This window comes from Ruegeria sp. HKCCD6157 (assembly GCF_013110685.1).
Taxonomy (GTDB): Bacteria; Pseudomonadota; Alphaproteobacteria; order Rhodobacterales; family Rhodobacteraceae; genus Ruegeria.
The window spans coordinates 1,701,007-1,758,677 of record NZ_WVRB01000001.1 but is presented as its reverse complement, the minus strand read 5'-3'; the positions used below and the strand labels follow the sequence as shown (position 1 = coordinate 1,758,677).

At 58.5% G+C, this 57,671-nt stretch carries 52 protein-coding genes (2 of these 52 only partly in view); 16 read left to right on the top strand and 36 right to left on the bottom strand.

The annotated features are described in order from the left end of the window. From GS612_RS08440 to acs, 4 genes are all read right to left on the bottom strand, one after another. Positions 1–1,464 carry the 5' portion of a sodium:solute symporter family protein gene (locus GS612_RS08440; RefSeq protein ID WP_171228579.1) on the bottom strand. Its footprint begins 321 nt before the window's first position, so only the first 1,464 of its 1,785 coding nucleotides appear in the window; the start codon lies at positions 1,462–1,464; the stop codon falls past the left edge of the window. A 15-nt stretch (positions 1,465–1,479) separates the two neighbouring features. Further along, positions 1,480–1,764, bottom strand: a complete 285-nt coding sequence (locus GS612_RS08435; protein ID WP_152459845.1) for a DUF4212 domain-containing protein — start codon at positions 1,762–1,764, stop codon at positions 1,480–1,482. A 181-nt stretch (positions 1,765–1,945) separates the two neighbouring features. Beyond that, positions 1,946–2,629, bottom strand: coding sequence for an adenylate kinase (locus tag GS612_RS08430; RefSeq protein ID WP_152459846.1), 684 nt, complete (start codon positions 2,627–2,629; stop codon positions 1,946–1,948). A 7-nt stretch (positions 2,630–2,636) separates the two neighbouring features. Then, positions 2,637–4,601, bottom strand: a complete 1,965-nt coding sequence (gene acs, locus GS612_RS08425) for an acetate--CoA ligase (protein ID WP_171204601.1) — start codon at positions 4,599–4,601, stop codon at positions 2,637–2,639. A 428-nt stretch (positions 4,602–5,029) separates the two neighbouring features. Here acs and GS612_RS08420 point away from each other — a divergent pair, with 428 nt between their 5' ends. Genes GS612_RS08420 through GS612_RS08410 form a run of 3 tightly spaced genes read left to right on the top strand, consistent with a single transcriptional unit; the run spans position 5,030 to position 8,140 of the window. Then, positions 5,030–6,046 carry a C4-dicarboxylate TRAP transporter substrate-binding protein gene (locus tag GS612_RS08420; protein WP_171116347.1) on the top strand — a complete coding sequence of 339 codons (1,017 nt, stop codon included), beginning with the start codon at positions 5,030–5,032 and terminating at the stop codon, positions 6,044–6,046. Between the two features lie 57 nt (positions 6,047–6,103). Continuing rightward, the gene (locus GS612_RS08415; protein ID WP_171228581.1) at positions 6,104–6,733 is read left to right on the top strand and encodes a TRAP transporter small permease; all 630 of its coding nucleotides are present in this window, start codon (positions 6,104–6,106) and stop codon (positions 6,731–6,733) included. A gap of 3 nt (positions 6,734–6,736) precedes the next feature. Next, a complete protein-coding gene (locus tag GS612_RS08410) occupies positions 6,737–8,140 on the top strand; it encodes a TRAP transporter large permease (protein WP_171168511.1) in 1,404 nt (467 codons plus the stop codon). A 137-nt stretch (positions 8,141–8,277) separates the two neighbouring features. Here the strand turns inward: GS612_RS08410 and GS612_RS08405 are convergent, their stop codons facing one another. From GS612_RS08405 to rocF, 3 genes are read right to left on the bottom strand one after another with little or no spacing between them, the layout of a single operon-like run. After that, positions 8,278–9,318, bottom strand: coding sequence for an ornithine cyclodeaminase (locus tag GS612_RS08405; RefSeq protein WP_171639652.1), 1,041 nt, complete (start codon positions 9,316–9,318; stop codon positions 8,278–8,280). A 9-nt stretch (positions 9,319–9,327) separates the two neighbouring features. Next, the gene (ctlX, locus tag GS612_RS08400) at positions 9,328–10,248 is read right to left on the bottom strand and encodes a citrulline utilization hydrolase CtlX (protein WP_171639651.1); all 921 of its coding nucleotides are present in this window, start codon (positions 10,246–10,248) and stop codon (positions 9,328–9,330) included. Beyond that, positions 10,248–11,168, bottom strand: a complete 921-nt coding sequence (gene rocF / locus GS612_RS08395; protein WP_171639650.1) for an arginase — start codon at positions 11,166–11,168, stop codon at positions 10,248–10,250. The genes ctlX and rocF overlap by 1 nt, the downstream gene beginning before the upstream one ends. An 86-nt stretch (positions 11,169–11,254) precedes the next feature. On the opposite strand from rocF, the gene GS612_RS08390 reads away from it, so the two are divergent. Together GS612_RS08390 and mprF are read left to right on the top strand one after the other, a co-directional pair. Then, complete coding sequence (locus GS612_RS08390; RefSeq protein WP_152457732.1) at positions 11,255–11,683, top strand: Lrp/AsnC family transcriptional regulator; 429 nt, start codon at positions 11,255–11,257, stop codon at positions 11,681–11,683. A 117-nt stretch (positions 11,684–11,800) separates the two neighbouring features. Next, entirely contained in the window at positions 11,801–14,410 is a 2,610-nt protein-coding gene (gene mprF / locus GS612_RS08385; RefSeq protein WP_371809322.1) for a bifunctional lysylphosphatidylglycerol flippase/synthetase MprF, read from the top strand. 3 nt (positions 14,411–14,413) lie between these two features. Here the strand turns inward: mprF and GS612_RS08380 are convergent, their stop codons facing one another. The 6 genes from GS612_RS08380 to GS612_RS08355 form a co-directional block, all read right to left on the bottom strand. Beyond that, positions 14,414–15,964 carry an efflux transporter outer membrane subunit gene (locus GS612_RS08380; protein WP_253283777.1) on the bottom strand — a complete coding sequence of 517 codons (1,551 nt, stop codon included), beginning with the start codon at positions 15,962–15,964 and terminating at the stop codon, positions 14,414–14,416. Positions 15,965–15,975: 11 nt separating this feature from the next. Then, positions 15,976–17,121: an HlyD family secretion protein gene (locus GS612_RS08375; RefSeq protein WP_152457734.1), complete on the bottom strand. Its 1,146-nt coding sequence runs from the start codon at positions 17,119–17,121 to the stop codon at positions 15,976–15,978. Between the two features lie 21 nt (positions 17,122–17,142). Continuing rightward, on the bottom strand, positions 17,143–17,505 hold the full coding sequence (locus GS612_RS08370) for a DUF3302 domain-containing protein (RefSeq protein WP_152457735.1): 363 nt from the start codon (positions 17,503–17,505) through the stop codon (positions 17,143–17,145). A 35-nt stretch (positions 17,506–17,540) separates the two neighbouring features. Further along, positions 17,541–18,110 carry a disulfide bond formation protein B gene (locus tag GS612_RS08365; protein ID WP_152457736.1) on the bottom strand — a complete coding sequence of 190 codons (570 nt, stop codon included), beginning with the start codon at positions 18,108–18,110 and terminating at the stop codon, positions 17,541–17,543. 10 nt (positions 18,111–18,120) lie between these two features. Beyond that, entirely contained in the window at positions 18,121–18,276 is a 156-nt protein-coding gene (locus GS612_RS08360; RefSeq protein ID WP_171116330.1) for a DUF5993 family protein, read from the bottom strand. A gap of 109 nt (positions 18,277–18,385) precedes the next feature. Next, a complete protein-coding gene (locus GS612_RS08355; protein ID WP_171328697.1) occupies positions 18,386–19,147 on the bottom strand; it encodes a DeoR/GlpR family DNA-binding transcription regulator in 762 nt (253 codons plus the stop codon). A gap of 180 nt (positions 19,148–19,327) precedes the next feature. On the opposite strand from GS612_RS08355, the gene glpD reads away from it, so the two are divergent. Further along, a complete protein-coding gene (glpD, locus tag GS612_RS08350; protein WP_171640004.1) occupies positions 19,328–20,911 on the top strand; it encodes a glycerol-3-phosphate dehydrogenase in 1,584 nt (527 codons plus the stop codon). Between the two features lie 71 nt (positions 20,912–20,982). Here the strand turns inward: glpD and GS612_RS08345 are convergent, their stop codons facing one another. From GS612_RS08345 to GS612_RS08295, 11 genes are all read right to left on the bottom strand, one after another. Beyond that, a complete protein-coding gene (locus tag GS612_RS08345; RefSeq protein WP_171639649.1) occupies positions 20,983–24,120 on the bottom strand; it encodes an efflux RND transporter permease subunit in 3,138 nt (1,045 codons plus the stop codon). A 3-nt stretch (positions 24,121–24,123) separates the two neighbouring features. Then, positions 24,124–25,224: an efflux RND transporter periplasmic adaptor subunit gene (locus tag GS612_RS08340; RefSeq protein ID WP_171639648.1), complete on the bottom strand. Its 1,101-nt coding sequence runs from the start codon at positions 25,222–25,224 to the stop codon at positions 24,124–24,126. 303 nt (positions 25,225–25,527) lie between these two features. Continuing rightward, positions 25,528–27,273 carry a methionine--tRNA ligase gene (metG, locus tag GS612_RS08335; RefSeq protein WP_171639647.1) on the bottom strand — a complete coding sequence of 582 codons (1,746 nt, stop codon included), beginning with the start codon at positions 27,271–27,273 and terminating at the stop codon, positions 25,528–25,530. A gap of 291 nt (positions 27,274–27,564) precedes the next feature. Then, a complete protein-coding gene (locus GS612_RS08330) occupies positions 27,565–28,785 on the bottom strand; it encodes an MFS transporter (protein ID WP_171639646.1) in 1,221 nt (406 codons plus the stop codon). 81 nt (positions 28,786–28,866) lie between these two features. Further along, a complete protein-coding gene (locus tag GS612_RS08325) occupies positions 28,867–29,463 on the bottom strand; it encodes a YceI family protein (RefSeq protein WP_171639645.1) in 597 nt (198 codons plus the stop codon). Next, positions 29,460–30,674: a CynX/NimT family MFS transporter gene (locus GS612_RS08320; protein ID WP_171231782.1), complete on the bottom strand. Its 1,215-nt coding sequence runs from the start codon at positions 30,672–30,674 to the stop codon at positions 29,460–29,462. The genes GS612_RS08325 and GS612_RS08320 overlap by 4 nt, the downstream gene beginning before the upstream one ends. A gap of 62 nt (positions 30,675–30,736) precedes the next feature. Continuing rightward, positions 30,737–31,357 carry an ImuA family protein gene (locus tag GS612_RS08315; protein WP_171228593.1) on the bottom strand — a complete coding sequence of 207 codons (621 nt, stop codon included), beginning with the start codon at positions 31,355–31,357 and terminating at the stop codon, positions 30,737–30,739. Between the two features lie 48 nt (positions 31,358–31,405). Beyond that, positions 31,406–31,987, bottom strand: a complete 582-nt coding sequence (locus GS612_RS08310; RefSeq protein WP_171640001.1) for a TIGR02281 family clan AA aspartic protease — start codon at positions 31,985–31,987, stop codon at positions 31,406–31,408. Positions 31,988–32,029: 42 nt separating this feature from the next. Beyond that, positions 32,030–32,647, bottom strand: a complete 618-nt coding sequence (locus GS612_RS08305) for a MarC family protein (protein ID WP_152457746.1) — start codon at positions 32,645–32,647, stop codon at positions 32,030–32,032. 2 nt (positions 32,648–32,649) lie between these two features. Further along, complete coding sequence (locus GS612_RS08300; RefSeq protein WP_171639644.1) at positions 32,650–33,039, bottom strand: ACT domain-containing protein; 390 nt, start codon at positions 33,037–33,039, stop codon at positions 32,650–32,652. Continuing rightward, a complete protein-coding gene (locus GS612_RS08295; protein WP_171639643.1) occupies positions 33,036–34,886 on the bottom strand; it encodes an ABC-F family ATP-binding cassette domain-containing protein in 1,851 nt (616 codons plus the stop codon). Before GS612_RS08295 ends, GS612_RS08300 begins: the two co-directional genes overlap by 4 nt. Positions 34,887–34,992: 106 nt before the next feature. Between GS612_RS08295 and GS612_RS08290 the strand changes: the two genes are divergently transcribed. Both GS612_RS08290 and ndk read left to right on the top strand, forming a co-directional pair. Continuing rightward, on the top strand, positions 34,993–36,195 hold the full coding sequence (locus GS612_RS08290; protein WP_171228882.1) for a multidrug effflux MFS transporter: 1,203 nt from the start codon (positions 34,993–34,995) through the stop codon (positions 36,193–36,195). A gap of 114 nt (positions 36,196–36,309) precedes the next feature. Next, entirely contained in the window at positions 36,310–36,732 is a 423-nt protein-coding gene (ndk, locus tag GS612_RS08285) for a nucleoside-diphosphate kinase (protein WP_068334875.1), read from the top strand. Positions 36,733–36,786: 54 nt separating this feature from the next. Here ndk and GS612_RS08280 read toward each other — a convergent pair whose 3' ends face one another. After that, complete coding sequence (locus GS612_RS08280; protein WP_171168488.1) at positions 36,787–37,134, bottom strand: TfoX/Sxy family protein; 348 nt, start codon at positions 37,132–37,134, stop codon at positions 36,787–36,789. 305 nt (positions 37,135–37,439) lie between these two features. On the opposite strand from GS612_RS08280, the gene GS612_RS08275 reads away from it, so the two are divergent. Genes GS612_RS08275 through GS612_RS08265 form a run of 3 tightly spaced genes read left to right on the top strand, consistent with a single transcriptional unit; the run spans position 37,440 to position 40,183 of the window. Continuing rightward, positions 37,440–38,960 carry a CHAD domain-containing protein gene (locus GS612_RS08275; protein ID WP_216603515.1) on the top strand — a complete coding sequence of 507 codons (1,521 nt, stop codon included), beginning with the start codon at positions 37,440–37,442 and terminating at the stop codon, positions 38,958–38,960. A 3-nt stretch (positions 38,961–38,963) separates the two neighbouring features. Next, the gene (locus tag GS612_RS08270; RefSeq protein WP_171639641.1) at positions 38,964–39,719 is read left to right on the top strand and encodes a ParA family protein; all 756 of its coding nucleotides are present in this window, start codon (positions 38,964–38,966) and stop codon (positions 39,717–39,719) included. Beyond that, complete coding sequence (locus GS612_RS08265; RefSeq protein WP_171639640.1) at positions 39,716–40,183, top strand: CYTH domain-containing protein; 468 nt, start codon at positions 39,716–39,718, stop codon at positions 40,181–40,183. Before GS612_RS08270 ends, GS612_RS08265 begins: the two co-directional genes overlap by 4 nt. Here GS612_RS08265 and GS612_RS08260 read toward each other — a convergent pair. The 9 genes from GS612_RS08260 to GS612_RS08220 all read right to left on the bottom strand — a co-directional run bounded on the left by GS612_RS08260 (position 40,180) and on the right by GS612_RS08220 (position 51,905). Next, the gene (locus GS612_RS08260; protein ID WP_171639639.1) at positions 40,180–41,550 is read right to left on the bottom strand and encodes an ATP-binding protein; all 1,371 of its coding nucleotides are present in this window, start codon (positions 41,548–41,550) and stop codon (positions 40,180–40,182) included. The two genes, GS612_RS08265 and GS612_RS08260, sit on opposite strands and share 4 nt — an antisense overlap. Beyond that, complete coding sequence (locus GS612_RS08255) at positions 41,543–42,223, bottom strand: response regulator transcription factor (protein ID WP_152457754.1); 681 nt, start codon at positions 42,221–42,223, stop codon at positions 41,543–41,545. Before GS612_RS08255 ends, GS612_RS08260 begins: the two co-directional genes overlap by 8 nt. 180 nt (positions 42,224–42,403) lie before the next feature. Continuing rightward, positions 42,404–43,840: a DegQ family serine endoprotease gene (locus GS612_RS08250; RefSeq protein WP_171639638.1), complete on the bottom strand. Its 1,437-nt coding sequence runs from the start codon at positions 43,838–43,840 to the stop codon at positions 42,404–42,406. Positions 43,841–44,590: 750 nt separating this feature from the next. Further along, positions 44,591–45,190, bottom strand: a complete 600-nt coding sequence (locus GS612_RS08245; protein WP_171639637.1) for an NTP transferase domain-containing protein — start codon at positions 45,188–45,190, stop codon at positions 44,591–44,593. Positions 45,191–45,221: 31 nt separating this feature from the next. Continuing rightward, the gene (locus GS612_RS08240) at positions 45,222–47,639 is read right to left on the bottom strand and encodes an FAD-dependent oxidoreductase (RefSeq protein ID WP_171639636.1); all 2,418 of its coding nucleotides are present in this window, start codon (positions 47,637–47,639) and stop codon (positions 45,222–45,224) included. A gap of 240 nt (positions 47,640–47,879) precedes the next feature. Further along, positions 47,880–48,035 carry a hypothetical protein gene (locus GS612_RS08235; protein ID WP_171639635.1) on the bottom strand — a complete coding sequence of 52 codons (156 nt, stop codon included), beginning with the start codon at positions 48,033–48,035 and terminating at the stop codon, positions 47,880–47,882. A gap of 19 nt (positions 48,036–48,054) precedes the next feature. Continuing rightward, positions 48,055–49,362 (bottom strand): HlyC/CorC family transporter, encoded by a 1,308-nt coding sequence (locus GS612_RS08230; protein ID WP_171639634.1) that lies wholly within the window; start codon positions 49,360–49,362, stop codon positions 48,055–48,057. Between the two features lie 63 nt (positions 49,363–49,425). Continuing rightward, complete coding sequence (locus tag GS612_RS08225) at positions 49,426–50,382, bottom strand: site-specific tyrosine recombinase XerD (protein ID WP_171168470.1); 957 nt, start codon at positions 50,380–50,382, stop codon at positions 49,426–49,428. Positions 50,383–50,384: 2 nt separating this feature from the next. Then, positions 50,385–51,905 (bottom strand): hypothetical protein, encoded by a 1,521-nt coding sequence (locus GS612_RS08220; protein WP_171639633.1) that lies wholly within the window; start codon positions 51,903–51,905, stop codon positions 50,385–50,387. A 218-nt stretch (positions 51,906–52,123) separates the two neighbouring features. Here GS612_RS08220 and GS612_RS08210 point away from each other — a divergent pair, with 218 nt between their 5' ends. Both GS612_RS08210 and aroB read left to right on the top strand, forming a co-directional pair. Next, complete coding sequence (locus tag GS612_RS08210) at positions 52,124–52,711, top strand: shikimate kinase (RefSeq protein ID WP_152457761.1); 588 nt, start codon at positions 52,124–52,126, stop codon at positions 52,709–52,711. Next, complete coding sequence (aroB, locus tag GS612_RS08205) at positions 52,712–53,824, top strand: 3-dehydroquinate synthase (RefSeq protein ID WP_171639632.1); 1,113 nt, start codon at positions 52,712–52,714, stop codon at positions 53,822–53,824. 9 nt (positions 53,825–53,833) lie between these two features. On the opposite strand, the gene GS612_RS08200 is transcribed toward aroB, so the two are convergent. Further along, positions 53,834–54,904: a site-2 protease family protein gene (locus GS612_RS08200; RefSeq protein WP_171639631.1), complete on the bottom strand. Its 1,071-nt coding sequence runs from the start codon at positions 54,902–54,904 to the stop codon at positions 53,834–53,836. Positions 54,905–54,922: 18 nt separating this feature from the next. After that, a complete protein-coding gene (gene ssb / locus GS612_RS08195) occupies positions 54,923–55,411 on the bottom strand; it encodes a single-stranded DNA-binding protein (RefSeq protein WP_152457764.1) in 489 nt (162 codons plus the stop codon). A 203-nt stretch (positions 55,412–55,614) separates the two neighbouring features. On the opposite strand from ssb, the gene GS612_RS08190 reads away from it, so the two are divergent. The 3 genes from GS612_RS08190 to GS612_RS08180 all read left to right on the top strand — a co-directional run. After that, positions 55,615–56,193, top strand: coding sequence for a lytic transglycosylase domain-containing protein (locus tag GS612_RS08190; protein ID WP_152457765.1), 579 nt, complete (start codon positions 55,615–55,617; stop codon positions 56,191–56,193). Positions 56,194–56,290: 97 nt separating this feature from the next. Continuing rightward, the gene (locus GS612_RS08185; protein ID WP_171116283.1) at positions 56,291–57,253 is read left to right on the top strand and encodes a LuxR C-terminal-related transcriptional regulator; all 963 of its coding nucleotides are present in this window, start codon (positions 56,291–56,293) and stop codon (positions 57,251–57,253) included. Positions 57,254–57,383: 130 nt separating this feature from the next. Next, on the top strand, positions 57,384–57,671 hold the 5' end (the start) of the coding sequence (locus GS612_RS08180) for an MBL fold metallo-hydrolase (protein ID WP_171639630.1). The gene runs 699 nt beyond the window's last position; 288 of the gene's 987 nt are visible here — the first part of the coding sequence; its start codon is at positions 57,384–57,386; its stop codon lies beyond the right edge, outside the window.

Below are 57,671 nucleotides of genomic sequence, written 5' to 3'. Positions count from 1 at the left end.
CGGGAAGATCGAGGCCGCCGCCAGACCGAAGGCCAGGGCCACGGTTTGCGCCGCAAATCCGGGTGGGTTCAGACCAAGGTAGGTTGCAACAACGATGGCTACCGCCATTGCGATACGCGCAGCCAGCAGTTCACCCTTTTCAGAGATTTGCGGGTTGATCGCACCTTTGACAAGGTCGTGGGACACCGCTGACGAGATCGCCAGCAACAAGCCCGCAGCGGTTGACAGAGCAGCCGCAAGACCACCGGCAGCGACCAGACCGATCACCCAACCCGGCAGGTTGGCGATTTCGGGGTTGGCCAGAACCAGGATGTCACGGTTGAACTTGGTCAGCTCGTTACCGACCCAGCCTTTTTCTTCCGCGATGGTGGCCATCGCTTCGGACTTGTCGTTGTAGTACTGGATCTTGCCGTCGCCGTTCTTGTCTTCCCAATCCAAAAGACCGGTTTTCTGCCAGGTTTTCATCCAGTCATAGCGCGGATCGGTGTCGATTTCCTCGACTGAGACAGCGCCACCTTCGATGCCGCCATTGGGCCACATCATGTCGGTGATGTTCAGACGTGCCATTGCGCCAACCGCAGGGGCGGTCAGGTACAGCAGAGCGATGAAGACCAGAGTCCAGCCAGCCGACCAACGTGCGTCAGAGACTTTCGGCACGGTGAAGAAGCGCATGATGACGTGCGGCAGACCCGCAGTACCGATCATCAGCGACAGTGTGAACAGCACCATGTTCAGCGTGTTCGAGTGGTGGGCCGTGTATTCATTGAAACCCAGCTCGGTCACGATGGCGTCCAGCTTGGTCAGAAGAGGCTCACCACCAGCGGTGTCACCAAACAGACCCAGAGCAGGGATCGGCGTGCCGGTCAGCTGCAACGAGATGAAGATCGCCGGGATGGTGTAGGCTGTGATCAGCACGCAGTACTGAGCAACCTGGGTGTATGTCACACCTTTCATCCCGCCAAACACCGCGTAGGCAAAGACCACACATGCACCGATCAGCAGACCGGACGTGTTAGACACCTCGAGGAATCGGCCAAAGGCCACACCCACACCGGTCATCTGACCGATCACGTAAGTCACCGACGCAACGATCAGGCAGATCACGGCAACGACACGCGCGGTCTGGCTGTAGAAACGGTCGCCGATGAATTCCGAGACGGTGTATTTGCCGAACTTACGCAGGTAGGGCGCAAGCAGCAGTGCCAGCAGCACATAGCCACCGGTCCACCCCATCAGGAAGGTCGAGTTGTCATAGCCGGTGAAGGCAATTAGGCCCGCCATCGAGATGAACGAGGCCGCAGACATCCAGTCTGCCGCTGTCGCCATACCGTTGGTGACCGGGTGAACGCCGCGACCGGCGGCGTAGAACTCCGATGTGGAACCCGCGCGGGCCCAGATCGCGATGCCGATGTATAGCGCGAATGATGCGCCAACAAACAGCAGGTTGATGGTAAACTGATCCATAGTCCCCGCTCTCCCTTATTCTTCGTCCACGCCGAATTCGGCGTCCAGCTTGTTCATGCGCCAGGCGTAGTTGAAGATCAGCACCAGAAACACCAGGATCGATCCCTGTTGTGCGAACCAAAAGCCCAGATCGGTTCCGCCTACGGCAATCCCCGACAGCAACGGACGCAGCAGAATGCCGAATCCAAACGACACCAGCGCCCAGATCGCGAGGCTGATGTAGATGAGGCGCAGGTTGGCCTGCCAATAGCCCTTGTCGGACTCGGCAGTCTGCGCGGAGTTTGTTGAATGATCCGCCATCGCGGGTTCCTCCTTCGCTTCCTCGTTGGACGGCCCGATGCCCACATCCTCCAGTGCGTCGGACCGCTTCTCACTTGCGCCAGACGCTATGTGACGTCAGGCAAAACTCCTCCAGTCCGCCAAAGCGGTCTTTTGAAGTATTCTGTTTGGGATCAGAGCCTTGCGGCCCTAAATCCACCCCCTATTTCATGACTTCGTCAACGATCCCTTCAAGGTCATTGGCAATGTCTTCGATCCTGCCCATGGCGTTTGTACGCTGCAGCACGCCCTGACCGTCATAGTAGGCGATCAGTGGTGCCGTCTGCGCGTGGTACGCTGCAAGGCGCGAGGCCACCGTTTCGGCATTGTCGTCGGCGCGGCGCTTGAATTCGGTATGGCCACACTTGTCGCATTTGCCTTCTTCGGCAGGCTTCTTGAACTGGTCATGGTAGCCTTCACCACAGCCGGCGCAGGTGTAGCGGCCCGAAATACGGGTCACCATCTCCGCGTCTTCCACCTCGAGGCTGATCGCGGCGTTGATCTTCTGGTTGTTCGATGCCAGCAGGCTGTCCAGCGCTTCGGCCTGAACCGTCGTGCGCGGGAAACCGTCCAGAATGACGCCTTTGGCGCAATCCGGCTGTGCCATGCGGTCGCGCAGGATGGCGATGACGATCTCGTCGCTTACCAGATCGCCGGCTTCCATAACGGCTTTTGCCGCTTTGCCGGCTTCGGTTCCGGCCGCGACCGCTTCGCGCAGCAGGTCACCGGTGCTGAGTTGTACAAGTCCGAATTTCTCTTCCAGCATCCGGGCCTGAGTGCCCTTCCCGGCACCCGGAGGGCCGAGAAGGATGAGAACGGCGGGCGTGGTGATCGTGGCAGCGTCCATCATACCCTCACTTGTTCGCACGGTTTTCGATCAGGTCTTCGACCACCGACGGATCGGCCAGTGTCGAAGTGTCGCCCAAGGATCCGAAATCGTTCTCGGCGATCTTGCGCAGGATACGGCGCATGATCTTGCCCGAGCGCGTTTTCGGCAGGCCGGGTGCCCACTGGATCACATCCGGGGATGCAATTGGACCGATCTCGGTGCGGACCCATGTGCGCAGCTCTTTCATCAACTCGTCCGAAGGCTCGCGATCATTCATCAACGTGACATAGCAATAGATGCCTTGCCCTTTGATTTCATGAGGGTATCCAACCACCGCAGCCTCGGCCACAGCAGCATGTGCAACCAGCGCGCTTTCCACCTCGGCTGTGCCCATGCGGTGACCGGACACGTTGATCACGTCATCTACACGACCGGTGATCCAATAGTCGCCATCTTCGTCGCGGCGGCAGCCGTCACCCGTGAAGTAGTAGCCTTTGTAATCCGAGAAATAGGTCTTTTCGAACCGCTCGTGGTCACCCCAAACGGTACGCATTTGACCGGGCCAGCTGTCCTTGATGCACAGAACGCCTTCGACGCCATTGCCTTCGATTTCAACACCCGACTGAGGGTCCAGAACGACGGGCTGAATGCCAAAGAACGGCTTCATCGCCGATCCGGGCTTCATCGCATGTGCACCGGGCAGCGGCGTCATCAGGTGGCCGCCGGTTTCGGTCTGCCACCAGGTGTCGACGATGGGGCATTTGCCTTTGCCGACAACCTCGTTGTACCAGGTCCAAGCTTCGGGGTTGATCGGTTCACCCACGGTGCCCAGAATGCGAAGATCGCTGAGGTCGCATTTTTCGACAAACTCATTGCCCTGACCCATCAGAGCGCGGATCGCAGTGGGGGCGGTGTAGAATTGGTTGACCTTGTGCTTTTCGCAGACCTGCCAGAAACGCGAGGCGTCGGGATAGGTGGGTACGCCTTCGAACATCAGCGTGGTCGCGCCATTGGCCAGCGGGCCATAGACGATATAGCTGTGCCCGGTGACCCAGCCCACGTCAGCGGTGCACCAGTACACGTCACCTTCGTGATAATCGAATGTGATCTCTTGCGTCATCGAGGCGTAAACAAGATACCCCCCCGTGGTGTGCACAACGCCCTTGGGCTGACCGGTCGAACCTGACGTGTAAAGGATGAACAAAGGATCTTCGGCGTTCATTTCGGCTGGGGCGCAATAGTCGTCAGCCTCGAGCGCCATTTCGTTGTAGTCAAAGTCGCGACCGTCGATCCAGGTGGTCTGACCGCCGGTGCGCTTGACCACAAGGCATTTTACCGTGTCTTTGCAGTGCAGCAGGGCGGCGTCTGCGTTGGATTTCAGCGGCGTTTTGCGGCCGCCACGCGGCGCTTCATCCGCAGTGATCACGACCTTGGCGTCGCACCCGTTGATGCGCGCGGCCAGAGCGTCGGGCGAGAAGCCCGCGAAAACGATCGAATGAATTGCGCCGATCCGCGCACAGGCCAGCATGGCATAAGCGGCTTCGGGGATCATCGGCAGATAGATGACCACGCGATCGCCCTTGCGCACGCCAAGGGATTCCAGAATGTTGGCCATCCGGCAGGTGCGGCGGTGCAATTCTGCGTAAGAGATATGCTGGGCCGGGTCATTCGGATCATCCGGCTCCCAGATGATCGCGGTCTGGTCGCCGCGGGTTTTCAGATGACGATCCAGGCAGTTGGCCGACACATTCAACGTGCCATCGGCATACCAGTTGATCTTGACCGAGCCAAACTCGTAACTGACGTCCTTGACCTGAGTGAAGGGCTTGATCCAGTCGATGCGCTTGCCTTGCTCGCCCCAGAATGCGTCGGGGTCGCTGATTGAGGCTGCGTACATGTCAGCATACTTTGCCGCATCGACATGCGCACGAGCGACGGTTTCTGCGGATGGCGGATAAGTCTTGGCATCTGCCTGGGCAGCGGTGGTCATCTTTGAGGCTCCTCCCTCTGGACTGGATTGCTTGTGGATTTTTTGCCTGTCATTCAGGCAATGTCGATCCTGTTCCTCCCCAAGTTTGAATATTACCGCGTTCTGAAAATAAATAAATAAATTGGTGTAATCCTTGGATTTCTTTGTAAAGAAATTTCAACAATACGGCCAAATCTGTAAAAAAATCGGCAAAGGAATCACTAAAATATAACAAAAATAGCCACTTAAAAGTAACGAGAATTGAGGGCGCTATGTGTCAATTGTGGTTGCAGCGACAAGTGACCGCAAGGCTTCTGTCGTCTTGGGTCATTTCTAGGGCTTATTCTGCAAAATACGCAAATACCGGTTAGGGTTGGCACAATCGAATGTTGGCGCTAGCTTGATCGGCAAGCGCCTCGGTAGGGGGCGCACCTATGGGAGACGATACTATGAAAAAGATGTTGAGCGGTGCCGCAGTCGCCGCCCTTGGCGTTGCTTTTGTGACCGAAGCCGCGGCGACAGAATGGAACGCATCCGTCTGGGGCAAGCGCCGCGCCTTTACGGAACATGTTGAAAAGCTGGCCGAACTGGTCAGCGAAAAAACCGGTGGCGAATTCACCATTAATGTCAGCTATGGCGGGTTGTCCAAACCCAGGGAAAACCTAGACGGGATCGAAATCGGCGCCTTTGAGATGGCTCAGTTCTGTGCCGGCTATCACCGCGACAAGAACCGGGCGATCACCGTTTTGGAACTGCCGTTTCTGGGTGTGAACAACCTACAGGAAGAAGTTGCGGTAAGCCATGCGGTATACGACCATCCAGCGGTCAAGGAAGAGATGGCGCAATGGAACGCCCGCATCATCATGACCTCGCCAATGCCGCAGTATAACCTTGTCGGCACGGGCGAGCCGCGGGATGAGCTGGCTGAATTTGACGGAATGCGGGTCCGGGCGACCGGTGGCCTTGGTCAGGCCTTCGAGGCGGTCGGAGGGGTGCCGACATCGGTTCCGGCGACCGAAGCCTTCAATGCGATGGAATCGGGTGTCGTGGACACCGTGGCCTTTGCCCAGCACGCGCACCTGTCATTCGGGACGATCAACGAAGCGGACTGGTGGACCGCCAACCTGAATCCAGGAACGGTGAACTGCCCGGTTGTCGTCAACATCGATGCCTACGAGGCCCTGCCAGCCGAACATCGTGAGGCTCTGGACAGCTCGATTGACGAGGCGATCGATCACTACCTGGCGAATTACGGCGGCTTGCTCGAACAATGGGACAGCGTCCTGGAAGAAAAGGGTGTCCAGAAGGTCATGATCGACGAAGCGGTAATTGAAGAGTTCCGCACAAAGGCCGCTGACCCGATCCGTGAAAAATGGATTGCGGACATGACCGCACAGGGCCTGCCGGCGCAGGACCTTTACGATCTTGTCCAGACGACGCTGAAGCAACAGCGCGGCGGCAACTGATCCACAAGGCCGGGTGCTTTCAAGGCGCCCGGCAACAAACAACAAGGAAACACCGGAATGGCAGGACAAGCCACGGTTCTGGTAGACGGCAGCCGTCTGAGCCAGTTGGATCAGCGTTTGCTCGTGCTCGAACGGTTTCTGGCACTGATCAGCGGATTGGCGGTTTTTTCACTGATGGTATTGGCCGTTGTGTCGGTCAGTGGTCGAAATGCGCTGAATGCTCCTTTGCCGGGCTATGTGGACTGGATCGAACAGGCGATGCCTCTCATCGCTTTTCTGGGCATTTCATATGTTCAGCGTGACGGGGGGCATATCCGGATGGATATCGTCATATCCCGCTTGCACGGTCGAGCTTTGTGGCTGTTCGAACTGCTCTCGGTGGTTCTGATCCTGATCCTGATGCTGGCTTTGGTTTGGGGCAGTTGGTCTCATTTCGACCGGTCCTTTGATTTTAGCGCACCAATGTGGAGCCGGGACAGTTCGATCGACATCGGTATACCCTTGTGGCCGGCCAAGCTGCTGGCACCCGTAGCATTTTCCGTTCTCTGCCTGCGCCTTGCGCTGCAAGTCTGGGGGTATGGTCGGGCGTTCTGGCTGGGGCTGGACGCTCCGGCGGCCGTTCCGTTGATACAGGATGCAGCGGCGCAGGCGGCGGCCGAGGCCGAACAGTTCGAAGGGCAGGACTGATAGATGGACACGATTGAGATTGGCCTCTGGGTCACTGGCGGCCTTCTGGTCCTTGTCGTGGCGGGCATGCGGGTTGCCTTCGCAGCCGGTTTGGCAGGGCTTGTCGGACTGGTTTGGATTTTCTGGGCCAAGTTCGGTTACGATCCGGAACGGTTTGGCAAAGCGCTGACAGTGGCGGTCAAGACCGCGGGGCAGGTGCCACATTCCAAGGTCGCGTCCCACACTCTCAGCCTGATTCCGACCTTTATCCTGATTGGATATCTGGCGTATTACGCGGGGCTTACCCGCGCCTTGTTCGAGGCTGCGAAACGCTGGGTCGCATGGGTGCCCGGAGGGTTGGCGGTTTCGACCGTTTTCGCCACGGCCGGCTTCGCTGCGGTGTCCGGAGCTTCGGTTGCGACGTCAGCCGTCTTCGCCCGTATCGCGATTCCGGAAATGCTGAAGGTGGGCTATAACAAACGCTTTGCAGCAGGTGTGGTTGCCGCGGGCGGGACGCTGGCCTCCCTGATCCCGCCTTCGGCCATCCTGGTGATCTACGCGATCATCGTCGAGCAGGATGTCGGGAAACTGCTGTTGGCGGGTTTCATTCCGGGTGCGTTTTCCGCAATCGTGTACGGCCTTCTGATCATTGGGATTGCAGTGATCTTCAAATCCGTTGGCCCGCCGGTCACGGGGTTTTCCTGGAAACAGCGCTTTGCAGCACTTCCCGGTGCCATTCCGATTGTCGCCGTCATTCTGATTATCATTTGCTTTGTCTACAATCCGTTTGGTGAAAAAGCATGGGGCACTCCGACGGAAGGCGGTGCCATTGGCGCCTTCATCGTATTCTGTTTCGCATTGTTCCACGGAATGCGCTGGGCCGAGTTCAAATCTGCGCTTTTGGAAACCGCCAAACTGACGGCGATGATCTTTTCGATCATCTGGGGCGTTCTGATCTATGTGCGCTTTCTTGGGTTCGCCGACCTACCGGGTGCCTTCTCGGATTGGATTACGGGGCTTGAGATGTCGCCCATGATGATCCTGATCTGCATTCTGCTGGCATACGCGGTTTTGGGCATGTTCATGGACGCGATCGGGATGCTACTTTTGACTTTGCCCGTCGTCTATCCGGCGGTGATGGCCCTGAATGGTGGTGAGACCGTCAGTGCCGCCGACAGCGCGTTTGGAATGTCCGGCCCGATGTGTGCGATCTGGTTTGGCATTCTGGTCGTCAAAATGGCCGAGTTTTGCCTGATTACACCGCCCATCGGGCTGAACTGCTTTGTCGTTGCCGGAGTGCGCCCGGACCTGAGCGTTCAAGATGTGTTCAAAGGCGTCACGCCCTTTTTCATCGCGGACGCCCTGACCATCGCAATGCTTGTGGCATTCCCGGGTATTGTCCTCTACCTGCCATCGCTTGCGGGATAGCTCGGAAGCGAGGCTCTGCCTCGCGCTCCGGGATATTTGTGGCCAGATGAAGTTCGGATCCCCTGCTTCATCTGGCTGAAAATATCCCGGGGGAGGCGCGCGCAGCGCGGCGGGGGCAGAGCCCCCAAGATCGCGTGCTATCCAGCTCGCATCAACATTCCGAACAGATCGCGCGGATCGTCCGGGTCGGCCAACATGTCCAGAGGTTCAAAGAAGGTTGTGCCTTCAATCGCCTGTTTCACATAGCGCAGGGCCGAGAAATCCTCGATGGCAAAGCCTACACTGTCGAACAAAGTGATCTGCCGTTCATCGGTGCGCCCCTTGGCGGCGCCGGTGATGACCTGCCACATCTCGGTCACAGGGTGATCCGCGTCCAGCGCTTGAATTTCGCCTTCGATCCGGGTTTGTTCGGGGTACTCGACGAAGATGTCCGAACGTAACAGGATGTCGCGATGCAACTCGGTCTTGCCGGGGCAATCGCCTCCGATGGCGTTGATGTGCACGCCGGGCCCGACCATGTTGTCGGTCAGGATCGTTGCGTATTTCTTGTCCGCCGTGCAGGTGGTGATGATCTGGGCACCTTCGATGGCGTCTTCCGGTGTTTTGCAAGGGATGACTGTCAGGCCCTTGCCCTGCAAGTTCGCAGCGCATTTCGACGTGGCATTCGGATCGATGTCATAAAGCCGAACGGTGTCGATCCCGCACATTGCCTTGAAGGCGAGGCACTGGAATTCGGACTGTGCGCCATTGCCGATCATGGCCATTGTCCTGGCATTTTTCGGGGCCAGATAGCGCCCGACCAATGCCGAAGTCGCAGCCGTGCGCAGCGCGGTCAGCATCGTCATTTCGGTCAACAGCGTCGGATATCCGGTGTAGACATCCGCCAGCAGGCCGAATGCGGTAACGGTTTGCAGCCCCTCGGAGGTGTTCTTGGGATGGCCGTTTACGTATTTGAACCCGTATGCCTCACCATCCGAAGTTGGCATCAACTCAATTACGCCATGAGGAGAATGCGCCGGAATGCGAGGTGTCTTGTCGAAGCTTTCCCATCGTTTGAAATCGGCCTCGATCTGAGCGGCAATCTGCGTGATCATCTGTTCGACGCCAATGTGGTGTACCAGTCGCATCATGTTGTCGACGGAAACGAATGGTACCAGGGCCTTGTCTGAAGGTTGCATGGTGCTCTCCTATCGGCGGGCAAGGTGAACGCCTGCAATCATGCAGCGCACGGACCCACCGGCGGTTTCAATTGTTGGAACGGACAGCGGCAACGGTGTTGCACTGTCCTGGATTGTTGCGATTTGGTCTGTTGTGAGGGCGGCAAGTGCCCTGCTGGACAGGGCCAGAACCAACCCATCCCGTCCGGTCAGTTCAATGGCGTTGCCTGCGAACTCGGCAATTTGGTCGTGCGTCAGGTCAATGACCGTTCGACCGGATTCTTCCAGCCGATTGCGAACGGTCATGCGGCGGGCCGGGTCTGAAATCATGTCCAGGCAAATCAGGGCGTAATGCGTGCCGATACCTATCAAAACGTTGGTGTGATAAACGTCCCGCCCCTTGGTATCGCGGGCTTCGAAGGCGATTGGTTCATAGTTGAAATGTGTGCAGAACCGTTCCAACAGGACCGGATCGGCGCGATTGGACGTCACCGTGTAGGCGATACGGGCCACATGATCCAACACCATCGCGCCGGTCCCTTCCAGGGCCAGGTTGTCTTGTTCCAGCCCGGAATAGTCGATGACATCCTGCACACGGTATTCCTGTTTGAGCAGTTCGATTACATCGGTCCGGCGTTCGCGTCTGCGCGATGGCACGAACATCGGGTAGATCGCCACATGGCCGCCGGGATGCGTCGAGAACCAGTTGTTCGGAAAAACGCTGTCAGGTGTATTGAGGTCGCCAAAATCGTCAAACACATGAACAGTGACACCGGCGTCGCGCAATTGCTGCACCGCCCGATCATGTTCATCCCTGGCCGCTTCCGACGTGGCCTGGGCGGATGCGGTGCTCAGCGTTTGAAAGGCATTGTCATCGCGTGTTTCCGGGTTCGACGCAAAAGCGTGCGGCCGGATCATGACGGCGGCAGATGGCGCTTGAAGAGACAGCATCAGAAACTCCGGGTGGGGCGGTCGAAGATACGGCGACCCATCAACGAGGCGGCCAGATCGACCATCAGTTTTGCGGTTCGGCCCCGCTCATCCAGAAACGGGTTCAATTCGACCAGGTCCAGCGAGCAGACAAGTCCGCTTTCATGCAGCAGTTCCATTACCAGGTGGGCTTCGCGCTCGGTTGCACCGCCGGGCACAGTCGTGCCGACTGCGGGCGCCACTGCCGGGTCGAGGAAATCGACATCCAAAGATACATGTAGCAGTGCGTTTTCCGCCTTCACGCGATCAAGAAAGGCCAAAAGGGGGGCTTTGATACCGTTTTCATCGATGCTGCGCATATCCGCCAGCATGGCGCGGTCTTGCTCCAGCGCTGCCCGTTCCGCCGGGTCGACAGAACGCAATCCGATCATGCCGACGCGATCCGTCGGTATGACGGCGGGCAAAGGAGGGAAATCCTCGAATCCGGGTCTGCCGGTGAAATATGCCACCGGCGTTCCATGCAGGTTGCCGCTGCCGGTACTGTCCGGAGTGTGAAAGTCGCTGTGGGCGTCAAGCCACAGTACAAAAAGAGGGCGGTCGATCCGAGCGGCATGGGCGGCCATCCCGGCCACCGTACCCATGGACAGGGCGTGATCACCCCCCATGAAAATCGGAATGCCCTGACCCGCCGCGTCTTGGGCAGCTTTGCTGAGAGCGCGCGTCCACCCCACGCATTCGGGCAGGGCGAACAGGTGCGGGTGTTGGGGAATGTCGACGTTTTCGGCCTGCACGTCGCCCCAATCGTGAACGGTGTGACCAAGATCAGACAGCGCCTGATCCAACCCTGCCACGCGATACGCATCAGGTCCCATCCGGCATCCCTGACTACGTTTCCCGGCGTCCATTGGGGCGCCGACCAGTATGATATCCTTGATTTCCATGTGTTCATTTAGGCCGTCGGACTGTCTTGCGTGAAGTCGGCAAAATGCTCAAAATGGTCTCGGAAAATCCTTTATGAGAAGATGCCATGGACGAATTGGACAATCGGCTGCTCAATGCGTTGCAACGGGATGCACGGGCAAGCCTGTCAGAGCTGTCGGAAACACTGGGTGTGACACGCACCACGGTCCGCAGCAGGTTGCAGCGGCTGAAACAGTCCGGTGAAATCGTCGGCTTTACCGTCCTGACGCGTCGCGATCTGGCGCAAAGCCCGGTGCGCGGGTTGATGATGCTCGAGATTGAGGGCCGCGGGACGGAACGCGTCATGGCCCGGATCGGAGCCATGCGTCAGGTGACGGCAGTTCATTCGACAAATGGCAGTTGGGATCTGATCGCCGAGATCAGTACGGAAACCCTGGCTGAACTGGATGAGGTTCTGTTTCAGATCCGAAGGATCGATGGCGTGACGCGTTCGGAAACGAACCTTTTGCTGTCAACACGCAAGGGGCGGCTCTAGCGCTTTGAGATAAAAACAAAATGTGCCAGAGTCCGTTGGCAGATGATGTCTGAATCGTCGACGGGCGGGTGAGCCGCGCGTGGTATCTGCGATCAGAAACTGGCGGGGACGTGCAGCATGACCAATGCGGAAAGTGACGGTGAACCTCTGGCCGTGCACTGGGCCGAAAAGCTTACGGCCATGTTGGAAAAACCCTGGCTGCGGATTGCGATACCGGTTCTCGTGACCGGGATCGCGCTGACGGTTCTGCATGATTTGTCGGCGCATGTGAAATGGTCAGATGTCCAGACCGATATCGCAACGACGTCGTGGAAACTGATGTTTTTCGCCTTGTGCTGGACCGCGTTCAGTTTCCTGTCGCTGTCGCTCTATGATGTGTTTGCCGTGCAAAGCGTGGCGGGCGGCAAAGTGCCATTGCCTGTTGCCGGAATGGCAGGAGCCAGCGGCTATGCCGTGTCGAACTGTCTGGGTTTTTCCTACATTACCGGAACGGCGATCCGGTATCGGATATATGCGTCGCTGGGATTGGATCTGGGGCGGGTGGCCGGGGTTATCGCAACCTCCTGGGTTGCGTTCTGGATGGGGCTTGTTCTGGTTCTGGGTGTGCTGCTGACCGTGCATCCGGATGGGATCTCGAAAGTGATGCCTGTCAGCGAAACGGTGGAAACCGCCATCGGGCTGTGCCTTTTGGGGGCATTGGTTGCGATGTTCATATGGCTGTCCAGCGGGGGCAGACGGTTGGCCGTCGCAGGTATCGGGTTTGACTTGCCGGGTGGCAAACTGGCCAGCCTTCTGACACTGGCCGCCATCGGAGATCTGGTTGGCGCGTCCATGGCGCTCTATGTCCTGATGCCGGACGATCTGGGCGTTGGCTATCCCTATTTCTTCACGATCTACATCGCCGCCATCGCCGTTGGAATCCTCAGCCACGCGCCGGGCGGGCTTGGGGTATTCGAAGCCACGTTGATCGCGGGGCTTGGGGCGTCGGGACGTTCGGATGTGATCGCAGCCTTGTTGCTGTATCGCGTCGTTTACACTTTCTTGCCGTTCGGTATCGCCAGCGTGTCCATTGCGGTCGCGTCGGCACTGACGCAAAGGCACAGGATCGGCGGCGCCGCGACATGGGTCTATCGGGTCATCCGTCCCATTGTTCCCATGGTGGCAGCCGGGGTTGCGGCCGTGGCGGGGGTGGTCCTGCTGGTGTCCGGCGCATTGCCAGCGGGCACGCAGAACCTTGGCGTTCTGAGAGAGGTCTTGCCGCTGTCGTTTGTCGAGGCATCGCACCTTGCCGGCAGTGCTGTCGGCGTGCTGCTTTTGCTGGTGTCCCGCGGTTTGTTTCGAAAGCTCTACCGCGCATGGGTGGTGGCCATGTTGTTGATGGTGGCCGGGTTCTTTGCCTCGCTGGCAAAAGGGCTGGACACTCACGAAGCGCTGTCGATGCTGGGCACGATTGGCCTTCTGGCGATGTTCCGCGGGGCGTTTTACCGGGTCAGTGGCGCGTCGATCTTCAGGCTGAATATTCCTTGGTTGGTCAGTGTCGTGGCGCTGCTGGCGGTGATATTCTGGATCGGGCTGTTCGCCTATTCCCATGTCGAGTACCAGAACGCCCTGTGGTGGGAATTTGCCTGGAACGGAGACGCTTCGCGCTTTTTGCGCTCCAGCCTCATCGTGGCGGTGATCGTGGGCGTCGTGGCCGTGAACTCTCTGTTCGGACGAGAGATTCCGACGCCTGTGCGCACGGAAATCCCCGAGGTCGTTGAACGGCTTGTGATGGAGTGCGAGGACACCGAATCCCAAATCTCGCTTACCGGTGACAAACAGTTCCTCATCTCACCGGATCAGACCGCATTCATTGCGTATGCAGACACGGGCAACGCTTTGATCTCGAAGGGAGAGCCGGTCGGCGATGAAACGGCGGGGCGGCAGTTGATCTGGCAACTCAGGGAAATGGCGGACCGAGAAGGAAAACTGTGTGCCTTCTACAGTGTTTCAACCAAATACCTGCCGACATTTCTGGATCTGGGCCTGTCGATCCTGAAGATCGGCGAGGTCGCGCGGGTTCCGCTCAGGGATTTCTCGCTGGACGGAAAGTCGCGCAAGCGGTTCAGACAAGCCAGGAATCGGGCCGAGCGGGAGGGCTATGTATTCGAGATCATCCCGAAAGAAGACCTGGCCCCGGTATTGCCGGAACTGCGCGCGATTTCAGACCATTGGCTGGCCCAAAAGGCGGGTGCCGAAAAGGGCTTTGCGCTGGGGGGCTTTGACGATCAGTACCTGTCATATTTCGATCATGCGGTTCTGCGTGACGGTAAGTCAGGCAAGATCATGGCCTTCGCCAACCTGTTTCAGGGCGGCAACAAATCCGAGCTGTCACTGGATCTGATGCGCTATGAGCCTGACAGCCCGAGCTTTGTCATGGATGCTCTTTTTGCCGAGATGATGAACTGGGGATCGCAGCAGGGGTTCCACTGGTTCTCATTGGGTGCGGCGCCGTTCTCAGGCATCGAAAACCGTCAGCTTGCATCGCTTTGGAACCGCATCGGCGGCTTTGTCTATGAGCATGGCGAGCAGTTCTATCATTTTGAAGGTTTGCGCGCCTTCAAACAGAAATTCGATCCGGAATGGAGCCCCAACTATCTGGCCAGCCCCGGCGGGCTGGCCGCGCCCCGCATCCTTTACGAGGTCAATATTTTGATCTCGGGCGGGCTGCGCGGGTTGACCAAGTAGCGCCTAGTTCAGGCTGGCCCGGGTCGGGGTTTTTTCAAGCAGATCGCCCCAATCGGTGCGATAGGCCATTTCCGCCAGCACGGTTTCAGGCAGGAATTCCTGGTTTTGGCGGATCTGCCATCCGCCGCCCAGACCCTTGTAAACGGCAACAAGATTGCTGGACACCTGCTGCCGCGCTTCGATCAGGTTTGCCTGCGACCGCAAAAGCGCGGTCTGCGTGTTCAAAATGCGAGAATAGCTGGCGATTCCGTCCCTGTACTGGCTGACGGCGATATCTGCGGCCTTGCGCGAAGCTTCGACGCTTTTCTGATAGAACCCAACCTGTTTTCGCGCTTGCGCATAGGCGACCATCGCGCTTTCCACCTCGGAATACGCGGTCAGAACGGTATTCTGATAATTGGCAATCAGCGCTTGGTATGCCGCATCTTGCGCGCGGACATTGTTTTTGATGCGGCCATAGTTGAGCACGTTCCAGACCACGCCGGCACTGGCCAGACCGGTGGTGCTGTTGCCGCTGAACAGATCGCGCCCGCCCGATGCCTGCAAACCGATTGCGCCCGACAGCACGAACTGAGGATACAGGTCAGCCATCGCGATACCCACCTGCGCCGATTGAGTCGCAGCGGCCAATTCCGCCGCGCGGACATCCGGGCGGCGGCGCAGCAATTCTGCCGGCACCCCAACGGCCACATTTGTTCGCGCTGACGGGATACGGCCGGAATTCCCCAGCAGGTTGGTCATCCGGGACGGTGTGGCCCCCAGCAGCACGGCCAGCGCATTCTTGGTCTGTTGCAGGTCGCTTTCCAACTCGGGCACCAAGGCCTTGGTATTGTTGAGCAGCGCAGTGGACTCCTGAACGTCCAGTTCGGTCGTGACCCCGTTGTTGAACCGCAGCTGGGTCAGGTCCGCCGATTCCTGCTGCAATTTGATGTTTTCCCGGGCGACCGCCAACGATTCCTGCAACGCGCGGATATTGACGTAGAGCGCGGCCACGTCGCCGGTCAGTGTCACCAATGCGTCATCATAGTTTGCGACCTGCAAAGCCAGATTCGACCGCGCCGCCTGCACGCCGCGCCGTTGTGCGCCCCAGACATCCAGCTCCCATTGGGCGTCGAACCCAACCTGAGACGTCGAGAATTCGGTATCCAGGGGGATGATCCGGTTGATATCGGCAACTGGCCCAAGATTGTCGCTGATTTGCCGCCGCTGCAAAGACGCGCCTATGGCCTGGGATTGCGGGTACAATTCGCCGAAAGCGATCCCCAACTGTGCCCGCGCTTGAAGCACCCGCGCTCCCGCGACCTGAAGCGTCAGGTTCTGGGCATAAGCTTCGGCAATCAGACGGTTGAGGGTTGGGTCATTGAATGTTTCCCACCATTTGACCACGGGTGCGCTGCGCGATGTCAGGCCGCTTTGGCCGACGCTGGGGCTGTTTACCTCGATCCATTGCTTGACGACCGGAGAGTTCGGGCGCACGAAATCGGGCCCCACGGGCGTGCAGGCCGCGAAGGTGGCGGCGCAAAGTGCAGTTCCCATCAACCGGCGGAGTGTCATGGCGCGCATCCTCAGATATCCAGCGGTCGAATGAAGTTGGCGAAGGAATAGAGACGGATGTTGATGCGTCTCAGGAACTCAAAGCTTTTGCCCATGCCGGTGTAGATCGCCACGGCGGCGTGGCCGCCAGCCGGGAAAGTGTGCCCTTCCGGGATATCGACGGTGATCTGCACGGCAATTCGACCGGGCAGTTTCGGCAGTTCAAAGCCGGGCAGGCGGCCTGAAGGGATCAGTTGCCCTTGGCGCGTGGCCCACCAGATCGCCTCGACCTTGCCCGTCAGGATTTCGCCCGGGTAAAGATCCAGCGCCACTTCGACCTCTTGCCCCGGTTCCACGAATTTAAGGTTCTGCTGGCGAAAGGTCGCAAGGATATAGGGGCTGTCTTCGGTCACGAAACTGGCTATCGCGCCCAGTCGAACATCGCCGACGACCAGCCCGGGGCGGGCTTGTTGCGATACGATCATGCCGTTTTCAGGCGCGTAGATTGTTGTGTTTTCAAGAAAATACTCAGCTTCGGCCAACTGCGCCCTTGCCTGGAGAATACCCGTGTTAACCCCGTCTATCTGGGACTCCACGGCCAGTTGCGCCTTTTCCAGATTTGCTTCGGCCTGTTTGACGGCAGCAAGGTCTTCGGTCACCTGCTCGTTCCAGCGGTCCAGTTCGTCTTGCCGCGCTCCACCGGCGGGCACAAGAGTTTCATACCGGGCTTGCTGAGTCTGCGCATAAGCCAACTGCGCGTTTGCGCGTTCAACAGCTTCGGTCGACGCGATCACATCCTGTTCCAGAATCTTGGAATTCTGTTCAGCGGCGACCAATTGCGCTTGCGCATTGTCTACCGCCAGTGAAAATACGGTGTCATCAAAGCGGTAGAGCGGATCACCCTTGGTGACCGGTGTGTTCGGTTCCACAAGAACTTCGGTCAGGATCGTCGGCTGTGTCAGTTTGGGAATGATCTGTATGGTCGAACGCACCACGTGACTGTCGGCCGAGAAGGGCTGAAAGAACCGCAACGCGACCAGGAAAATCAGCAACAGGTGCGCGCCAACCCAAAAGGATACGATGCCCCAGGCGATGTTGAATTTCAGCAGTTCCAGCTTGAAGAAAATAAGCCAGACGAAAATGATGTAAAATAACGTGATGCCAAGGGCGACGAACATGTTTTGTGACTTCCTTTGGCCTTAGCTTTGCTGCGGATCGTCTGTGTCCAGACGACCTTGATATTCAGGCCGGACATCACCACCCAGACGTTTGATTTCATCACGAATGGCGTCTTTTTCCTCGTCAGGGCCACGGCGAATGTCGACCGTAACGCCATCATGGAACGCCCACATGAAGGCATGGACCCAGGGCACCACGGCCAGAAATCCCATCCAGCCCATTATCTTTACGGCCTCGGCATGGGGATGGTTGCGCTTGATGGCAATCCGACCCGGAAGACCCATGAGAAAGAGAAACAGTGCCATCACCGCCGCCAGAAGCAGGATCAATGCCACGAAAGTCAGATAGTCATAATAGCCAAGCGGTTGTCCCAGTAATCCCATGCTCGCGCCTCCTTTTGGGGAAGGTTACGGTATCTTCAGTTGCCGGCGTCCAATTCGTCAATCAACTTGTAGCTTGTCGGCGGGTCGGCGCAGATACCCGGCCCGCATTCCAGCAAGGTTGAACCCGCGTTCAGCACCGCCAAAGCCAGCATGACGAAAAACGCGATCTTGGCCAGAGCATTTCCGCCGAACCTTGGTTCCTGACCAGAAGGGTCCGCGTATTGGCGATCAAACAACAGCATGATCGACGTGCCCAGCAACACAAGGAAAAAGGCGATCCCGGCCCAGGTATAGTAGTGCAGGCCCAAAACAGGAGAGCCGTAGTGCCCGGTGCCGGGTACGATATGCAGAAGTATTTGGCGGATCGATACAGTGCCGCCATACAAGGCCGCAATCAGCACGATGGCATAGTGTTGCGGCCGTGGACCGTAGAGCAGGTTCAAACCAAGCCCTACGCCGACGGCAACGAACCCAACACGTTGCAGCAGGCAAAGCGGGCAGGGCAGCTCATAGAGGACAAGCTGATAGAAAAACGCCAGGGCCAGTACAAGGCAGACGGCAAGCATACCGATCGCGTTGAGGGTGCGGGACAGTTCAGGTGTCATGGCAAGCCCCTCAGAGTTGAATTGTCAGCGGCGTCGTGGCGTGGAATTTCAGCCAGTAGATACACATGGCCAGTGTGACGAAAAACAAGGCGTTGCCAGCTTTGGTCAACTTGAAATAGTTCAGCCCCATCGTGGCGATAAACAACGAAAACAAAAGCGCAATCATGGCCCGGTCCTCCCCTCCCGTGCACAAATTCTTGTACGTGGGATAGTGTCAGGCCAAGTTCGATCTGGCAAGCCGCGCAACTCGCCCGGACGTTGTTATTTGCCCGCCTCTAGTCGCAGATGATGACATCTGTCTGCCACTCGCGACAGTGCTCTGGCAGCTTGCCGGGCAGGGGCAGGTCGCTATAGACCGTGTCAAGCTCGGCAATTGATCCTATCCGCGCCGGGGCCGAGCGTTGAAACTTCGAATGATCGGCAACCAGAAAAGTTCGGCGCGCCTTCTCGATGATGGCCTGGCTGACCTGAACCTCCTGAAAGTCGAAGTCCAAAAGATCGCCATCCGTGTCCAGCGCCGAACATCCTATGACGGCGATGTCGAATTTGAACTGCCGGATGGCCGATACGGTCAGATTGCCGATCAGCCCCCCGTCTGTCCGACGCAAAACGCCGCCGGCCATGATGATTTCGCAGTCCGGGTTTTCGACAAGAATGTTTGCAACGTTCATGTTGTTGGTCACCACCAGCAGGTTCTTGTGGTTCAGCAACTGCCTTGCCACGGCCTCGGTCGAGGTTCCGATGTTCATGAAAATTGATGCGCCATCCGGGATATCAGCCGCGCAGGTCTGAGCGATGCGGGTCTTGGCGTCCGCGTTCAGCGCGCGGCGGTCCTCGTATCCGATATTCGAAACACCCGAGCGTAGAACCGCGCCCCCGTGAACCCGATCCAGCTTGCCCGCGTCTGCAAGCTCGGTCAGGTCGCGCCGGATCGTCTGAACGGTGACGCCAAAGCGTTCAGCCAGCCCCTCGACGGTAACGCGCCCTTCGGTGCTTGCGATTTCCAGAATGTCGGATTGGCGAAAAGACAAGGACATGGGCAGTTCCGGTGTAAAGGATTGATTTTCGTTTTTGTTCTTTTTGTCGATTTTGGCAAGCCAACTTGCTTGAAAATCATACCAGTGTTGCAAAAGGAAAATAAACGAACATAAACATTGACGAAGCGAAAGTCATTCTGGCTAATGCCCGCAACCGTGTCAGGCAGGGAATCAATGGATATGCAGTCAACGGACAACCAGATCACAGACCTTTTCATCATCGGCGGCGGGATCAATGGCTGTGGAATAGCGCGGGACGCCGCCGGGCGGGGTCTTTCGGTGACCCTGGCCGAGATGAACGATCTCGCTTCTGCGACGTCCTCTGCCTCGACCAAGTTGTTTCACGGCGGATTGCGGTATCTTGAGTATTTTGAAATTCGCCTGGTGCGTGAGGCCCTGATCGAGCGTGAAACCCTGCTGCGCGCGATGCCACATATCAGTTGGCCCATGCGTTTTGTGCTGCCCTACCACAAGGATATGCGGTTTGATTCCGAAACGCCGACCTCGCGGTTGCTCAGCACGGTCATGCCGTGGATGCGCGGGCGGCGCCCGGCCTGGCTGATCCGGTTGGGCCTGTTCATGTATGACAATCTGGGCGGGCGCAAAATCCTGCCGGGCACGACGTCATTGAACCTGCGGTCAGCGCCCGAGGGGGCCCCGTTGCAGGACAAGTTCGAAACCGCTTATGAGTATTCCGACTGCTGGATCGAAGACTCGCGATTGGTGGTTTTGAATGCGCGTGACGCCGAGTCGCGCGGCGCGCAGATCATGGTCCGAACCGAGGTGACCTCGGCCGAGCGGGTCGGCGATCTTTGGGAAGTGTCCGTTCGGGATCGGAACAGCGGTGAGACCCGTTTGGTCCGGGCCAAAATGCTGATCAATGCGGGTGGGCCCTGGGTGGGCGACATCATTCAATCCAAGATCCGCGTGAACTCTCGCGAGGGCGTGCGGCTTGTGCGAGGCAGTCATATCGTGACGCCCAGGCTTTACGATCACGATAAATGCTACTTTTTCCAGGGCGAAGATGGCCGCATCATTTTCGCCATACCATACGAGCAGGATTTTACCTTGATTGGGACAACGGATCAGGATCATCCGGACCCGTCGACCAAACCGGTCTGCACCGAGGCCGAGCAGGATTACCTGTGCGCCTTCGCATCAAAGTACTTCAAAAAAAGCATTACGCGTGACGATGTCGTATGGACCTATTCCGGCGTGCGGCCTCTTTATGATGACGGCGCAAGCAGTGCCACTGCTGCAACGCGGGATTACACGTTGAAAGTCGATGCGCAGGGCGGGGCGCCTGTTTTGAATGTGTTCGGCGGCAAGATCACGACCTATCGCAGGCTTGCAGAAAGCGCGCTTGAGAAGGTCGGTGAGTTTTTTCCGAACCTGCCCGGCCCCTGGACCGCTGGTGTCGCACTGCCGGGGGGGGATTTTCCGGTGGATGCCGTCGAATCCCTGAAAGGCGATCTTTTGGCGGCCTATCCCTTTTTGACCCAAAGCTGGGCTGCCCGCCTGATCAGAGCTTACGGGACCGAAGCAAGGGATGTTTTGGGTGATGCAAAACAGGTATCCGATCTGGGAGAGGACTTTGGTACAACCCTGACAGCGCAAGAGGTCGCGTGGCTGATGGACAAGGAATATGCCCGTTCAGCCGAAGATGTGGTTTGGCGCCGCAACAAGCTGGGCTTGCGGCTGAGTGCCGAGCAGATTGCGCGGATCGATCAATGGATGTCCGAACGGTCCGCGGATAAGGGGTAGCCTGAAAACGCCTCGAGGCTGTCAGCGTATCTGCAAAAAAGCCCCATCAGTTCAGATGGGGCTTTCGGTGTTCAGGCGGCTTTTTCCGTTGGGTCGGGGTCGCTCTTGCTGCGCTTCAACCATTCCCGCATGCCTTGCATCAGGGCATAGAGCACGGGCACCACGATCACACCAACCAGCGTTGCAGCCAGCATCCCGCCGAATACAGCGACACCAATCGCCTTCTGGCTGGCGGCACCGGCTCCGTTCGCGGCCAGCAGGGGGACAACGCCAAGCAGGAAGGACAGCGCAGTCATCATCACAGCGCGAAAACGCTGATACGCAGCCTCTGCGGCGGCCTCTTTGATGGAAAGCCCCTTGGCGCGTTGCTCCATGGCGAACTCGACGATCAGAATACCGTTCTTCGAGGCCAGCCCGACAAGCATGATCATACCGATCTGCGTATAGAGGTTGATGTCACTGCCCACGATGGCCACCGCCGCCACGGCCCCAAACAAGGCTACGACAACGGAAAGCAGGATTGAAACAGGTAAGGTCCAACTTTCGTACTGGCCCACCAGGAACAAGTAACCGAACAGTATGGCAAGCCCGAGGATGATGATCACCAGACTGCCCGAAGCCAGCTGTTGCTGCGCTGTCCCCGTCCATTCGAACGCATAGCCCGGGGGCAGGGCGGTTGCGGATTCTTCGGTCATCACGCTGATTGCATCGCCGCTGGACAAGCCGGGTGCAGGGACCGCCGTCACCGTGGCCGACCGGAACAGGTTGTGGCGCTTCAGCAGGACCGGACCCAGCACGTTTTCAACGTCGATCAGTGTCCCCAGCGGCACCATGTCTCCGTTTTGAGAACGGACATAGAGGTTCGCGATATCTTCGACATTGTCCCGATAGGTCCCATCGGCCTGAATCATCACGCGATAGACACGGCCGAACAGGTTGAAGTCATTGACATAGTAAGATCCCAGCTGCGCCTGCATGGTCTGAAAAATCTCGGCGACCGAGACATTCAGCGTTTTGGCTTTTTCGCGGTCCAGATCAACGAACAGCTGCGGGACGTTGGCGCGGAAGGTCGTGTAGGCCTGCCCGATCTCGGGCCTCTGATTGGCCGAATACACGAACGAACCCACGGCCGAGGCCAGATCCTGCGGAGTGCCACCGCCGGTTTGCTGAACTTCCATCTCGACACCGGCGGACATACCAAGGCCTTGGATGGGCGGTGGGTTGAAAGCAAGGACCGAAGCCGCTGATTCACCGTTCGCGATCGCCAGCACTTTGGCCAGAATGGCGTCCGCGCTCAGATCCTCTTCCTGCCGTTCGCTCCAGTTTTCGAGGTTGACGAAAATCGCAGCGCCGTTGGTGATCGTGCCGTTCAGCATCGAAAAGCCGTTGACCAGAACCGTGCTCGCGACGCCCGGGATTTCACTTATCTGTTCGTCAAGACGTGCGGTCACCGCCTCGGTCCGTTCCAATGTTGCGGCATCAGGCAACTGTACATCAACGAACAGATACCCGTTGTCTTCAAGCGGAATGAATCCGGCTGAGGTGTTGGACATGATTGTCCCGGTTCCCATGCCAAGCCCAACCACGATGGCCAGCGCAATGGCCGGAAAAACCAACAGCTTTCGTACAATGGCGACATAGCCGTTGCGTACGGTGCCGATGAAGTTTTCGAACATCGCAAGCACCCCTTTGGGAGGGCCGGACCGGGGACGAAGAACCAAGCCGCACAGGGCAGGCGAAAGGGTCAGTGCGTTGATGGACGAGATTACGACAGCGGTCGAAATCGTAATGGCAAATTGGGAATACAGCCGCCCCGAGATGCCGGGCATGAACGTGACCGGCACGAACACCGCCAGTAGAACCAATGTGGTCGCGATGACCGGACCCGTGATCTGGCCCATGGCTTTGCGGGTCGCTTCAGCAGGGGGCAACCCTTCATCCGCAATGATGCGCTCCACGTTCTCGACCACGACGATGGCGTCATCCACCACGATACCGATGGCCAGCACCAAGGCGAACAGCGATATGGTGTTCAGCGACATCCCGAACGCCAGCAGGAAGGCAAAAGTACCGATCAGGGATACCGGGATTGCCACCGCTGGAATGATCGTTGCGCGCCAACTACCCAGGAACACGAACACGACCGAAATAACCAGAATGAAGGTCAGGATCAGGGTCGAGACCACGTCGTTCAAAGACGCTTCGACAAAGTCGGTCGTGTTGAAGGGGACATCATATTCGACATCCGTCGGAAAGGCGCGGGACAGCCGCGCCAATTCCGCCTGCACACGTTCCGAAACCGCCAATGCGTTTGCACCGGGGGCCTGATAGATGCCGATGACCGTGGCTGGAACCGCCTGAAAATAGCCCGAAGCCGCATAATATTCCGCGCCAAGCTCTACCCGGGCAATGTCTTTGACGCGGACGATGGCACCGGCGTCACCTGTTCGGATGACAATGTCACCGAATTCCTCTGCGGATGTCAGGCGGCCTTTGGATTTGATCGTGTATTGAAACGTCTGCCCTTCGGGAACGGGTGGCGCACCGATCGAACCGGCGGACACTTCGATATTCTGTTCCCGGATCGCATTGATGACATCCCCCGGTGTGATGGACAGCGCCGCCATCTTGTCCGGGTCCATCCAGATCCGCATGGCGTATTCAAGGTTGGTCAGAACATCGGCCTTGCCGACGCCCTGCACCCGCGCCAGCGCATCGCGCAGATTGATCGAGGCATAGTTCGACAGGAACACACTGTCATAGGTCCCGTTGGGTGAAGTCAGAGTGACCAGCATCAGCATGTTGGTCGAAGATTTCTGTGTCACCACGCCAGACGAAGTCACTTCGGCTGGCAGCGATGACATGGCCTGCGCCACCCGGTTTTGAACGTTGACCGATGCGATGTCGGGATCGGTGCCGACCTCAAAGGTCACATCCAGCGAATAGGACCCGTTGTCCGATGATCTGGACGTCATGTAGATCATGTCGTCCACACCGTTGACCTGCGCCTCGATCGGCGCGGCAACGGTGTTTTCAACGGTCTCGGCGTTTGCGCCGGTATAGGTGGTCGAGACATTGACCACGGGCGGGGTGATATCGGGAAACTGCGCGACCGGCAGCACAAGGTATCCGATACCGCCCATGATGGTCAGCACCAGCGAAATGACGAGCGCCAGCTTGGGCCGGCTGATGAACAGGGCTGAGAACATCTGTTACTCTCCCGGTTGCTCAGAGGCGACGACTGCGTCAACAGCGACGCCGGGGCGAACCCGTTGCAGGCCCTCGACAATGACGCTTTCTCCTTCGCGCAGCCCGTCCAGCACGATAATCGCGGTTCCGACCGTGTCACCGGTGGTTATGTAGCGCTGTTCAACCATCTGCTTGTCGTTGACGACCAGGACAAACTCACCCCGCTGATCGCGCTGCAAGGCGGCTTGAGGCACCAATACCTGCAAGGTCGGTTCCAGCGCTTCGATCTGCACATTCACAAAGGCGCCATCCAGAATCAGCCGGTCCGCATTGTCGAACTGCGCGCGAATGGTAATTGCGCCGGTCAATGGGTCGATACGGTTGTCAACGAATACAATTCTGCCGACTTCATCCATCTTGGTGCCGTTGGGCAGGATGACGTGCACGTTCGGGCTTTGCGGGCTTTCCGCCAGCGATGCCGAGTTTTCACCATAAGTCTGCAAGACTGAGGTGAAGAGCTTTTCGTTCAACGAGAAATTCACATATATGGGCGTCTCGCTGACGATATTGACCAGAGGAGGGTTGTTTGGGCCGACCACATCTCCGACGCTGGTCGTGATCCTGCCGATACGGCCGTCGAACGGCGCATGTATCTGCGTGTAGCTCAGGTCAAGCTCGGCCTGCTGGATCGCAGCATTGGCCGCCTTCACCTCTGCCTCGGCGACCAGTTCGTTGGCGCGGGCAATGTCGCGTTCTGACTCTGGTGTCGCGTCGCGTTTGTAAAGTTCTTCTTTGCGCGCCAGATCGACCTTTGCCAGTTCAAGATTTGCTTCGGCCCGGTTCAGATCGGCCTTTCGGGCCTCAAGCGTCGCCTCGTACAGGTCGGGTTCGATGGTGAACAACAGGTCGCCTTCTTTGACGGTCGCCCCATCCTCGACCTCGCGGCTGTTGAGAAACCCGTTCACCCGCGCCACGATATCGACCTTGTTGATTGCCTCGGCGCGTCCGATGAACGTGGCTTCGTCGGTGATTTCCTCGGTATAGGCCGCCGCTATGGAAACCTTTGGCGGTGCCCCTTCTTCCTGCGCGGTCGCCGGATGCGCCAAACCCAAGGACATCAGCATGAATGCGGCGGCCAAATGCCTGCTGATCTTATTGGGTGAAAGGAATGCTGGGGACATGGCGAAAGCCTCGTTCGATGCAGAAACAAAAGATACCGACCCAGTCGCCACGGCGACGCGAGTCGGAGGAACCTGATCTCAGGATGACTTTTTTGCGCCGATATCTCAAGCGTGATGAGTCCCGCGCCGGTCAGGGCAGAGGTCAAAAGTTCAAGCACTTATGCTGGCTTAGGCCCTGACGCGGCCGCAGGGCCCAAGCAAAAGGGGCCCGAAACGGGCCCCCCGGAGTCCATTGTGCCGGACCGATCAGTCGCGGGTTCCCGCGAACCTGTCCTGCCATTCTTCGCGCTGTTCATCCGTTATCTTGGCGAACAGAACGTCTGGCACGGTAAAATCGTGACCGGACGGCAAGGCGTTCAGCGCGGTGGCAATATCATCGGGCCAGCTGGTATCCAGCGTATTCATCGCGCTCAGCATGCGGGCCGAGGTGTCGGGGATGAACGGCGCGCTGAGAACGGCGTAAAGCCGGATCAGGTTCAGACCAAGACGTACCTGCGCGGCGGCCTGCTCGGGGTCTTCCTTGAACGTGGACCACGGAGCCGCGGCCTGTAGATATTCATTTCCTGCGACCCAGATTGCCCGCAGCTCCTGCGCGGATTTGCGAACCTCCATCGCTTCCATATGGCCTTCATAGGCGCGGACGCGTTTGGTGAGCTCTTCGATCAAGGCCTGCTCGCGGGGTCCGAACTGTCCACCTTCGGGCACGGTCTCACCAAATTTCGAGCGGCAGAATTTGGTGATCCGGCTGACAAAGTTGCCCAGAACGTCTGCAAGGTCCTTGTTCACCGATTGCTGGAAGTTCTCCCAGGTGAATTCGCTGTCGCTGCTTTCGGGCGCGTGGCTCAGCAGCCACCAGCGCCAGTAATCGGCAGGCAGAATGTCCAGCGCCTGATCCATGAACACGCCACGGCCCTGGCTGGTCGAAAACTGGCCGCCGTCATAATTCAGATAGTTGAACGACTTGATGTAATCCACCAGCTTCCAGCGTTCGGGTGATCCGGTCTCTTCATTATGGGCGTTGGTGCCCAGGATGGTGGCCGGGAAGGACAGCGTATGGAACGGCACGTTGTCCTTGCCCATGAACTGGACATAGCGCACGTCGTCCGCGCCCTTGTCGGTGCGCCACCAGCGTTCCCAATCCGCATCGGTCCTGCCGTTGGCATCGGCCCATTCCTTGGCGCAGGCGATGTATTCAATGGGGGCGTCGAACCAGACGTAAAAGACCTTGCCTTCCATCCCCGGCCAATCCTGATCGCCTTTTTTTACCGGTACACCCCAGTCCAGATCGCGGGTAATGCCACGGTCCTGCAAGCCGTCGCCGTCATGCAGCCACTTCTTGGCAATCGAAGTGGTCAGGACCGGCCAGTCCGTCTTGCTGTCGATCCACGCATCCAGTTTGTCCTTCATCGCGGATTGACGCAGATACAGGTGCTTGGTTTCGCGCACTTCCAGGTCGGTCGATCCGGAAATGGCCGAGCGCGGCTCGATCAGGTCCGTCGGATCCAACTGCTTGGTGCAGTTTTCGCACTGGTCGCCGCGCGCGCGATCATAGCCGCAATTGGGGCAGGTGCCTTCGATATAGCGGTCAGGCAGAAAGCGACCATCGGCGTTGGAATACACCTGTTTCTCGCTGACTTCGCGGATCAGGCCCGCGTCATCCAGCTTGCCCGCAAAATGCTGGGTCAGGCGCTTGTTCTGCTCGCTGGACGAACGGCCGAAGTGATCGAAGCTGAGGCCAAACCGGTTGGCGATATCAGCCTGAATCGCATACATGTCGGCGCAATACTCCGCCACCGGTTTGCCGGCCTTGGCGGCGGCCAGCTCGGCGGGTGTGCCGTGTTCATCCGTGGCGCACAGGAACATGACCTCGTTCCCCCGGCCACGCTGGTAACGCGCGTACAAATCAGCCGGCAATTGCGAGCCGATCAGATTGCCGAGGTGTTTGATCCCGTTGATATAGGGGATCGCCGAAGTGATGAGAATCCGAGCCATGATCCGTTTCCGCGTAACTGTCTGCGCGCCCGTCTACATGATGTGATCGCCCAGCAAAAGCCCGGCATTGACCTGCTTGTCGATTTAGACCTCGAAGGGAAGGAAAATCGTGCTGCCGCAACGATCTGGATCGCGTTCCGGGGACATGTCCAAAGCTTTTGGGGCAAGCAGAGGGACTCCAACGCCTTGAATCCGTGTCGCAGTGCCCCGTCCTTGTTCCATACCGAACCGACCGAAAAGGCCAGGGTGATAACAAAAGACATTCAAAGAACAGCGGGGGTGCCCAGTTTTTCACTCTTCCCGCGACCGTTTCAGAAGGCGACCAATCGTGAATGAAGTGCGCGGGGCGTAAACATAATTCGTGCGCTCCTCGGGGGTGGGGCGTGACCGCATCCGCGCCAGACCAAACACGATCAGGAAGACATGCCCGAACGCCACGAAGGCAAACAGGGCACCGGGGCCAAATTGCTGGATCAGGTTAGAGGTTATGTAGGGCGATGCAATTGCCCCCAAGGCAAACCAGAACATCAGGGCAGCCGAGAGTTCCACCCGTTCCTCGGCCGTGGCAAAGTCGTTTGCGTGGGCGGATGAGACCGAGAAGATCGGGAAGGTTGTCAGGCCGAAGAACACGGCCGCCGACATGACCCCGATCGTTCCGGTGCCGCTGGCTGCCATGGTGACGCCGCAGCTGAGTACCGCGGCAGCCGACAGCCAGATCAGAACCCAGCGCCGGTCATATTTGTCAGCCAGCCAACCGACGGGGTATTGAGCAAGCGCACCACCCAATACGAAAGAGGCCAGGAAGAATGCAATCTGATCGACGCCCAGTCCGACCTCTTGCCCGTAAACCGGACCCACCATTCGGAACGAGGCCGAACTGAGCGCGGCCACGATCACGCCTGCCACGGCTAAGGGTGAGCTGTGCCAAGCCAGCCCGGGTTTCAGTCGGGGCGCGTCAGGTGTTTTGGGTTGGCTTGCTTTGGTCAGCGTCAGCGGCAGCAGTGACGCACAGCAAAGGATCGCCAGCAGGTTGTACGACACGTAAGAGGCCGGGGGCAGAACGGCGATAATCAACTGGGCGCACAAGGACGCGCCCATATCCGCGATCCGGTACGTTCCCATTGCACGCCCTCGGGTTTCATTGGTGACCTTCGCGTTCAGCCAGGCCTCGATCACCGTGTACGCGCCTGCCACGCAGGTGCCCGAGGCCACACGCAGGGCGGCCCAGATATATGGGTTTTCGGTCAGCGTATGTCCGATGAGGCCCATCGCGCCCAACGCGGTGCAAACTGCAAATGCGCGCGAATGACCAACATTGCCCATCAGACGTGGTGCCCACCAGCAGCCGATGAAAAACCCCAAAAAGTGCGAAGACCCCAAAAGACCGATCTGTTCGGTCGTGAAATCCAGCGTGATGCCGGAAATGGCATCGAGTGGCCCGACGCCTCCTGTGGAAAGCTGAAGCAGAATGACCGAAAGAAACAGGGCGGCAAATGAAATGATCGTGCGCATGGTGGTCTCAGATTGGCAGGGTCGCCGCACAATGCGCGCATCAATTCGACTTTAGCGAGTCGTTTTTTTGCCGTTCGGCGATCAGGTCGCGCGGATGATCTCGGCGCGGATGTCCAGGCCGACAGTGTCGTCAACCAGGTCAGGATAGCCCGAAGCTCCGAAGTCGTGCCGGTTCAGGGCGCCCTTCAAGCCAATGGTCAGGCGGCTCAGATCGTTCACTGCACTTCCTGCCTGCCGGTACAGATTGGCCTCCAACGTGATCGGGCGGGTCACGCCGCGGACCGTCAGATTACCCGTGATCCGTGCGCCATCTGATATTCGCCCTTCCGCGCCTAGCTGTATGTCCGTTGACACAAACCGGATCGTTGGGTGCTGCTTCGCGTCCAAAACGCTGGGGCTGAGCATGGGCATACGGGCAAAGGGAAGCCGCGTTCTGGCTTTGCTGACGTCCAGTGTCACCGTGACCTGGCTGTTCTCTAGCCGACCTGTGTCAATCTGAACATCGGCGGTCCGGATCGGCATCGTCCTTGACTGTGTCACCCCCGCAAGATCAAACGTGAACCCGACCCGGGTGCCTTCATCCGACAGGATGTATGGCCGCAATGCGGCTTGTGCCGCCTGGGTCAGGGGCAGGGTTGCAAGCCCGGCTAGCAGGTTGCGACGGGTCAGAAGGATCATGCCATGACGCTTTCCCGTGTGGGGCGGGATCTTCTGAGCAGCATCAGAACGATCGCAATGTTCAGACCATTCCAAAAGATGCCATTCACGAACGCCAGTTGGTAGCTTCCGGTGAGGTCGTAGATCCATCCTGACATCCAGCCACCGAGTGCCATGCCAAGAATGGTCATCATCATGACGAACCCGACCCGCGCACCAGCTTCTTGCGGCGGCATGTATTCGCGGACAATCAACGCATAGCTGGGCACGATGCCGCCCTGTGCCAGACCAAAGAGCAGGCTGATGGCATAAAGCGACACCATTCCATCGTAGGGCAGGAACAGGAACAGGGCGATACATTGCAGGAGCGAACCGATCAAAAGCGTCAGGACCCCGCCAAGCCGATCTGCCAACAAACCCGAGATGATCCGGCTGACAACACCACCCAATAACATCAGTGACAGCATCTCGGCCCCGACCGCGGGCCCATATCCCAGCCCGACGCAATAGGAAACGATATGAACCTGTGGCATCGACATGGCGACGCAACAACCGATCCCGGCCAGGCCCAGAATATATTGCAGCGCGCGCGGTGACACACCGACACTTCGTGCATTGATTTGGGCGGATGCTGCGGCGGTGCTGTGTGCCTCGACCGGAACCCTGCGGCGTAGCAGCAGCGACAGGGGAATGACGACGACAAGCGTCAGCACGGCGAGCGTCAGATAGACCTGTTGCCATCCATCCCGCGCCAGAATTCCGGACAGCATGGTGGGCCAGATGGCGCCGGACAGGTAATTCCCACTGGCGACCAACGCGACGGCAATGCCGCGCCGTTTCATGAACCAATGTGAGATATCTGCGATCAGCGGGCCAAACCCAATCGATGTGCCCAGCCCCAGCAGGAGATGCGCCGCGGATAGCAACATTATGCTCGGTGCCAGCGTTGCCAGCACATAGCTCAGCGCACTCAAGACGGCTGCTCCGATCAGGGCGCTGGTGACGCCCAGCCGGTCCACCACCTGCCCCAGCCACATGTTGCCCAGGGCAAAACCGATCATCGCCAAAGTGTACGGCATCGAGGCTTCGGCACGACCGGCCCCGAATTCGGCTTCGACTGCGGGCATGACCACGATCACGGCCCACATGCCCACATTCGCCACTGTTGCAATGGCGAGCGTGATCAGAAGGCGAAGCCAGGAATAGCGGCTGTCATGGATCGGATGGCTCATGTGGTGACGCTAGGGCGCGGCCCGCGTTTTGACCAGTCACATCTTGCGTGATCCGTGTGGCTTTATGCCGGTGTGTCTTCGGTTTCGATCCGTTCCAGATGTAACCCGGCACGGGCGGCGGTCATGGTGGCCTGCCATGTGACCGGGGGCAGGGCACGGGCGCGGCGGCGTGTCAGAGCCCAGATCCGAGCCTCATCCCGATGGGTGGCCGCCATGTGCCAGCGCGTTTCAACCCCTTGCGCGCCGCCATCTCCGGGTGTCAGCAGCAAACCAAGCGGAGCCCGCCCCATCGCACCCCCCTGTTCGGCGGCCAGATGCATCCGGCGTATCGGCGTGAGCCCCGGTGCGCCGGGCAGGTCGCCGATGATCAGCGGAATGGCCCCGCTGCGCAGCGCCTCCTCCAGGCACCACAGCAGATCTTCGGCACGGGTGGGATGAACAAAAATGAACCGGGCCGGATCGGCAAAGGCCATCATCCCATCGGGGTTCAACTGGCCGGGTTCCCAGGCGGGGGAAATCCACAAGACCGGCCCCTGCGTCTGACCGGCTAGCCACATGGCAAAGCTGCGCCGGGCGGGGCCGCATGCCTCGTGCACGCGGCCCAGTTCCAGGGTGATCTGCGGATGGAGCTTTACCCCCGGCGCCTGACGCGCAGTTTTGTGGCCAAGAAGTTGAGTGGACATGCCGGAATGCTAGCATGTTCCACTTTTGTTCTCAAGTGGTCAGGGCCGTCAACGAGACAGGATCAACTTGCCATTTGCAAATTGGACGCTCGAGAAACGATGCAGATATTCCATCCCCAAAAGCGATTTATCCAGCTCGCCCTCATTGACCCAGGCCGATACGTTCTGGTCGGTAATGGGGCCTGTGGTCAGGGTGTCAAGCCGCACCGGCGCTGTGCGCACCTCGCCGTTGGCGGTCAGGGCGCGGCCGAAATAGTTCAGTTGATCGGGATCGATGCCTACACGTTCTGCGTCCCGGGCACTGAGAACGATCTGGCTGGCGCCGGTGTCGACAAGAAAGTTGATCGGCTCACCATTCACCAAAACCGGAAGGTAATAATGACCATCATAGGCACGAGGCACCTCGATCACGTTGCCGGTGACGGTCATCTGCGGGGCAGGGCCAACCGAAGACCGGATGTCTTCCCACAGGCCGATGACGGCGATGACGCCAACAAAAATGAACACCCAGGCCATCACCTGCTGCAACGTCTTGTTCAGGGACTGGCGGTTTTGCGAAACGAACCAGAACGCGACGGCCAGCCCAAGCACGACCAGATAGACCAGTTGTCCGATATCGACGCTGTCCAAAGGGTTCACCCCACTCAAGTTGCACGTCACATATATGGGGGTTTAAGACGCAAAACCAAAGGCCTTGAGGCCATCGAGAATGAACTGCACCGACAAGGCCGCAAGCAACATCCCCAGCAGCCGGGTCAACACGTTCAGCCCGGTTTTGCCCAAAACCCGCGCGACCGCGCCAGATGTCAGATACATCACGAAGACCATTGCCAGCACAACCAGCATCACACCGATGACAATAGCAAGGCCCTGAATGCCCGGCTGCTGGCCCGCAAGCAGAATCATCGTTGCAATCGATCCGGGGCCTGCAATCAGCGGGATGCCCAGGGGAAAGACGGACGGGTCCGGGTGTTCCTCTTCCTCGGCGCTGCTTTCGCGTCGCTTGGTGCGGCGTTCAAACAGCATATCCAGCGCGGTCAGGAACAGCAGGACGCCGCCTGCAACGCGGAACGCTTCCATCGAGATGCCAACAAACCCCAGAAGGGCTTCGCCAAAGGCGGCAAACAGGGCCAGGATGAAGCCCGCCGTCAGGCAGGCCCGAATGGCAATGGACCGGCGCGTGTGCCAGTCCATACCCTGTGTCAGCGCCACGAAGATCGGCGTTTGCGCGGGCGGATCAAGGACCACGAAAAGTGTTGTGAACGCGGTAATCAGAAATGCACTGTCCATTGTTATCTGCTGCTCCGTTGCAGGTCTTGCAGGATACGCAGGGCGTCCTGCGAACAACCTGATGGGACATAGACGTGATCGTGATGATACCCCGCGACCATGTTCGCGGGAATGCCGGCCCGTGCCAGCGCGCTGGAAACGGCGGCGGTCAAACCAACTCCTTCCAGCGAGGAATGAACCTGCAACGTGATGCACCGCATCGCGACGGCATCTTGCGGTGCCGCAGCGATCGGGACGACAAGAGACAGCCCTTCGGCCTCGGCGCAGCTGGCCCGCGTGCCCTGTGGCCAGGGCTTGTCTTCTGGCCATACGACAAAGGCAAATTCACCGGGCTGCAAGTCGGGATGCATACCCGCGATCATGGCGTCGGTATCCGTGATGGGCGTGCTCATGCGGTTTCTGCCTGTTCAAGCCGTTCGGCGGCCGCGACCCACAATGCCTCGGCTTTTTGCATGGCCTCGGTGACTTCGGTGAACTTGCGGTTCCAGGTTTCCAGGTCGTTGATCCTGTCGTCCTCGTACAGCGCCGGATCGGCCAGTTTGGTCGAAAGCTTGTCATGCATTTCCGTCAGCTTTTCGATCCGGTCCTCGCATTTGCGCAGATCCGCACGCAAGGCCAGTATCGTCTCGCGCGGGGGGCGTTTCGATTTGACCGCGCGGGGCTTTTCCCTGACGGGTCTGTCGCGCGCCAGCAGCAGGGACCGATAGGCTTCAAGGTCGCCGTCGAAAGGTTTGACGGTACCGTCCGAAACCAGCCAGAGCCGATCCGCGACAAGGCTCAGCAGGTGCATGTCGTGACTGACCAGAACCACCGCGCCGGAATAGGCCGTCAGCGCCTCGACCAGCGCCTCGCGGCTTTCGATGTCAAGGTGGTTGGTCGGCTCGTCAAGGATCAGCATATGGGGCGCGTCGATCGTGGCGAGCAGCAGTGAAAGCCGCGCTTTCTGTCCGCCCGACAGGCGCCCGACCTCGGTTTCCGCCTGATCCGCATTCAACCCGAACCCGGCCAGTCGCGATCGCCACTTGCCCGGTGCTTCGTCAGGGCGCAGACGGCGCAGGTGGTCCAGCGGCGTTTCGTCCACGTAAAGCTCATCCACCTGATGCTGCGCAAAGTAACCGATGCGCAGCTTGCTGCTGCGGGTCATCTTGCCCGCCATGAGGGGCAGCCGGTCCGACAGCAGCTTGGACAAGGTCGACTTGCCCTGTCCGTTCTTGCCCAACAGCGCGATACGGTCATCCTGATCGATACGCAGGTTCAGGCGGCGCAACACTTCGGTTTCGCCATAGCCGGTGACGCCGCCTTCGATCTGGATGATCGGTGGCGACAGTTCCTCGGGTTCCGGAAAGCTGAAGGCGCGCAGGGCGGCCTCTTGCGGGGTCGAGACCAGTTGGATGCGTTCGATCATCTTCAGGCGCGACTGGGCCTGAACGGCCTTCGACGCCTTGTAGCGGAACCGATCCACAAAGCTTTGCAGATGTGCGATGCGGGCCTTGGCCTTGGCGTTTTCCGATTCCGCCTGTGCCAGCCGTTCCGCACGGCGTTCCGCGAACTTATCGTAGGGCACGGCGTAATAGGTCAGCTTGCGGTCTTCCAGATGCAGGATCGACCCCACGGCGCGGTTCAGAAGGCCGCGGTCGTGGCTGATGATGATCACAGTGTGCGGATATTTGGCCAAATAGCTTTCCAGCCACAGCGCGCCTTCGAGGTCCAGATAGTTGGTCGGTTCGTCCAGCAGCAGCAGATCGGGCTGAGAAAACAGCACCGCCGCCAGCGCAACGCGCATCCGCCAGCCGCCCGAGAAATCCGAACAGGGGCGCTGCTGGTCTTCGTCGTCAAAGCCCAACCCCTTGAGGATCGAAGCTGCGCGGGCCTCGGCGGACCAGGCGTCGATATCGGCCAGACGTGTCTGAATCTCGGCGATACGTGTAGGGTCTTCGGCGCTTTCGGCCTCGGCCATCAATGCACTGCGTTCGGTGTCGGCGGCCAGGACCGTGTTGATCAGCGAGACGTCAGAAGAGGGCACCTCTTGCGCCACGCCACCGATCCGAGCGCGTTTCGGGACCGAGATATTGCCCGATTCCAAAGCCAACTCGCCCCGGATCAGGCGGAACAGCGTGGTCTTTCCGGTTCCGTTCCGACCGACAAGGCCAACCTTGTGACCATCGGGAATCGTCGCGGTTGCGCCGTCAAACAACGGGCGACCTTCAACGGCATAGGTGATGTCTTGGATCCGTAACATGGGGCGCTCTTAGCAGAGCTGTGTTGCCACCGCCAGCGGCTCGGCATGTTCAATCTTTCAGCAATGTGATAGCGCTGTGTCGTTTGCTATTCAGAACGGTTTTCACATGCGCGCGGCCCGGACACCTCCGCACTTGGTCACTCTGATTTTTGCCACGGCACTGTCGGTTTTGTCACTGAACATGTTCCTGCCGTCTTTGGCCCACATGAGTACGGATTTCGGTGTGGATTATGGCTTGGTGAACCTGTCGGTTGCCGGGTATCTGGCGGTTTCAGCCGTGTTGCAGCTGATCATGGGTCCGCTTTCCGATCGTTACGGGCGCAGACCGATACTTTTGATGTGCATCACCATCTTCGTCATCGCCTCAATCGGATGCTCTCTGGCCGAGGCCATTTGGACCTTTCTGGGCTTTCGTCTTTTGCAGGCCGCGGTGGTGGCTGGGTCGGTTCTTTCCAGCGCATCGATCAGAGATCGGTATCCGCCGAACGAGGCTGCAAGCAAACTGGGGTATGTGGCGATGGCCATGGCTTTGGCCCCAATGCTTGGCCCTATGCTGGGTGGGACGCTCGACATGCTCTTTGGCTGGCGCTCGGGGTTTGTTCTTTACACTGTGCTGGGGGCAGGGCTGCTGGTTTTGCTTTGGTTCGACATGGGCGAGACCAATACAAACCGCTCTTCAACTTTTACAGCCCAATTGCGCGAGTATCCCGATCTGTTTCGCGCCCGCCGATTCTGGGGCTATGCCTTATGCGCATCGTTTTCGATTGGTGGGTTTTACAGCTTCATCACCGGCGCGCCGTTGGTGGCTGCCGCGTGGTTTGATCTGAGCCCTGCCATGTTGGGACTTGGGATTGGTATCATAACAGGCGGGTTCATGGTCGGTAACTTCGTCACTGGTCGGATCGCGGCACGGACACGTCTGACGACAATGATCCTGATCGGCCGCGTTGTGGCTTCGACCGGGCCATTCTGCGGATTGCTTCTGTTCATCGCCGGGCTGGGGTCAGTCTGGGTATTCTTCGGTTCGGCCATCTGCGTTGGGTTCGGCAATGGATTGACCAATGCAAACGCTTCGGCAGGGGTCATGTCCGTGCGACCCAAACTGGCAGGCAGCGCGGCAGGGTTGTCCGGGGCGATGGTGGTCGGGCTTGGCGCGATCCTGACCTCGATGACGGGTGCGTTTGTCAGCCCTGAAAACGGGCCGTTTCTGGTTTTGGGCATGATGTGGGCCAGCAGTTTTGCAGGTTTGCTTGCAGTGCTTTACGTTCGGCGTCTGGACCGGGTAGACCCTTTGCCGGATACATTCTGAGCGCCAAAGCGGCAGGCAAACCATCATAACACTTTTCATGAGCGAAAGACCGTGGTACGCGGCGCGCGATGGATTTCGGCGCGGACCCGCGCCACATTGTAAGGAGAGGCCGACATGGCACTGGAACGTACATTCTCGATCATCAAACCCGACGCAACGCGTCGCAACCTGACTGGCAAGATCAACGCCAAGTTCGAAGAAGCCGGGCTGCGTATCGTTGCGCAGAAGCGCATCCACATGACCAAGGAACAAGCCGGCAAGTTCTACGAAGTACATGCCGAGCGTCCGTTCTATGACGAACTGTGCGAATTCATGTCGTCGGCTCCGGTCGTTGTTCAGGTTCTGGAAGGCGAAGGTGCCATTGCGAAGAACCGTGAAGTCATGGGTGCAACCAACCCGGCGGACGCAGCACCGGGCACCATCCGCGCGGAATTTGCTGAATCGGTTGGCGAAAACTCGGTCCATGGTTCGGATGCACCGGAAACAGCGGCTGTTGAGATCGCATATTTCTTCTCGGGCATCGAACTGGTCGGCTAAACCGGTTTTTTGCCGAAAGATCGGGCCGCTCCGCCAGGAGCGGCCTTTTTTTGTTCAGACCTGCTTTAGATCTTTGGGTTCAACCCGAACCCCGACGGCATCCAGATCGGCAACCATCCGGTTTTCCGGCGCGGCGCTGTTGCCGGCCTTGATCGCGTCGAAACGTTGTCGCAGCTTCTTTTTCTCTTCACCCTTGCAATCATTCCAGGGGCGTCCCTGAAGCCCCATCACCAAAACATAGTAGCCGATGAAATGTGCTTTGGTACCAGCCCGCAAAAGCCGGGCATAGGCTTCATCCGGTCCCAGCTGTCGCAGTTCATCAGCCGAGTGGATGCCGGCGCGCGCGCAGGCCTGCTCGAAAGCCGGGCCAAGGTTGCGGATCGAAGAAACTGGATCGCTCATGAGCCTGTCTTAATTGCACCTCTGGGGTCTGTCACCCATGTTTGCGCGTTGGCGAAACATAATGTCTTGCTGTCTTCTGGTGTTTCCGCTCTCATGAAGTCATGCTGCCTCGGCGGTCCGGGTTTCAAAAGCCAACAGATACCAAAAGCGGGTGGGTCCAGGGCCAGACAAACTGCTGACCAAGGTAAAAGCCGAATACGCTGAACGTGATGAAGGATCAGAACCGTCGAAGAAGGAACCAGCGTGCAGAAGATCGTTGAGACAAATGTCAATGAACACCTGAAAACGCCCTGGATTGGTGGATCATGACCGAACCTTCAAGTGTTCAGTGCATTCTGTCCCAATCCATTGACAAAGCGCATGTTGAAAAGCTCATTCCCGGGTTCACGATCAGGATCGGCCCATCAACGGAATCGAGATCTTTCGTGCTTTTGGATTGCCACGATCAATCGATGCGGAATTCAGGTCGTGTTCTGGTTGAGGTCGCAGAAACACTGTGGCTTTTCCAGAACGGCTGTGCGCCGCTGTCTCAACGCGGCAAGGGGCAGGGGCGGTTTGTTCAAGACCTGCCGCAGGGTCCGGTGAAAGCGGCTTTGAAGGGTTTCCCCAAACTGCGTGCGCTGATGCAGATCGGAACCGGAGAGATTCAGACGAATCCCCTCGCCATATTGGATGAGCTGGAGAAAACGCTGGTCAGGGGAACGGTTTGGTGCCTGTCTTCGCAGACGGGTCAGGCAGCAATCGTTCAGCTTCAGCGGCTGCGGGGGTATCAGAAAGAATTTCAAAAAGTGAACACCGCGTTTTCCGCCTTGTCCAGGGGCGGACCGGGTGTCGAAGCGCTTTGTGCCGGACTTTTCCCGGGCATGGCCGCCTATCGCGCCAAGCCAGAGATCAAGATGGGAAAAGCTGAGCCATCTATTCAGGTCGCGGCAGATATCATTCAAACATATCTGCAAGTTGCCCGGCAAAACGAATATGGGATGATAGCCGATATCGACACAGAGTTTCTGCATGATTACCGGGTGTCATTGCGAAAGGTCCGATCCGTGATCAGCCTGTTCAAAGGCGTGTTTTCAGACGCGCAGACAGTGCAATTGAAGCGTGTCTTTTCCGATCTCATGGCCGCCACCGGACGTTTGCGTGATCTGGATGTCTACCTTCTGGAAAAAGATAAATACTTCAGTCTGGTACCGCCCAGTCTTCACGCGGGCCTGCAAGAGATGTTCGACCTTTTCGAGAAGGAGCGCGCCAAGGAACTGTCACGCTTGTCCCGCCGGTTGCGCAGTGACGAATACAACGCCCGTATGTCCGATCTGACGGCGATGTTCAACGGAACGGATCACCTGACGCCCGGATCAAACGCGAAACGGGCAGCACATGAATACGCGTGCGCATTGATCTGGAAACGGTATCGCAAGGTTTGCAAAATCGCACGCGGTATCACCGACGAAACTCCGGACGAAACCGTGCATGACCTTCGTATCGATTGCAAGAAACTGCGCTATCTGATGGAGATTTTTGGGCCTCTGTTCGATGAAAGGAGCTTCAAGAAAATCATCAAGCCGTTGAAAAAGCTACAGGACAATCTGGGCGTGTTCAACGACTGCGCTGTTCAGCAAAAGTCCTTGTTGGCCTTTGTCGCGCAGCACAGCGACACGCGGGGCCATGTGGATGCGCGGATGGGCCTGGCCGTTGGGGGATTGATCGCGGTTCTGGATCAGCGCCAAAAGGCCGAGCGGAGCCGCGTGATTGCCAGCTTTCAGAAGTTTGACGGGCCAGATACCCGGCGCCTGTTTCGGATCTTGTTTCACCGAAAAGAGGAGTGAGGAATGAAGATCATTGCCTGTTACAGCAACAAGGGCGGTGTTGGCAAAACCGCTACTTCGGTGAACCTGGCTTATTCCTATGCGGAGGCGGGGCAACAGGTGCTGTTGTGTGATCTCGACCCCCAGGGCGCTTCAGGGTTCTACTTTCGGGTGAAGCCATCAAAAAAGCTGAAGGATGCCCGGTTTTTCGAGGACGTGGAGCGGTTTATCAAGGCGATCCGGGCCAGTGATTTCGAAGGGCTGGACGTTCTGCCGGCGAACCTGACCTTTCGCGACTTCGACGTGTTCCTGTCGCGGATGCGAAACAAACGCTCGCGACTGAAAAAAGCTTTGATGGCCGCAGGCAGCGACTATGACGTGATCATTCTGGATTGCCCGCCCAACTTTTCGACTTTGTCCGAAAATGTCTTCAAAGCTGCCGATGAAATCGTCGTGCCGGTCATACCGACAACCCTGTCCGAGCGGAGTTTCGATCAGTTGGTAAGCTTTTTTGAACAACACAAGCTGCGCAAGAAAAAGCTGCGCGCCTTTTTTTCGATGGTGCAACACCGGAAGGTTTTGCATCAGGAAACCATGCAGGCGATGCGCAAGCTGTATCCGAAACGCTTTTTGCAGGCGGTGGTTCCTTTCGCAGCGGATATTGAAAAGATGGGTCAATATCGTGCCCCGGTCTGTACCTATGCCGGGCGCAGTGCGGCCTGTGCGTCTTACAGGGCGCTGTTTGAAGAGCTGGAAAACGGAGTGATTTCGAACCAATGAGCAAGGAAATCGAGCGCAAGTTTCTGGTTGCAAGCCTGCCGGACCTGAGCAAAGCGAAAAAAGCCGTCGTAAGGCAGGGTTATCTGACGGCCCCCGACGATTCCACCGAGCTGCGGCTGAGGCAAAAGAACGATGCGTATTTCCTGACCTTGAAAGGGGTTGGTGGTCTGGTCCGGGTAGAACGAGAGGCAGAGATCACTGCGCATCAGTTCGAAACCTTCTGGCCGGAAACCGAAGGGCGCAGGGTTGAAAAAGAGCGCTACACCGGCCATTTGCCGGATGGTTTGCTGTTCGAACTGGACGTCTTTTCAGGCGATCTGGCGCCGCTGCGCCTAGTCGAGGTAGAGTTCACCTCGGAGGCGCAGGCCAAAGGGTACGTGCCACCGGATTGGTTCGGTGCGGATGTCACCGCCGACACGCGATACAAGAACAAAACCATGGCGATATACGGCGTTCCGGATTAACGCAGCTGTGCCAGATTGATCGTGGTTTCCAGCCCGGGGTCGCAGTTCCGGGCGGCAAATTTTCCGCCGTGCATATGTGAGATTGCCGCCACCAGAGCCAGGCCCAAACCCGCATTCCGCTCCGTCCGCGCGGGGTCAAGTGTCACGAAGGGAAGCTGAAGGCGATCCAGTTCTTCAGGCGGCACGCCGGGGCCACGATCCCTGACGCTCAGTTGGGTGAAACCGTCGCGAGAACCGATCGAGATCGTGATTGCAGTATGTTCCGGCGCGTAACGCATTGCGTTTTCCAACAGATTGGAAAGAGCTTGCGACAGAAGCGGCCGGTGCCCTTGAATGGCAGGGGCAGACCCTTTGACTTCAAGCTGCACGCCTTGATCGGCGGCCACCGGATCATAAAGCTCGACAACATCGCCAACAAGTTGCTGCAAATCGATGGTTTCGAATTGTTCTCGTCCCAGACCGGCCTCGGCCCGAGAGATTTCGGTGAGCTGCCCCAGAACCCGCAGGACGTGGTCGATTTCACCCGTCGCCCGCGCAATGTCGATCTCGCGATCCAAGTCGGTTTTGTCGGGTTCAGAGAGGGCTTCGACCCTTTGCCGCAGACGAGACAAAGGCGAGCGAAGATCATGAGCAATCGAATTCGAGGTGGTCCGAAGGTTGCTTATCAACTCCTCGATCCGGTCAAGCATGTTGTTTAATGTGCCTGAAACCTGATCGAATTCGTCCCCAGTTCCGCGCAGCGGCATCCGTTTTGACAGGTCGCCTGAAACGATGTTCTCGGCCGTACTGGCGATATCCGAAAGGCGTGAAAACACCAAACGCGTGAACAACCAGCCGGTGATGACGCTCAGAACCAAAGCAATCCCAAGCGCCAACGCAACCGAGCGAAACAAAACCCTGTCGAATTGCTGGCGCGACGCTGCATCCCGTCCAACCAGCAGGCGCTCGCCGCCCGGAAGGCGGATGGATGCAGCTGAAACCGGCACAAGCTGATCATTGTCGGCCCGGCGCAATTCCAAGTCCACCCAACCGCTTCCAGCGGCAATGTTCACCGGCCAAGACTTGAGATTGCCGACAAGTTTGACCCCCAACCTGTCTGTCAAAAGATACAGCGCGTCCCGCTCGGCGGCACTTGGCAAACGGCGCTCAATTGCAGTGATCAAACCTATCAGCCCACGCCTTTCGTATTCATCCGCAAGCCCTGTCAACTCGGCTGATACGACCGAGCGGGTTTCGGCCTCGATGCTTCGATTGGCGGTCACATAGACGATGGCGAGTACAGACGCCGTCAGAATCGTGCTCAGAAACATGCTGGTTGCAACCAGCCTTGTGCGGGAATTGTTCAGGGAAAGCCGAAGGTTATCCATCGGACATCATGTAACCCGCTCCGCGGACGGTTTCAATCAATGGCGCGTCGCCGCCTTCGTCCAACTGGCGTCGCAACTTCGAAATATGCACGTCCACGACGTTGGTGTTTGGGTCAAAATGATAATCCCAAACCCCTTCAAGCAACATGGTGCGCGACACCACACGGTTTTTGCGGCGCAGGAAAAATTCGAGAATCTGAAACTCACGCGGTGTCAGGGTGATCTCGTGCCCGTCGCGTGTGACTTTGCGAGTCAACAAGTCCATCTGAAGGTCTTTGCAAGTCAATGTCGGCGTCTCTTCGGATTCCTGAGGGCGACGCAAAAGGGCTTCGATTCTGGCGTGCAACTCCTGAAACGAAAAAGGCTTGACCAGGTAGTCGTCAGCGCCCGAGCGCAGCCCTTTTACCCTTTCGTCCACGGCGCTCATCGCCGTCAGCATCAAAACCGGGGTTTTCAAACCGGCGGCCCGCATCGACTTGATCAGCGACAGCCCGTCCAGACCGGGCAGCATCCTGTCAAGAACAATGGCGTCAAACCCACCGTCCGTGGCATGGTACAACCCCTCACGACCGTCAGCAGCGGTTTCGACCACATACCCCTCTTCGCCAAAACCTTTGGCGATGAAGTCCCTGGTGTCAGCATCATCTTCGACGATCAACAGACGGCGGCTCATGGTCGGGATCCTTTCTTTTGATATTTAAACACAAATTTTAACTAAAGCATATGGTTAGAAGAAGTTCTTGCCGGGTGCTGGGCCGGCACCCGGCAAGCCCGGCGGATAGTGGACAACTCTGATCCGCCGGGTGAGGCGTGCGCCGAAAATCCCCATCAAGCGGCGCACGCATGTTCAAGGTCAGGCCAGTTCGACCGCGACAAAAATCTGGCTGCCGCCACGGTTGATCAGCACCAGGGCAGGATCGGTTTTTTCACTGTCCAGCGCAGCCTTCAAAGCATCCGGAGTGACAGTGTCCTGATTGCCGAGCTTGACGATCACATCGCCGCGTTGCAGGCCGGCCTTTGCCGCAGGGCTGTCGGGCTTCAGGTCGGTGACGACAACGCCCTCGACGGTTTCAGCAACACCATTTTCTGCCCGAACCGCTTCGGTCAGGGGGGCCACGGTCACACCCAGTGTTGTTCCCGCAACTTCCGCCTCGACCGGTTTGTCGGCCTCGGCCGATGCGGCCTGATGCTGGCCAACCGTCAAGGTCACAGTTTCCATCTTGCCGTCACGCAAAACGGTCAGAGTGCTGTCGGTGCCGACCTTGGTCGTGCCCACTAGGATGGGAAGGTCACCGCTGGACTCCACGGCATCGTCGTTGAAGCTCAGGATAACGTCTCCCTGCTTCAGGGCGCCGTCTGCTGGGCTGCCGGCAACCACGTCAGACACCAGCGCACCCGAGGAAGCCTCGATTCCCAACGCTGCCGCAAGTTGTGGGCTTACGTTCTGGATCGACACGCCCAGCCAACCGCGGCTCACCTGTCCGTCATCCCGCAGATCGGCCGCGATGTGTTCAACGATGTTCGACGTGACGGCAAATCCAAGCCCCACAGAACCACCGCTGGGCGAATAGATGGCCGAGTTCACACCGACCACTTCGCCATCCATGTTGAACAGGGGACCGCCCGAGTTGCCCTTGTTGATCGCTGCATCTGTCTGGATGAACTCGGCATAAGGGCCTTCCGAGATGTTGCGGCCTTTTGCCGAAACGATGCCCGTGGTCACGGTCGAACTGAGGCCGAAGGGGTTGCCGATGGCGACCACGTCTTCACCTACGCGGATCTCGTCACTGTCGCCAAGCTCCACGGCTTGCAGGTCAGTTCCTGCGTCGATTTTCAGAACCGCGATATCCGTCAACGGGTCCGTTCCGACCACTTCGGCTTCGAAGGTACGGTCATCGCTGAGCCTTACGGTCACGGTCGAGGCATTGTCGACGACATGGTGATTGGTGACAATGTATCCGGCTTCGTCCAGAACAAATCCCGAACCCAGGCCCTGAGACGGGCCGCGTTGCGGCATGTTGAACCCTTCGGGGCCGCCGAAGCGTTTGAAGAATTCACCAAAAGGGTGTCCTTCGAAGTCAAAGTTTTGCCCCTGGGTTGGGGTCGGCGCTGTATCTTGTTCAGCGATGATGGTTACGACCGAGGGTGAAACGGTCTCAACCAGATCGGCCAATGCCTGGTCCGCCATGGACGGTATAGCCGTCGTTGCCAGTAGGGCCGCGCCGAGCGCGCTGACACCCACCCAGTTGGAAGTGCGAGGAAGTAGAAGCGAGGATTTGCGGATGCTCATTTGTGTCTCCTGATTATCGTCGCGCAGTTGCGGCTGCGCGTTGAGACAACAGTTGCATGCTCAGAATTGGCGTTTCCTGACTGATCAATTAATAAATCTTAATTTTGCCACAAAGCCGGTGTTGGGTTGCGGTCGACGTCGATCGGGATTCGCGGAATTTCACCGATCCGCACCAGAGCGAATCGGAGGATTGTTGCTAAAAATGGCGTCAAACTTTCAAAAATATTGAATTTGTTTTGTTTTGTTGACAATCATCCTTCCGAATGATGGAGAAAAAAGCTGCTCTTCCAATGGTTGTGGGTGGGTCTGTGTGAGGCATGGCTTGACACACTAAAAATCTTATTGAGTGCGGATATCGGTGAATAAGTTTGCGCTTAATCACGAATCGCTACCCCTTCCGAATTTGAAGAGTCTCCTTTAAGTTGATCCTAGTCTCGCGCGATGTTGCGTAAAAGCCATTCGTAGAAGACCCAAATTAACCATTCCTTCCAATTTTACGTTGTTTCGAGCGATCGGATAAGTGAGGATGAAGGTGCCCAAGTGAGGGGAGCCAAAAGCGCTAGGGGGCGCTGGCGGCTAACTCGATCACCAAAAGTGATAGCGGCGTGTTAACGAGGGGGTCTTGTTTAGGTTTGGCTGTTTGGGAGTCGGAGTGTTTCTGAAAGCACACTGGCCACACTTTGGAGATTGAGCAAAGTGGTAGTCCTGTTTTGGGCACCGGCCCGGTCGATAAGACCGGGCCGTGTTTGTTCAGGGGGCATGTTTTTTGCGCCAGGCCCTCCAGTCACCCGGGGTATCCAGATCCAAAAGTGCGTTTCGGCCGGGCAGCGGATGCAGATGAACAAAGTCTTTATGCTCCCGCACGATCTCTTGTGCACCGTCGTCCCCCTGCAACTGTGACAGTTGACCAAAAAGGGATCTGTCAAACACCACCGGATGACCGGGCTTTCCATCCTCGGTTGTACCACGCCAGATCAGGTAGTCGGGATGGGTTAGTCGCGCTTTCAGGATTGTTGCCAGGTCAGCCTGAGTCAGATCGGGCAGATCGGCCAGCAAAACCATCGCGGCGGATGAATCCGGCGGCAGTTTTTGGATTGCGGCGCGCAAACTGGCGTTCATGCCTTCTGCCGCATCCCGGACCGGAACGATCTGGACATCCATGCCATCAAGTGCGCCATATCTGGGATTTGGTTCAGGGGGCAGGGCGACAATCACAGGACCCACGGCGGAGGCTGTGCGTGCCGAGCGGGCTAGTAACGGAATGCCGTTGATCGGCTGCATCAATTTGTCGATGCCGCCCATGCGGCTGGATTGACCCGCTGCCAAAAGGATAATGGGTATTTCGGTCATTTCGGTACAATGCCGTGGGCCCGAGCGCGAGTCATCCCCTCATTCGGGCGCCATCTGCGTCAAACAAGGGCGTCGAGATGACCTTTGCCTTGCGCATCTGGCCCAGTATTTCGATCTTGACTCCAAGCCCGTCTGCTGCGCGTTCGGTTGGCAGAAAGCCGATGGCGACGGACTTGCGGGCATAATGCGAATAACCGCCCGAGGTGCAAAAGCCCACGACAGTGCCATCCAGCCAGATCGGTTCATAGGCGTTCACGTCGGCGTCGTCTGCGTCGACCTCGAAGGCCACCAACCTGCGCGCGGGGCCGTTGGCACGTTCTGCCTCGGCGGCGGCGCGGCCGATGAAATCAGCGGGCTTGTTGAAGGCGATGAAGCGGTCGAGCCCGGTTTCGGCGGGGGTGTAATCGGGCGAGAACTCGCGCATCCACGAGCCGAAGAACTTGTCGAGCCGCAGGCTCATCATCGCGCGCATCCCGAAGGGGGTGATGCCGTGCGGCTGACCGGCCTGCCACAGGGTCCACCAAAGCTGGCGCTGCGCCATCGGATCGCAGTAGATCTCGAACCCCAGGTCGCCGGTATAGCTGACCCGCTGCACGATGCAGTCGGTCATGCCCACGACCATGCGGCGCACGCCCATGAAGCGCATGCCGCTGATATCGGCGCGGGTGCAGGCGGCCAGAACCTCGTGGGCCTTGGGGCCGGCGATCTGGAAGCCGTTGCGGCGGTCAGAGATGTTTTCAACGGTTGCGCCGTCTTCCTGATGTTGCTGAAACCAGCGCATGTGGAAGTTCTGCGCACCATATGAGGCGGTGAGTTGGAATTCCTCCTCGCCCAGGCAGGACACGGTGAAATCCCCGATCAGCTTGCCCTTGGGCGACAGCATCGGGGTCAGTGACAGGCGGCCCGGGGCGGGGATGCGCCCGGCCATGATCCGATCCAGCCAGTCGCGGGCGCGCGGACCTGTCACAAGGTATTTGCCGAAATTGTGCACCTCGTTGATGCCGACGCCCCCGCGCACGGCGCGCACCTCGCGGCCCGTTGCCGCAAACGCGTCCGAGCGGCGGAAGGACGGGGTTTCATAGCCAGGTTCGCCCGCTTGCGCGAAATAGTTGGCGACCTCGAGCCCGTATTGCTGGCCCCAGACCGCGCCCAGATCGCTGAAGATGTCATACATCGTCGTGGTGCGGTTGGGCCGCGCGGCGGGCAGTTCCTCGTTGGGGTAGGCGACAGAGAAGCGTTTCTGATAGTTCTCGATCACCTTGGGGCGGGTGTATCCGGGGGTGATCCAGTCGCCGAAGCGGGCCACGTCCATGGCAAAGACGTCGCGCTCGGGCTCGCCCTCGATCATCCATTGCGCCAGCGTCAGGCCGACGCCGCCGCCCTGGCTGAACCCGGCCATCACGCCGCAGGCCGACCAGTAGTTGCGCACGCCCGGCACCGGCCCGACCAGCGGGTTGCCGTCGGGGGCAAAGGTGAAGGGGCCGTGGATCACAGACTTCACGCCCGCTTCGGCCAGAACCGGGAAGCGGCGATAGGCGAACTCGATACTGTCGGTGATCTTGTCGAAATCGTCGGGCAGCAGCTCATGCCCGAACTCCCACGGCGTGCCGTCCACGGCCCAGGGCTTGCAGGGCTGTTCGTAGAAACCGATGCACAGGCCGCGCCCTTCCTGCCGCAGATAGCTCTCGCCGGCCGGGTCCATGACGTGCGGATGTTCGCCGCCCGCGTCGATGATCGCCTCGATTTCGGGGATGTTGTCGGTGACGAGGTATTGGTGCTCCATCGGGTGCAGCGGGAAGTAGATACCCGCCATCGCGCCCACCTCGCGCGCCCAGAGGCCGCCGGCGTTGACGATATGCTCGGCGTGGGTGGTGCCCTTGTCGGTCACAACGTCCCATGTGCCGTCGGGGCGCTGGTTGGTCTCGCGCACCATGCAGTGGGTCTCGATCGTGGCTCCGCCCATGCGCGCGGCCTTGGCATAGGCGTGGGTCGTGCCCGAGGGGTCGAGGTGCCCGTCCAGCGGATCATAGAGCGCGCCGATGATGCCGTCGGTGTTGGTGATGGGGGCGATATTCTTGATCTCGTCGGGGCCGACGATCTCGGTTTCCAGCCCCATGAAGCGGTGCTTGGCGCGTTCGGCCAGCAGCATGTCGAACCGGTCCTGGTTGTCGGCCAAGGTAATGCCGCCCACATGGTGCAGCCCGCAAGACATGCCAGTGATCTCTTCCAACTCCTTGTACAGCCGGATGGTATAGCCTTGCAGTGCGGCCATGTTGGTGTCGCCGTTCAGCGTATGAAACCCGCCCGCCGCGTGCCATGTAGATCCGCTGGTCAGTTCGGACCGCTCCAGCAGCATCACGTCGGACCAGCCCAGCTTGGTCAGGTGATAGAGCACCGAACAACCGACGACGCCGCCCCCGATGACGGCAACCTGACAGGTGGTTTTCACAGTGTTCCTCCCCATGACTTTGGAAAAAACTGTCGAGCCGATGGGGATATTACTCGTCTGTTAGCGACAACAAGTGTCGCATGTCATCTATTGCGCCGGCTTTGGAATTGCACAGCCTTCTCGCGCAGCTAAAGTGCGTCGATACTTGTAACCGAGGGCAAACAAACAGGCAGCCTGCGCCTCGTTCAGCACGACATCGCCCGGTGGTTATTCGGCCTCGAAGGCCGCTTTTTCACTTTATTACACGGCTGCAACAAAGTCGGTGTGATCAAACTGGCCCATCGCGCCCAACTCCGTGCTTGGGCCGGACAGTGCGATGATCGGAATATCCGCGCCCGGTTCAGCGCAATTGGGTCGTACGGTTGACGACAGGCGCTTGGGCAGCGCGCGGAACATTTCAAAAAAATTGCAGGCGCTACAGGGGGCGCACTTTCAGTCCGGTGATGCGGTTGCCTTCACGCGCCGTGACCTCGAACCGGAAACCGTGGAACGAAAACACCTGACCGACGTCAGGGATCATCTGGGCCTCGTGAATCACAAGACCGGCCAGCGTGTTCGCTTCGTCATCCGGCAGAGACCAGTCCAGTGCCCTGTTGGCATCCCGGATCGTCATGGAACCTTCAACCAGATACTGGCCATCTTCGGTGCGTGTTACCGGAACCTCTTCGTCTATGTCGAACTCATCGGCAATCTCGCCCACGATTTCTTCAAGAATATCTTCAAGCGTGATCAGGCCTCGCAGTGACCCATATTCATCCACAACCAATGCAAAATGGCTGTGCATGCGCAGGAATTCCCGCATCTGGTCGTCCAGCGTCGTGGTTTCGGGCACAAAGTAAGGGTCGTTTGCCACCTTTCCGATGTCAAAGCTTGCCAAACGGTCGGTCCCGCCGTCGCTGCTGCCTGCCTGCGCATACATGGCGCGAAAGAGGTCCTTGGCGTGGACAACACCCACGATGTTTTCCGGCTCGTCCCGGAACACAGGCAGACGGGTGTGGGGGCTTTGCAGACATTGTTTCAGGATTTCCTCGGGGGCGGCATTGGCGTCGATCATCTCGATATTCGAGCGGTGCAACATGATCTCTTCCACCGTCCGGTCGCCCAGATCCAGCGCACCCAAGATGCGGTCGCGGTCTTCCTTTTCGACCACGCCTTCGGAATGACCAAGTTGCAAGGCGCCGGCAATCTCTTCGCGTACAGCCAGAATGTTGCTGTCGGGGTCGATCTGCACGCCGAACAGGCGCAACACACCGCGCACTAACAGCCGCACCGCGGCCACAATGGGTGAAAACACCGTCACGACGACGCTGATGATCGGCGCGACAGCCGCCGCGGCCTTTTCGGAATTGGTGATGGCGTAGGTCTTGGGCAGCACTTCGGCAAAGATCAGCACCAGCAAAGTCATGACCAGGGTCGCCAACGCCACGCCGCTTTCGCCGAACAAACGGGTGAACAAGGCCGTCGCCAGCGAGGCCGCCAGGATGTTGACAAGGTTGTTACCCAGAAGAACCGAGCCGATCAGGCGTTCATTGTCATCGGTGATTTCCAGCGCCTTTTTCGCGCCCCGTGATCCCTTGTCGGCCTGCGCCCGCAGTTTTCCGCGAGAAGAGGCTGTAAGTGCCGTTTCCGAACCCGAGAAAAAGCCGGACAAAACGAGCAACAAGAGGATCGCGCCTGACGTAAACCAGAATGCGCTGTCGATCAGAGAAGATGAGGGTTCCATTGGTCCTTGGTGGGTTAGGGTGACGCATCCGTTATGGGGATGCCGCGCTGCTGGATCAAGGGCTTAGCCCCGGTCTTCGTCAGGGTCTTTGCTCAGCGGGTGGTGTTGCAACACCAGTTCCGACAGCCGTTCATCCAGAACATGAGTATAAATCTCGGTCGTTGCAACGTCGGCGTGACCCAACAAGGTCTGGATCGAACGCAGATCAGCGCCGTTGGCCAGCAGATGCGTGGCAAAGGCATGGCGCAGGGTATGCGGGGTGACTTTCTCGGGCGAAACGCCACCCTGAACGGCCAGTTCCTTGACCAGCAGAAAAAACCTGTGCCGCGTCAGGTGGCCGGACTTGCCGCGCGACGGAAACAGAAAACGAGACCTTTGACCGCCTTTCTCGACGGTCTGGTCTTCGGCTTCGTCCCGCGCGGTCAACCAGGCAGCCAAAGCATCCCGCGCCGGTGGGGACAGGGGCACCATGCGTTCCTTGCCGCCTTTGCCCATCACCAGCAGCATACGCGGATCGCCACGGGCCGAGGAAACGGGCAGGGACACAAGTTCGGTCACACGCATCCCGGTGGCGTAGAGAACTTCCATCAAACAGGTATTGCGTACGCGATCAGCCTTGCTGCGCCCGGTTTGTCGGGCGGCTGCCAGAAGACGGTCGACTTCGGGCACGTCCAGCGTTTTGGGCAGTCGCTTCTGCCGCCCCGGACCTTTGATCTGGATGGCGGGGTTCGTCTCGCTCCAGCCTTCCTCGAACGCAAAGCGGTACAGCTGTTTTATCGCCGACAATCGCCGCGCGCGGGTGGAACGTGATAAGCCCTGTGCCTGGCAGTCGATCAGATAGGCCTCGATCTGATCACGATCTGCCTGATCGAATCCGGATCCCATGCGCTGCAACCAGGACGCAAAGTCTTTCAGATCGCGCCCATAGGCCAGCAAGGTATTTGTCGCCGCGCCAAGTTCCGCTGCCTGGGCCTGTAGAAAGGTCGAAATCCATAGCTCATTTGTCGCCGGAATTGCCATCTTCAACGCTCTTGCAGGATCAACAGGCTCAGCGCGGCACGCCGCGCGGTGTCTTCCAGGCCCACGCGTCGGAAGGTTGCAATTGCTGCGGTCAGATCCACCAGATTGCCCCGTGCACCATGCGCAAACAGCTGCATGGCTTCCAGTATGGCTTCACCAAGCTGACCGTTGTCCAGTAAGGCGCCAATGTCGTTGGGTACGGGTGCCGCCCATGCAAACGCCTGAGAAACCGCGTCCGCCAACGGAGAAGGAGAAACCGCCCGCCCCGGATCACCCTGCGCCAGCGCCGCAAGAAACAGGGTATCGATCGAGTTGTCCGGTGCTGATTGCGCAGCCTGTTCGTACAGGCCAGACAGCATCAAAATGCGCCAGCGCAGGTTTTCAGTCGCCGGCACCGACAGCGAAACCTTCGACAGACGCTCGGCGAACAATTCGGCGAAGGGCACTTCAAGCCCGACGCTGCGCATCTGCTGCCAGACTAGTGGCAGCGTTTTTCCGATGGCTTCAGCGTTTCGCGTATCCAATGCGCTTTCAAATCGTTGGATGGCCGCGACCCGATCCCAAACTGCGCCGGACGCTGCCGGGGACCTTTCGGTATAAAGTCCAAGCAATTGATTGGGCGTCAAAGCGCCAATGCGTGTAAGCCGTTCGGCGGCTTCGATCTGCGCTTTCCATCCGGCCACATCCCGAAGATCCGCGTTGGCGAAAGCGCGTGGCAACGAGGCGGAAGGAAGCCGCTCTCCGATCGCTTCGAACAGTCGGAAAATCAGCGGGTCAGGGTTTTCAGGTTGGGGCAGATAAGCCGCGCCTTCATAGAGTTCAGGGCCTAGAAAACGATCTAGAACCGCCAGCTCTTCCGGTGGCAGGATGTCCAGGGCATGCGCTGCCTCAAGCGTCAACGCTGCCGATGCCCAATCTCCGCGTCGGGCTTTGCAGAACACTTGCGCGGCGTAGTCCTTTGACAGATGCGGTTCGGCGACAAGGGCGGTGCAGCTGCGATCCTCATCACCGGTCAGCAGTGTTGCGTCAAACCAGCGCTGAAACCGATCCTGTGTATCTGTCGGCCCGGCCAGTTGAACCAGCGATTGCACGGGATCAGCCGCGCCCAGTTGCATCAGACGGTCCAGCCGCGCCAGCAGCATAATCTCTTGCGCATCAGGGCCCGCCGGTGCCCGGGTTTCCGACAGAAGCAATGTAAACAACAGGCGTTGCATGGCCGGGTTGTCGCGCACGGGCGTCTTCGCGATCAGCTCCGCCAGCCGGTTCGCATCGCTGCCTTGCCACAAATCCACGGGCAAACCGGTGACGGATGATGCGACCAGGCCCAAAGGTTGCGACAACGCTTCAAGCGGCGTGACCTCAATTTCGGGCAATCCGCCGTTCTGTGCCACCGGCGGTTCCAACAATACGGTTCCGGGCAGGTTTTCCGGCGGATCCGCAAGCCACTCGATCGCGGATAACGGGGTCTGCGCATGTGCCGATCCCGCCAGAAAGACCGCCAACAGCGCCTGTTTAGTTGACATCCAATACGACCGGTTCGCGGATTTCACTTTGAGGCGCAGAAAAATCCGCGCCAAAGAATGGGCCAACATAGGCGTAGGCGACCAGCCCAATGAATACCAGGCAAAGAACATATATCAGGAATTTGATCAGTCGGCCCATGGCCCCACGCTGCCTCAATTTTTGATTTTGGCCAAGTTATAACTGGCATTTTTCCCAAGATCACGTCATTCACGTTTAAATGAGCGAAATTAAGCATAACACACATTCAACAGACACACAGGGTGGTTTTGATCTGCACAAAACCGTGGTTCTGGTGGGGATGATGGGGGCTGGCAAAACTGCGGTGGGTCGCGCGTTGGCCGCACGTCTGGGTGTTCCGTTTCTGGACAGCGATGCCGAGATCGAATCAGCCGCCAACATGACCATTCCTGAAATCTTTGAGCGTGACGGCGAACCTTTCTTTCGCACCAAGGAATCGCAGGTCATCGGGCGCTTGCTGGATGAACAAAAAGGCATTCTTTCAACGGGTGGGGGGGCGTTTCTCCAGCCGGAAAACCGTCGCATCATCGCCGAAAAGGGCGCTGCCGTCTGGCTGCGCGCGGATCTGAATGTTCTGTGGAACCGTGTGCGCCACAAAGACACCCGTCCTCTGCTGCGCACCGACGATCCCTATGCGACGCTGAAATCCCTCTACGAGGCCCGCGTGCCGGTTTATGCTGAGGCCGATCTGACAGTGGATTCGGATGGCGAGACCTCGATCGAAAATATGGTAGGCCGCGTTGTCGACGCTCTGTTGGCGCGCCCTGATGTTTTGGAACTCAAATAAATGCACCAAACAGTACATGTGGACCTGGGTGACCGATCCTATGATGTTGAAATCGGTCCGGATCTTCTGACGCGGGCAGGGGGCTGGATATCACCACTTCTGGCCCGGCCAAAAGTCGCGGTTTTGACGGATGAAAACGTGGCCGGTCTGCATCTTGAGGCGCTGCGCGCCGGGCTGAATGCCGCGGGGATCGAGATGACCGCGCTGGCGCTGCCCGCCGGAGAGGCAACCAAAAGCTGGCCGCATTTCGAGCGCGCTGTCGAGTGGCTGCTCGCAGAAAAAGTCGAACGCCGGGATGTCGTCGTGGCCTTGGGGGGCGGCGTCATCGGAGATCTGGCAGGCTTTGCAGCGGCGGTTCTGCGGCGCGGTGTTCGCTTTGTGCAGATTCCAACGTCACTGCTGGCGCAAGTGGACAGCTCGGTCGGTGGAAAGACCGGGATCAACGCACCACAGGGGAAAAACCTGATCGGCGCGTTTCATCAACCCTCGCTGGTTCTGGCGGACACCTCTGTTCTGGGGACCATGACCCAAAGAGACTTCTTGTCAGGCTATGGCGAGGTCGTGAAATACGGATTGCTTGGCGATACGAAATTCTTTGATTGGCTTGAGGTACACGGGCCAAGCGTTTCCTCGGGTGACATGGCGGCCCGTGTGCATGCGGTGACGCGCTCGGTGCAAATGAAGGCCGACATCGTCGCGCGGGATGAAACCGAACAAGGTGACAGGGCTCATCTCAATCTGGGTCACACGTTCTGCCACGCCCTGGAGGCCGCGACGGGTTATTCCGACCGCCTTCTGCATGGCGAAGGTGTGGCAATTGGCTGCGCGCTGGCGTTTGAGTTGTCATCGCGCCTGGGTTTGTGTTCGCAAGAGGACCCAAGCCGGGTGCGCGCGCATTTGCGCGCGATGGGGATGAAGACGGATCTGGCCGATATTCCGGGCGAATTGCCAAGCGCCGAGGCGCTGGTGGATCTTATGGGACAGGACAAGAAAGTCGTGGATGGCCAGCTTCGGTTTATTCTGGCGCGTGGGATCGGAGAAGCGTTCGTGACCTCAGATGTGCCGAAAGATGCGGTTCTTTCGGTCCTGTCGGATGCGCTTGCCACGGCTTGACCTGAAGGCCTAGCGCCCCTGAATGACCATCAGTTCACCGATGTTCTCGCGCGTGATGTAACCCATCATGCGACCACCCCGAGTGACCACAGCAATGGCCGGAGCGCCGTTGTGCAAGTGCTCCAGAACGGTCTCGAGCCCGGTGGTAAGCGAAACTGCGGGGACCGCCGCGTCCATGATCGACGTGGCGGGCGCTGATCTGGGTTGGTCACTTGCCAGCGCAGCAAACAGCCGTTCACGCGTGACGAATCCCAACAGGGCCTGGCTTGAGTCCAATACAGGGAATTCGTGCTGAGTGGTGTGAATCACGGCTTGCGCCGCGGTACTCAGCGTATCGTCGGGGGAAAGCGCGTGAAACTCGGTGATCATCGCGTCCCGGGCCAGTACCCGGCGCGCTGCGGAGCGCAGGGCGACGTCCTGGCTTTCGGCGTTGGCGGCGATGAACACGAATACGGCGATGAGCACCAGAAACGGGTTGCCTGAACTCAGCCCCAAAAAACCCAGACCCACCGCAACGATCTGACCTCCGACCGCAGCCACGCGTGTTGCTTTGACGCGGTCCATGCGCAGGCACAGAAGGGCGCGGAATACGCGCCCTCCGTCCATGGGGAAGGCCGGGATCATGTTGAATACGGCCAGCAGCAGGTTGATGTAGGCCAGCCTGTTCAGAAACCCGATACCCGGTGAATCGATCTGGGAAAGCGTCTCGATCGGCACTCCTGCTCCGAAGGCGACCAGTATGACCCAGATCACGATGTTCACCGCCGGACCTGCAAGTGCTACAAGCACTTCTTGCATCGGTTTTTCCGGCATCCTTTCAAGCCGGGCCAACCCACCGATCGGCAACAATGTTATGTCTGGGGTCTTGATTCCAAAGCGTCGCGCCATGAGGGCATGACCGAATTCGTGCGCGACCACACAGGCAAACAAGGCCAGAACAAACAACAGGTTGTCTATGGCGGCCGGCAGGCCACCGGCGGAATAGGCGGCAAAGCCTACCCAGGCCAGAAGCAGGAAAAACGTGACATGGACCCTCAGTTCGGACCCGAGCAACCGGCCGAGAGAAAAGGACCATGTCATGTCGTGTCTCCGAATTTTCTAGAACGGAATCTCGTCGTCGTCGATTCCACCCGATGCCGGTGCCGGGGAACTGGACGGACCGCCGTAAGGATCTCCGTACCCGCTGCCACCGGCTTGGCCGCCGCCGTAACCACCGCCGCTGCCGCCGCCTTCGCCGCGGCTGTCGAGCAAGGTCAATTCACCGCGGTAGGGGCGCAGAACAACCTCGGTTGTATAACGGTCTTGCCCGGACTGATCCTGCCATTTTCGGGTTTCCAGCTGGCCTTCGATATAAACCTTGCTGCCTTTGCGCAGGTATTGCTCTGCAATACGGGCCAGCGGTTCCGAGAAGATTGCGACCGAGTGCCATTCCGTGCGTTCGCGGCGTTCGCCCGTGTTGCGGTCTTTCCAGTTCTCTGACGTGGCAATGCGCAGATTGCAAACCTTTCCGCCGTTCTGGAACGACCGGACCTCGGGGTCGCGGCCAAGATTACCTACCAGAATGACCTTGTTGACTGAACCCGCCATGTAATTCCTCGTTCTGTTTTCGCTTATGTGCGCCGAATCTGGCGCGACTTGTTTCGTGAGACCCTATACGGCCTGCATCATGGATGAAAACAGTAGATACAACAGTGTTGGGCAAGAGTCTTACTTTGGTCTTTACCAAGCTTTTATTTTTTGTGGGAATACCTATAATCCGACTGGTTTCTTATCGAGCAGGATAGGCATTGATGCGTTCTTGGGTTGCTGGGTTTTCTGTTGTCTGCCTTGTGCTGGCCGTTTTGCCTGTGCAGGCGCAAACTCTATCTACCAAAAGCCGCAAGGATATCTTCCTCAAGCAGTCCAAGATTCTGGATTCCCGTGCGGCGACGCAGTATCGCGACTCCGCGAGGTTGAAACCCAAGACATCCCGTGCGCATACCGGCAAGCGATATACTGGCAAGTATCGCGGCCAGTATCTGGATCTGGCGAAACAGGCTGCCCGCCTTCACAACATTCCCGAAGACTTGTTCCTGCGCCTTGTTCAGCAGGAAAGCGGATGGAACCCGCACGCGAAGTCTCACAAGGGTGCTCTGGGATTGGCGCAATTGATGCCTCAGACCGCCGAGCTTCTGGGGGTCAACCCGCATGACCCCAAGCAGAATCTCGAAGGTGGGGCCAGATACCTGTCCTGGCAGTATCGCAAGTTCAAATCCTGGCCACTGGCTTTGGCCGCCTACAATGCCGGCCCAAAAGCGGTGGAAAAGCATGGCGGCATACCGCCATACAAGGAAACCCAGAACTACGTGAAGGTAATCTGGGGCGGTTAAACCCGATGCCGCGGCGCAGAACGTCCGGTTCTTGATCAGGCTCAACCAGTCCAACTAATCTGAAAGGGTATCGTCCAGTAACTGGTGAGGTCTCCTCATGCCTGCTGACCACCCTGAGATTCCGCAAGAAACGCTGGCCAACTGGCAGCAACTGGTTGATCTGGTCGCGGAATTGGCGGATGTCCCCGCAAGCCTGATCATGAAAACCGACGCACCGGATCACGCGGTGCTGATCACTTCGGATCATCCCGAAAACCCGTATCCGGTTGGTTTGAGTTTCCAGTTGAATCCCAAACTTTATTGTCAGGGCGTCCTGCAGCGGGACGGAGAGCTGGTGGTTGAGGATGCAGCCTGCGATCCGGATTGGGCCGACAATGACGATCTGGAACATGGGATGACATTTTACATCGGCCTGCCGCTGAAATGGCCCGATGGATCGGTGTTCGGAACGATTTGTGTTCTGGATCGAAAGCAGAACCGGCGTGCCTTGTTGTTCCGCGAAGGGTTGGCGCAGTTCGCACGCATGGTCGAGTCGGATTTGGCTTTGTTGCAAGAGGTTTACCTGCGCCGCGCGCTGGAAGAGAAGCTCAACGAAACACTGGCGCAGCTTGAAACCCGTGTCGCGGATCGCACCCGTGAATTGCAGGAAACCAACACGGCGCTGCGCGTCCTGCTGTCCAGTCTGGATGACGAACGCAAAGGCCGCGATCACGAAATTGTCGAACAGGTGCGCGGTCGAGTTCTGCCCTATTTGGAAAAGGTTCGAACGCAGCTTTCCGGGGACGAAGCGCAGTATGTCTATCTTGAGTTGGCCGAGAAGAACCTGAACGAGATCACGGCTTCATTGTCGGACAAACTGACGGATGCGTTTGCAGCAATGACCCCGACCGAGATCGAGATTGCGCAGATGGTCATGTTTGGAAAAACAACCAAGGACATCGCCAAGGCCCTGTCCCGAGAAACATCGACAATCGATTTTCACCGCAACAACATTCGCCGCAAGCTGGGCCTTGAAGGGCGCAGCCAGAACCTACGCAGTCATTTGCTCTCGATTTCGTGAACACGGAATATGGGGTTTTCCCCCATATTCCGCCCCTATTTTTTCGGTCTGAGCCAAGATGCCTTGGCTTGTTACCTTTGTTTGGGACGTGCGGAAAACCTGCACATGTCCAACAGAGAGGTACACAAAAATGGATCGCAAAGATCTGAAACCAACCATCCTGAACGGGGACAAGGATCATCTGGCGCCGGGGCTGTCCCGCCGGTCTTTCTTTATGGCGGCGGGGGCTGTCGGTGTCGGCGCGACTGCTTCCGTACTGGGCGCAAGATCGGCTCAGGCGCAGTCTCAGGCGTGGCTACAGCCGGGCAACAACAACCATGTGATCGATCTGCAAGGCGCAACGGGTCAGGCCAGCACCGGGACGGTTGGCATCGACTATTATGGTCATTGTGCGATCAAGATCACCTCGCCCAATGGC

Coding starts and splice junctions, on each gene's coding strand:
- GS612_RS08435 (WP_152459845.1), bottom strand. CDS start 1,764: ATGGCGGATCATTCAACAAACTCCGCGCAGACTGCCGAGTCCGACAAG.
- GS612_RS08430 (WP_152459846.1), bottom strand. CDS start 2,629: ATGGACGCTGCCACGATCACCACGCCCGCCGTTCTCATCCTTCTCGGC.
- acs (WP_171204601.1), bottom strand. CDS start 4,601: ATGACCACCGCTGCCCAGGCAGATGCCAAGACTTATCCGCCATCCGCA.
- GS612_RS08420 (WP_171116347.1), top strand. CDS start 5,030: ATGAAAAAGATGTTGAGCGGTGCCGCAGTCGCCGCCCTTGGCGTTGCT.
- GS612_RS08415 (WP_171228581.1), top strand. CDS start 6,104: ATGGCAGGACAAGCCACGGTTCTGGTAGACGGCAGCCGTCTGAGCCAG.
- GS612_RS08410 (WP_171168511.1), top strand. CDS start 6,737: ATGGACACGATTGAGATTGGCCTCTGGGTCACTGGCGGCCTTCTGGTC.
- GS612_RS08405 (WP_171639652.1), bottom strand. CDS start 9,318: ATGCAACCTTCAGACAAGGCCCTGGTACCATTCGTTTCCGTCGACAAC.
- ctlX (WP_171639651.1), bottom strand. CDS start 10,248: ATGCTGTCTCTTCAAGCGCCATCTGCCGCCGTCATGATCCGGCCGCAC.
- rocF (WP_171639650.1), bottom strand. CDS start 11,168: ATGGAAATCAAGGATATCATACTGGTCGGCGCCCCAATGGACGCCGGG.
- GS612_RS08390 (WP_152457732.1), top strand. CDS start 11,255: ATGGACGAATTGGACAATCGGCTGCTCAATGCGTTGCAACGGGATGCA.
- mprF (WP_371809322.1), top strand. CDS start 11,801: ATGACCAATGCGGAAAGTGACGGTGAACCTCTGGCCGTGCACTGGGCC.
- GS612_RS08380 (WP_253283777.1), bottom strand. CDS start 15,964: ATGACACTCCGCCGGTTGATGGGAACTGCACTTTGCGCCGCCACCTTC.
- GS612_RS08375 (WP_152457734.1), bottom strand. CDS start 17,121: ATGTTCGTCGCCCTTGGCATCACGTTATTTTACATCATTTTCGTCTGG.
- GS612_RS08370 (WP_152457735.1), bottom strand. CDS start 17,505: ATGGGATTACTGGGACAACCGCTTGGCTATTATGACTATCTGACTTTC.
- GS612_RS08365 (WP_152457736.1), bottom strand. CDS start 18,110: ATGACACCTGAACTGTCCCGCACCCTCAACGCGATCGGTATGCTTGCC.
- GS612_RS08360 (WP_171116330.1), bottom strand. CDS start 18,276: ATGATTGCGCTTTTGTTTTCGTTGTTTATCGCCACGATGGGGCTGAAC.
- GS612_RS08355 (WP_171328697.1), bottom strand. CDS start 19,147: ATGTCCTTGTCTTTTCGCCAATCCGACATTCTGGAAATCGCAAGCACC.
- glpD (WP_171640004.1), top strand. CDS start 19,328: ATGCAGTCAACGGACAACCAGATCACAGACCTTTTCATCATCGGCGGC.
- GS612_RS08345 (WP_171639649.1), bottom strand. CDS start 24,120: ATGTTCTCAGCCCTGTTCATCAGCCGGCCCAAGCTGGCGCTCGTCATT.
- GS612_RS08340 (WP_171639648.1), bottom strand. CDS start 25,224: ATGCTGATGTCCTTGGGTTTGGCGCATCCGGCGACCGCGCAGGAAGAA.
- metG (WP_171639647.1), bottom strand. CDS start 27,273: ATGGCTCGGATTCTCATCACTTCGGCGATCCCCTATATCAACGGGATC.
- GS612_RS08330 (WP_171639646.1), bottom strand. CDS start 28,785: ATGCGCACGATCATTTCATTTGCCGCCCTGTTTCTTTCGGTCATTCTG.
- GS612_RS08325 (WP_171639645.1), bottom strand. CDS start 29,463: ATGATCCTTCTGACCCGTCGCAACCTGCTAGCCGGGCTTGCAACCCTG.
- GS612_RS08320 (WP_171231782.1), bottom strand. CDS start 30,674: ATGAGCCATCCGATCCATGACAGCCGCTATTCCTGGCTTCGCCTTCTG.
- GS612_RS08315 (WP_171228593.1), bottom strand. CDS start 31,357: ATGTCCACTCAACTTCTTGGCCACAAAACTGCGCGTCAGGCGCCGGGG.
- GS612_RS08305 (WP_152457746.1), bottom strand. CDS start 32,647: ATGGACAGTGCATTTCTGATTACCGCGTTCACAACACTTTTCGTGGTC.
- GS612_RS08300 (WP_171639644.1), bottom strand. CDS start 33,039: ATGAGCACGCCCATCACGGATACCGACGCCATGATCGCGGGTATGCAT.
- GS612_RS08295 (WP_171639643.1), bottom strand. CDS start 34,886: ATGTTACGGATCCAAGACATCACCTATGCCGTTGAAGGTCGCCCGTTG.
- GS612_RS08290 (WP_171228882.1), top strand. CDS start 34,993: ATGCGCGCGGCCCGGACACCTCCGCACTTGGTCACTCTGATTTTTGCC.
- ndk (WP_068334875.1), top strand. CDS start 36,310: ATGGCACTGGAACGTACATTCTCGATCATCAAACCCGACGCAACGCGT.
- GS612_RS08280 (WP_171168488.1), bottom strand. CDS start 37,134: ATGAGCGATCCAGTTTCTTCGATCCGCAACCTTGGCCCGGCTTTCGAG.
- GS612_RS08275 (WP_216603515.1), top strand. CDS start 37,440: ATGACCGAACCTTCAAGTGTTCAGTGCATTCTGTCCCAATCCATTGAC.
- GS612_RS08270 (WP_171639641.1), top strand. CDS start 38,964: ATGAAGATCATTGCCTGTTACAGCAACAAGGGCGGTGTTGGCAAAACC.
- GS612_RS08265 (WP_171639640.1), top strand. CDS start 39,716: ATGAGCAAGGAAATCGAGCGCAAGTTTCTGGTTGCAAGCCTGCCGGAC.
- GS612_RS08260 (WP_171639639.1), bottom strand. CDS start 41,550: ATGGATAACCTTCGGCTTTCCCTGAACAATTCCCGCACAAGGCTGGTT.
- GS612_RS08255 (WP_152457754.1), bottom strand. CDS start 42,223: ATGAGCCGCCGTCTGTTGATCGTCGAAGATGATGCTGACACCAGGGAC.
- GS612_RS08250 (WP_171639638.1), bottom strand. CDS start 43,840: ATGAGCATCCGCAAATCCTCGCTTCTACTTCCTCGCACTTCCAACTGG.
- GS612_RS08245 (WP_171639637.1), bottom strand. CDS start 45,190: ATGACCGAAATACCCATTATCCTTTTGGCAGCGGGTCAATCCAGCCGC.
- GS612_RS08235 (WP_171639635.1), bottom strand. CDS start 48,035: ATGTTCCGCGCGCTGCCCAAGCGCCTGTCGTCAACCGTACGACCCAAT.
- GS612_RS08230 (WP_171639634.1), bottom strand. CDS start 49,362: ATGGAACCCTCATCTTCTCTGATCGACAGCGCATTCTGGTTTACGTCA.
- GS612_RS08225 (WP_171168470.1), bottom strand. CDS start 50,382: ATGGCAATTCCGGCGACAAATGAGCTATGGATTTCGACCTTTCTACAG.
- GS612_RS08220 (WP_171639633.1), bottom strand. CDS start 51,905: ATGTCAACTAAACAGGCGCTGTTGGCGGTCTTTCTGGCGGGATCGGCA.
- GS612_RS08210 (WP_152457761.1), top strand. CDS start 52,124: ATGAGCGAAATTAAGCATAACACACATTCAACAGACACACAGGGTGGT.
- aroB (WP_171639632.1), top strand. CDS start 52,712: ATGCACCAAACAGTACATGTGGACCTGGGTGACCGATCCTATGATGTT.
- GS612_RS08200 (WP_171639631.1), bottom strand. CDS start 54,904: ATGACATGGTCCTTTTCTCTCGGCCGGTTGCTCGGGTCCGAACTGAGG.
- ssb (WP_152457764.1), bottom strand. CDS start 55,411: ATGGCGGGTTCAGTCAACAAGGTCATTCTGGTAGGTAATCTTGGCCGC.
- GS612_RS08190 (WP_152457765.1), top strand. CDS start 55,615: ATGCGTTCTTGGGTTGCTGGGTTTTCTGTTGTCTGCCTTGTGCTGGCC.
- GS612_RS08185 (WP_171116283.1), top strand. CDS start 56,291: ATGCCTGCTGACCACCCTGAGATTCCGCAAGAAACGCTGGCCAACTGG.